We start from the raw sequence: 57,671 nt of genomic DNA, 5'->3' as shown, positions 1-57,671 counted from the left end.
CAGTTGTTTCAACGTGTTCCGGAAGTGCTTGAGTATTATCAGCGAAAATTTCAATACATCCATGTTGATGAGTACCAGGATACGAACAGAGCTCAATACATGCTTGTCAAAATGCTCGCCATGCGTTTCAGAAATCTTTGTGTCGTCGGCGACTCGGATCAATCGATCTATCGCTGGCGCGGTGCGGACATTGCCAATATCCTCTCATTCGAAAAGGACTATCCAAATGCAACCGTCATTCTGCTTGAACAAAATTATCGTTCAACAAAGCGGATCCTCCTCGCAGCGAATAAGGTTATTGAAAACAACATGAACCGCAAAGCGAAAAACCTTTGGACCGAAAACCCTGAAGGAAACAAACTTGTGTATTACCGTGCAGATAGCGAGCAGGGCGAAGCACAATTCGTGGCTGGAAAAATAAAAGAATTAACCCGTGATGACAAATACAAGCTTTCAGATATTGCGATCCTTTATCGTACCAATGCTCAGTCCCGTGTGATGGAAGAAGTGCTGCTTAAATCAAATATCGGATATGCAATTGTCGGCGGTACAAAATTCTATGACAGAAAAGAAATCAAGGACATGCTTGCTTACCTGCGTCTAATTTCTAATCCAGACGATGATATCAGCTTGCAGCGAATCATCAATGTACCGAAACGCGGGATTGGCTCGACTTCTTTCGATAAAATCGCCGACTTTGCCGCCATGCATGATCTCTCCATCTATCAGGCGCTTGATTCGATTGAATTGATTGGCTTAAGCCCGAAAATTACGAAGGCAGCAAGAGAGTTTCGCGATTTAATTCGTAACTATACGAATATGCAGGAATTCCTATCGGTTACGGAATTAGTCGAAGAAGTGCTTGAAAAGACAGGATATAAAGAAATGCTTAAGGCCGAAAAATCGCTCGAAGCACAAAGCCGGTTAGAAAACCTTGAGGAATTATTATCCGTTACGAAAAATTTTGAGGATACAAACGAAGATAAAAGTCTGGTCGCTTTTTTAACAGATTTAGCACTAGTTGCCGACATTGATTCATTGGATGAAGAAGGCGAAAAAGCTGATTCGATTACACTTATGACTTTACACTCAGCAAAAGGTTTGGAATTCCCTGTGGTCTTCTTAATTGGGCTAGAAGAAGGAGTATTTCCTCATAGCCGTTCCCTTATGGAAGAAGCAGAAATGGAAGAGGAACGTCGACTTGCTTACGTGGGAATTACACGAGCAGAGCAAACTCTATTCTTAACAAACGCTCAAATGAGAACGTTATTTGGCCGAACTAATATGAACCCAGCATCTAGATTTATCAGCGAGATTCCAGAGGACCTTTTAGAAGGAGTGGAGCCTGAAAAAAGGCAATCGTCTCCTTTTGGCGGTTCAAGGGCATTTGGGGGGGCAGGATCATCATTTGGGTCAAAAGGATCTTCATTCGAAGCCCGAGGAAGCTCATTTGGCACTCCATCAGCACCACGTAAGCCTGTCATGCGTCCCGTTTCGGCGGCCTCCAGTGGGGATGATATCGGCTGGAAGGTTGGCGATAAAGCCGAGCATGGTAAATGGGGGATTGGAACAGTTGTTAGTGTAAAAGGCCAAGGCGAAGGAACCGAGCTTGATATTGCGTTCCCAAGTCCGGTTGGCATTAAACGTCTGCTGGCCAAATTCGCACCAATTAAAAAAGCGTAAGATTGAAATGTTAATGAAAGGGCTGGGTATATGGACCTTCAAATCGCTGAACAGAGAGTGAATGAGCTTAGAAACCTATTAAATCAATATGGCTATGATTATTATGTATTAGACCAGCCATCCGTTCCGGATGTGGAATATGATCAGCTAATGCAGGAGTTATTGGAACTTGAGGAAAAATTCCCAGAGCTAAAAACACCAGATTCTCCTTCCGTTAGAGTTGGCGGCGCCGTGCTTGATGTATTTGAAAAAGTTGAGCACCGTACTCCAATGTTAAGCCTCGGGAATGCTTTTAACGAGCAGGACTTAAAGGATTTTGACCGCCGCATCCGCCAGGCTGTCGGGGATGATTTTTCATATGTATGTGAACTGAAAATTGACGGACTGGCCGTTTCATTAAGATATGAAGAGGGAATGTTTATTCAAGGAGCCACTCGCGGGGATGGAACGATTGGGGAAGATATTACCGCTAACCTAAAAACGATTAAATCCATTCCATTGCGCTTACGGGAAAATGTCTCATTAGAGGTTCGTGGTGAGGCGTACATGCCAAAGCGTTCCTTTGAATCCTTGAACCAAGTACGACATGACCGAGGTGAGGAGCTATTTGCCAACCCTCGTAATGCCGCCGCGGGATCACTAAGACAGCTAGATCCGAAGATTGCTGCTTCTAGAAAACTAGATGTCTTTTTATACGGAATTGGTAATACCGGAGAAAGCGGTGTAGTTTCGCACAGTGAAGGCCTTGATTATTTGGATCATCTTGGTTTTAAAACAAATAAAGAAAGAAGAAAATGCACAACGATTGATGATGTAATTGAATACGTCAATAGCTGGGTCGAAAAACGGCCGCACCTTCCATATGAGATTGATGGAATTGTTATAAAAGTAGATTCCTTACAACAGCAGGCAGCACTCGGAACAACAGCTAAAAGCCCACGCTGGGCAATTGCTTATAAGTTTCCGGCTGAAGAGGTTGTAACAACTTTAATAGATATTGAACTTAGCGTTGGAAGGACGGGTGTCGTAACACCAACTGCCATCTTAGAGCCGGTGAAAGTAGCTGGGACAACCGTGCAGCGTGCCTCGTTGCATAATGAAGATTTAATCCGTGAAAAGGATATAAAAATTGGTGATAGGGTGGTCGTTAAAAAAGCGGGCGATATTATTCCTGAAGTAGTCAATGTCCTTGCTGATCAACGGACAGGAAAAGAAGTAGATTTCCACATGCCAACCCATTGTCCTGAGTGTGAAAGTGAACTGGTCCGTCTAGAAGGTGAAGTAGCATTAAGATGCATTAATCCGAAATGTCCTGCTCAAATCCGCGAAGGTTTGATTCACTTTGTCTCAAGAGATGCGATGAATATTGATGGGCTTGGGGAAAAGGTCATTAGTCAGCTTTTTGCGGAAAAATTAATCAGTGATGTAGCCGATATTTATAAGCTTACCCGTGAACAGCTTTTAGCGCTTGAACGTATGGGCGAAAAGTCGGTTTCTAATTTACTGAAGGCAATTGAGGCATCGAAAAGCAATTCACTTGAAAAGCTGCTCTTTGGTTTAGGAATCCGGCATGTTGGGGCGAAAGCGGCAAAGACCTTAGCAATCAGTTTCGGCACTATAGATAAGCTGGCTGCTGCATCCAAGGATGACTTAATCGCGATTAACGAAATTGGTGATAAAATGGCCGAATCGATTGTGGCCTTTTTTGAACAAGAAGAAGCCGGTGAGCTTGTCCAAGAACTTATGACCGCTGGGGTCAACATGGAGTACAAAGGAGCAAAACCAGTTACCGCTGAAGAGTCTGATTCTATTTTTGCTGGGAAGACTGTAGTCCTTACAGGTAAGCTTGAGCAGTTATCGAGAAATGAAGCGAAGGAAAAAATTGAAGCACTCGGCGGCAACGTAGCCGGAAGCGTAAGTAAGAAAACCCATCTCGTTATCGCAGGTGAAGATGCCGGATCTAAATTAGCCAAGGCTCAAGAACTGGGAATCGAAGTATGGGATGAGGAGAAGCTTTTAGTAGAATTAAATAAATAAGAAGGTGTTATCAACGTGAGAAAGCTCTCATTACTCGCTCTCTCCCTTGTCTTTTTGCTGAGTGCATGTGCACCGAATTTTCAAAAGCAAAATGAAGAGGTTCAAACAGAGGAGAAAGTGAAAGGGAAGGCGATTATTCCTAAATACAATATTTCGGACAATTATTATCGAACCATCCTGCCATTTGAGCCCGGGGAAGCACGCGGAATGGTTGTTAATAATATTAATACTCGCTATGACCTGAATGAATTTGAAACGGGTCTAATGCGAATTGCCCAAAATAGTTTTAGTACTGATAAATATTATTTCCGTGAAGGTCAGGAAATTAAAGGAAAGACGATAAGGCTTTGGTTAAACCGCAAATTTACTGATCCACAATTAAAGGGGGAAGGGCTCAAGGCCTCAGATAATATTGGATTAAACCCGGTTGACACGGCACCGGCTGGCAGCGAGCCATCTTCTCCCGTTTATTTGGCTCATATTTTAGAGCATGATTATTTAACAAAAGATGATAAGGGAAATGTTTCACTAGGCGGCGTTACAATTGGACTGGCCCTTAATTCCATTTACTACTATCAAACTGTAAAAGATGGCCCTGTTTATGAGAAAAAAATTCCCTTCGCCGATATGGAAAGGGAAGGCAAGAAAATGGCCGAAGAAGTGGTCAAACGTATGCGTGCCATAAAGGGCTTATCAGACGTCCCAATTACGATTGGTTTATTTGAACAACAAAGCAAGTCGTCCGTGATTCCAGGAAGGTACTTTGCATACTCAACGGTAGATAAAGGCAGTCAAACGTTAAATGACTGGGAAAAGGATAATGAAAAATATTATTTGTTCCCTTCAACGGATGCTCAGGAGGATCACCGGGATGATGTAACGGCCTTCCTAAACTTTAAGCAGGACGTGGAAGAATATTTTCCTAATTTCAATGGAGTCATTGGCCGAGCGTTTTACGTTGGAGATCAATTGCAGGATTTAAATATTACCATTCCAATTCAATTTTATGGAAAAACAGAAGGAATTGGTTTTACCCAGTACCTAACAGGTTTAGTGATGGAACATTTTCCTAAATACATCTCTGTTTCTGTTAGTATTACGTCAGTCGACGGTCCTGAAGCCTTAATTGTCCGCAAGGCAAATGAAGACGAACCGTTTGTTTATATTTATCAATAAAAGACCGGCCGCTGTGCCGGCTTTTTTTGTAAATATAATCATTTGAAACAATGAAATTATTGCTGTAGAATGAACATTGGGTGTAAACGTTTCAATACATAGGAGGGTTTCAGAACAATGGTACAACCTTACAAACACGAACCATTTACAGATTTTACGGCAGAAGAAAATCGCCAGGCATATCTTAATGCGTTAAAAACAGTAGAGGGATATTTGGGACAAGATTACCCTCTTGTTATCGGCGGAGAAAAAATTACGACTGAAGATAAAATCGCCTCTTACAATCCTGCTAATAAAGAAGAATTGATTGGCCGAGTTTCAAAAGCGAACCAAGAGCTTGCTGAAAAAGCGATGCAAGCAGCAGTTGAAGCTTTTAAAACATGGAAGAAAACTAAGGCAGAAGTTCGTGCAGATGTGCTTTTTAAAGCAGCAACAATTATTCGCCGTCGCAAGAACGAATTCTCTGCTCTTTTAACTAAAGAAGCTGGAAAACCATGGAGAGAAGCGGATGCTGATACAGCAGAAGCAATCGACTTCCTAGAATATTATGGCCGTCAAATGCTGGCACTGAAAAATGGCGTACCAGTAAACAGCCGTCCAAATGAATTTAACCGCTATGACTATATTCCACTAGGAGTAGGAATCATTATTTCTCCTTGGAACTTCCCATTAGCGATCATGGCTGGAACAACCGTTGCGGCAATCGTTTCTGGTAATACAGTTCTATTAAAGCCGGCTTCAACAACTCCAATCGTTGCGGCTAAATTTGTTGAAGTAATGGAAGAAGCAGGTCTTCCTAAAGGTGTCCTAAACTTCGTTCCAGGAAGCGGAGCAGAAGTGGGCGACTATTTAGTTGACCATAAAGATACTCGTTTCATCAGCTTTACAGGTTCACGTGATGTAGGTCTTCGCATTTTCGAACGTTCTTCAAAGGTAAACCCTGGCCAAGTTTGGATGAAGCGTTTGATTGCCGAAATGGGCGGAAAAGATACAATCGTTGTTGATTCTGAAGCGGATCTTGAGCTTGCTGCACAATCCATCGTTGCTGGTGCGTTTGGCTTCTCAGGTCAAAAATGTTCTGCATGCTCACGTGCTGTCATCGTTGAAGATGTATACGATCAAGTTTTAAATCGCGTTGTAGAGTTAACGAATCAATTAACTGTTGGAGATCCTACTGAGCAAGGCGCATTTACGGGTCCAGTTATCGACAATAGTGCATTCAAAAAGATCATGGAATATGTTGAAATCGGTAAAGGTGAAGGCAAATTAATGGCCGGCGGTGAAGGCGATGACTCTAAAGGTTACTTCATTAAGCCAACTATTATTGCAGACCTTGCTCCAGATTCTCGCATTATGCAGGAAGAAATCTTTGGCCCAGTGGTTGGTTTCACAAAAGCTAAGAATTTCACAGAAGCCATTGAAATTGCTAACAACACAGAGTATGGCTTAACAGGTGCTGTTATCACGAAAAATCGTGCCCACTTAGAGCAAGCTCGTGAAGATTTCCATGTCGGAAATCTATACTTTAACCGTTCTTGTACTGGTGCAATCGTTGGCTACCAGCCATTCGGCGGCTTCAACATGTCAGGAACAGACTCAAAAGCAGGTGGACCTGACTACCTATTGCTTCACATGCAGGCTAAAACTACTTCTGAAATGTACTAAGAAGGATAAAACCTCTTCTCTAGATTTGAGAAGAGGTTTTTTTGATGTAAAAGTTATATAAATGACAAAACTCAATATGAAAATCAGGCAAATGTCTTTCATAAACTGAATGAAGGACAAAACCCATCAAGAAACCCAGAGAAATGTCCTTCACAAGGTTAAGAAACTCTTATTACAAAAGGAACCGTAAAGACTTTCCCCTTTTGCTGAAATTGCCCCCAAATTTTATAGATTCCCTTATCAGGAAAAATAGTCATAAACGTAACCTTCGGTCCATTCCCTTCCATGGTCATTGGATGAATATGCAGGTATTTTTCGGCATCACCGCTCATCGAAACAGCATGGCCCATTGCCCCTAAATATGGCTCCAGATCTTTAATCGGTTTATTGGTTTTAGCATCATGGATAGTAAATGTCAGATGTGAAGTTTCTCCAGCCTTCAAATTTACAAACGAGAGCGAGATTTTTTTATCCTCAATCACTTTAGTTAGCTTCTTATCAGGGATGAGAGGCACTCCCTTTGCTGGTTCACCCTCTATCTGAACCCACTTGCTTTCCACACTAGGATCACCACCGCCCTTAGGTGTGAATTCGGAGAGGAGTTTGAAATCTCCACCTGAGGGGAATACCGTAGTGATATCAAATTCTCCATTTCCTTTATATTCAGGATGAATATGAGAAAAATAAGATAAATCCTTGCTAACTATAAATAAATGCATTTTTTTCTCATGAACAGTTTCGAAGGATTTAATGGGGTTTCCCGCTTTATCCATTATCAAAATTGAAACGGGCAGTTCTTCGTTCGCTTTCGGATGATCCGAGATTTTCCATTCAGAATTTGTTGGCACCACATTTGTGGGAGTAGCACTCATTTGATGGTCCATCGTAGACTTAGGCACTTTTATTGAATTACATGCAGATATAAGCAAAGTAGATAATATTAATAGGGGAATAATAAAATGTCGCAAAAGTCATACTCCTTTCAGACTAAGGTCCATTTTATTAATATACAATTCCTATTAAATCCAATGCAAGAATTTTTTGTAAGTAATCTACTCAACAATAGTTAATATAATGATAATATAGAGAAGAAGTCACAATAATACTGAAACAATTTTACGAAATAATTCGTCATTAAAATAAAGAAGTGATTATGTTTGAATTGCTCAATTAATGGAGGAACTGGCCAGTTGATACCGTTCTATTTATTACATGTTACAGCAGTTGCCCATAGTGAAAATTTGCTTTGGACTTTTTTATTATGCAACATTTTTGTTGTCGCCTCTGGAATTGTTTTTATGTATCGATTATTTACACAAAGAAATGCTCGGATAGCGGGAATTACGTTTGGAATTGCCATAGCGATTAATTATATCCTTATCGCTATTTATGGGGATATATTTGATTTACTTGGTTAAGCGAAGGGGGAAGGTATATTGAAATATTATCGTTTGTGGGTAATTGCCTTTTTATTAAAATTCATTGGTTCCGCATGGGATGCCTCCTATCATTTTAAGTATTTATTTGAAGAATACTCCATACCTCATATCGTCAATACGATGGGATTTGCTCTTGGGGCCATCTTGCTCATCCAAGAATGGCGGCGCTCACATTATATGGATCGTTTTTCAAGAAACCTTATAACCATCGGCTATGCACTATTTTTAATTGGAATTCCCTTAGATTTTACTTATCATATTGCCTACGGCATTGATTTAACAACATGGAGCCCGACTCATTTTATTTACTACATTGCCACTGATATTATGATTTTTGGCGTTTGGCGAGGCTACTATATTTATAGTCGGGACGTGCAACCAACGTGGAAGTCCATGCATACGTGGTTTGCGATGTTTCTTCTTGAATGTTTCTTGTTTCCAAACATGCAGCAGGAAAATGGAGCGATTTCCTATGACCAGTATATTCATGGTAAATCAATTGCCTCAAATGAAATACTAGAATTAATCTCAGACCCGGCCTCACAAATATTTGGCGGCATACCGGAATGGGTTTATCCGATTTATTCCGTGCTAATGGTAGCCTCCTTAACCATTATTATCATTAGGATTTATCGTAATTTTTCTATTCCTGTCGCGGCAGCGGCCCTATATATCCTGCTAAGATTTGTTGGTAAATCCATCTTTGCTGCAGTAAACTACCCAACTTCTTATGTTCCGATTACGATCATCTTGATTCCTCTCTTCTTTTTCTTATTTAAAAAAACCAACTGGCTGGCAGGCCTTATGGGGAGTGCAGCCTACTTTCTTGTTTTATTTGCCATTCATCGGTTTGGCATTCTAATCACTCCTCCGTTGGTATTATGGGAACTTGTCCCTGTTGCATTAATTGGTGCCATAGCCCCCGTTTTGAATTCACTGGTAAAACCATTCACTCTTTTGAAAAAAAATAAACAGCCAGCCTAATGAGAGAGGGTGCCCAAATAATAAATGGGCACCCTCTTCTTTATGATTGTGAAATAGCATTACTAGCAGAGCCTTTCTTTAAAATTGCTGTACTTTTTATCCCAAACAAAAATCTCAAAACAGGAATGCGCTTAATCACTAGCTGATAACAAAGCATAATCACTACAAACGAAACCGTTATCAGAAAAATAAGCTTAGCGGGCATTGGCCACGACAAATCATAAATAAGATATCCAAGGAACACAATGACAGGCTGGTGCAGCACATAAAAAGGCATCGAGGCTTCACTGCCATATTTTAAGAAACGGTTTGGAAAAGCTAAATGTTTGTCTGCCAAAAAGAAAATACATAACAGCCAGCTCCAGCAATTTAACGCATGAACAGAATAAAAAATAATGTCGTTAATTGTACCTGGCTTCGGGAATGCCTTCATAAACCATATGATGAAAACAATGGATGTAATAATAGCGATACTAAAATGAATCCTAATCGTTCTTCGAAGAGCAGGTTTAAATGCTTCATTGGATAAAAAGTAATAGCCATAAATAAAGAGGACTAAATAAAAAATAATATCCCATCCGCCTAAATTGACTGTTTTAATCGGTCCTACTAAAAACAACAAAATAGGTAGGATGAAAAAATGAATCATACCAAACTTGTTATACCTGCTTATTTTTTTAAAAAGAGGCAAGGTAAGAAGTGAAAATACCATAAGAACAAGTAAGTACCATAAATGCAAACCAAAAAAAGCAAAGTTTCCATCTCCGCCAATACTTAAATACAAACCGTCAAAATAATGAGGGAGGAAGTCAAAAAAAGAGCCATTAAACTGATTGTGAGTAACACGTTCAATGAAAACTTGTGGAGGGGTCAAGAATACCACTCCAAACAAAAGCGGTACTCCAAGTCGTACTAGTCTCTCTCGAATATACACGGATCCGGTTCGCCTCTGCAGGGTATAGACTACACTTATTCCAGATACAGCAATAAAGATGGGCATAAGCCAGGAGCCAACAAACAGCGAAAAGGCTAAGATTCCGCCTGAGTCTAGTTGATTGTTTTTCACATGCCACGGAAAGGGATTGAAGAACATCGAGCAATGATAAAGAAATACGGCAAGCGTTGCTAAGACGCGAATCCAATCTAAATCATATTGTCTAGTAGTTGAAAAAATAGATTTTTCCATATAGCCCCCCATTTATTCTAAAATATTCCATTTTTAAACTTATTATCCAGCAAAATAAGGTTTATGACAATAATGTGAAACCATTCACAGATGTTGTTTAAAAGTGACGAACGTCACAAATTTTTCGCTGACAGGTAATTACAATATATCTATAGAGAAAAATATGAAAAACGTAATTAATGAACGACTAATATATAGGGAGTGACCCAACATGAAAAAATTAGTGATGATCGGAAACGGAATGGCTGGCGTTAGAACAATTGAAGAAATTCTTAAACTAGCACCAAAACAATTTGAAATAACTATTTTTGGACAAGAACCGCATCCAAACTATAACCGTATTAAATTATCATACATCCTGCAAGGGGATGCCAACTTTGATGAAATCATTATTAATCCTTTAGATTGGTATAAGGAAAATCATATTCAATTATTTACAGGTGAAGCTGTAGTCAAAATCGATGTGGAAAAAAAACGAGTGATTAGCAACCAAGGCCGTGAAGTAGAGTATGATGAATTGATTATTGCCACAGGATCGAATTCTTTCATTCTACCAATTCCTGGCGCGGACAAAATCGGCGTGACCGGATTCCGTGATATTAATGATTGTGAAATGATGATCAAATCAGCCAGTCAATACAAAAAAGCAGTAGTAATCGGCGGCGGGCTCCTTGGTCTTGAAGCAGCTAGAGGCTTACTGAACTTAGGAATGCAAGTAGATGTCGTTCACCTTATGCCGCATTTGATGGAACGCCAATTAGATCCAATTGCTTCCTCCTTATTAAAGGCGGAACTAGAGTCACAAGGCATGAACTTTTTGATGGAAAAACAAACAGTTGAGATCCTTGGAGACGAGCGTGTGACAGGCCTGCGCTTTAAAGACGGCTCTGAAGTGGAAGCAGACCTTGTGGTCATGGCCATTGGGATTAAGTCCAATACAGAAGTAGCTAAAAACAGCGGCATCTATGTAAACCGTGGAATCGTTGTGAATGATTTTATGGAAACAAGTACACCGCATGTGTACGCAGTTGGGGAATGCGCAGAACACAGAGAAATGGTTTATGGCCTGGTTGCGCCGTTATATGAACAAGGCAAAGTGCTCGCAAACCGTATTTCTGGAATGGTTGGAGAGCCCTATACAGGGTCCGTGACCGGAACGCAGCTCAAGGTTGCAGGGGTTGATCTTTTCTCTGCAGGAGAGATTTTTGAAGATGGTTCAACAAAATCGATCATGGTTTACAATGAATTCGAAGGCATCTATAAACGAGTTTTAACAAGAAATAATACGATTGTCGGAATTGTGATGTATGGGGAAACAAAAGACAGTACAAGGTTATTCCGAATGCTGACGAAAAAAGAAGATATCACTGGTGTTTCGATTTTTCAAACAGAATGCAGCGCTGAGGCAGGTGGGGATGTGGCCTCCATGCCAAATGATGAACTGGTTTGCGGCTGTAACGGAGTCACAAAGGGCGCCATTGTCGAGGCGATTAAAACACAAGGCTTGACTACACTTGATCAAGTAAGCCACTGCACGAATGCAGGACGTTCTTGCGGACGCTGCAAACCGATGGTCAGCCAAATTCTTGCCCATACACTTGGGGACCAATTTGATGCTGCAGCTGCCCAGAAAGCAAGTATTTGCGGATGTACAGCCTTAAGCCGCGAGGAATTGATTGAAGAAATCAAAGTTAAAGGCTTAACCAGTGTGAAAGAAGTCATGAATGTGCTGGAATGGAACAATGAAGAGGGCTGTACGAAATGCCGTCCGGCGATTAACTACTATCTTGGCATGCTTCACATGGATGAATATAAGGATGATCGTGATTCTCGTCTTGTAAATGAAAAAATGCATGCGAATATCCAAAAGGACGGGACGTACTCTGTTGTTCCAAGAATGTATGGCGGAGTGACAACGGCAGCGGATTTGAAAAAAATTGCTGAAGTTGCTGAAAAATATAATGTTCCTCTTGTAAAATTAACAGGAGGACAGCGGATTGGATTATTCGGTGTCAAAAAAGAAGACCTGCCAAATATGTGGGAAGAGCTTGACATGCCATCTGGATATGCTTATGGAAAAACGCTTCGCACGGTAAAAACCTGCGTCGGCGCCCAGTTCTGCCGCTATGGTACACAGGATTCAATGGCGCTTGGAATTGAGCTTGAAAAGAAATTTGAACGTCTCGATACACCGCATAAAGTAAAAATGGGGGTATCCGCTTGCCCAAGAAACTGTTCAGAAGCAGGAATCAAGGATATCGGCTTTGTCGGTATTGATGGTGGTTGGGAGATTTATGTGGCCGGTAACGGCGGTGTCGATCTTCGCCCAGGAGATTTGCTATGTACAGTCAAAACGCAAGATGAAGTAATGGAAATGACAGGTGCTTATTTGCAATACTATCGGGAAACAGCGAATTACTTGGAGCGTACATCTAAATGGGTGGAGCGCGTGGGACTTGAACACGTAAAAGAAGTTCTAGCAAACGCCGAAACGCGTAAAGCCTTGAATGAGCGAATGGATAAAACATTGAAAAAATATAATGAACCTTGGAATGAAGCGATTCAAAGCGAGGAAATTAAAGATAAATATTATTCTAAACACACTGTTAAGGTGGGGGAGTGATTGAACATGCTGCAAACAATAACTCGGATTCCAGTTGCACACTATTCAAATGTTAAAATGAGAGCAGGCTATTCAATTAAAATAGATAACACGGAAATTGCCCTATTTAAACTATCGAATGGCCAAGTGTTTGCCATCGAAAATCGCAGTCCCCACCCAAAAGGCGGTGTCCTTTCTGAAGGACTTGTCAGTGGTAATTACGTGTACTGTCCAGTCTATGATTGGAAAATCTCGTTGCTAGATGGAAATGTCCAGGCACCGGATGAAGGACAAGTCCGAACGTTTAAGGTAGAATTAGAAAATGATATTATTTTTGTAGTACTTGAATAGGTAAACATGGAGGGATGGCTGCACGATGAAAAAAGGAAAAGTATTTTTAGTTGGAGCAGGGCCGGGGGATATCGGGTTAATTACCGTAAAAGGATTAGAAGCAATCAAGCAAGCGGATGTCATTCTTTATGACCGGCTTGCCAACCCGAAGCTATTGGAATATGCCCCTGAAAACAGTGAGCTGGTCTATGGCGGCAAGCTGCCAGAGCGCCATTTTATGCGCCAAGAAAATATTAACGATTTTTTGGTTGAAAAAGCCTTAGCAGGCAAGGTGGTTGTCCGTTTAAAAGGCGGCGACCCTGGCGTTTTCGGCCGAGTTGGCGAAGAAGCGGCCGCCCTGGCTCAGCATCAAATTCCTTTTGAAATCGTCCCAGGTATTACATCCGGGATTGCAGCCCCCTTATATGCAGGGATTCCGGTCACACATCGGGCGCATGCAGAATCGTTTGCTGTCGTTACAGCCCATGATAAATCCCAGGACGGTAAACCGAATTTGGATTGGGAAAGTCTCGCCCGAGGCGTTGATACGATTGCGTTTTACATGGGTGTAGGGAATTTACCGTTCATTTGTGAGAATCTTATTCGCTATGGAAAACCAGCCACAACACCGGTTATTTTGATACAGTGGGGTACGTTTGGGCGGCAAAAAACGCTCCAGGGCACGCTTACTGATATTTCAGAGAAGGTTTTGGAAGCAAAGTTCAGCAACCCATCTATCATTCTTGTCGGCGGGGTCATTTCCATTCGCGAAAAAATTAGCTGGTTCGAGAAAAAGCCCTTGTATGGCAGGCAAATATTACTTGCCCGTACAGGCACTAGCCCAAGTGAATTGGCAAAAGATCTGATGGAACAGGGCGCCGATGTGATTGAATTTCCAAAATGGAAAAAGATGACTGTTCCAGTTGAACTTACAAAAGCGACGGCCTCTGAAAAAATTCTATTTGCATCACCAGAAAATGTGGAAGAATTTTTCTCAGCAGTGTTTGACCAACAAATGGACATTAGAACGATTAGAGCAAGCTTTTTTGGAGCCTCTAGCAAAACCATCAAGGCATTAAATAGGCTTGGATTTACAGCAAATCTAGCAGATGAGTCAAGGGATTATCTTGTTGTCGGCGACGCAAGCATTCTGAATAAAGGCTATAAAAATGTGTTGGTAACAAGCAAAAAAGAAATCGACCAGCAGTTTCTGCCTATTTTTAAAAGAATGATTGGAGAAGCAGCTTTGAACACATTGATCTTCCCTAGCAGCGCCGCGGTCGAGCCATTTGTGGAAGCATTGAACGATTGCGGCCTAGAAGTTGAAGCGTTTCTGAAGGATTTAGAGGTTATCAGCATGGGAAGACAAACAATGGCGGCTGTTGAAGCTGCAGGCTTGCAGTCGGATGGCATGCCGGAGCAGGCAACCAAGGAAGCCCTATTGAAATATTTAGAGGTTGGCCAATGAGCTCATTCTATCCGGTCATGTTACGGCTTGAAGGTAAAAAAGTAGTAGTGGTTGGCGGCGGTAAAGTTGCCGAGCGGAAGGTATCAGGGTTGCTCGAGAGCGGTGCCCACCTTACTGTCATTAGTCCTGAGGCAACAGCGGCAATTCAAAGACTTGCCGGCGAGGATAAAATTGTCTGGCAGCAAAAACTATTTTCGGTTGAGGATATCCAAGATGCCTTCATGATCTTTGCAGCGACAAATGATCGGCAATTAAATCAACTTGTGAAAGACTGTGCTGATGATCAACAGCTGGTAACGATAGCTGATGATCCTAATGAATCAAATTTTCACCTTCCTGCCCTTTTCAAGCGTGGTCGTTTATGTATTGCTGTTTCGACTGGCGGTGCCAGTCCAACGCTTGCAAGAAAAATCCGCGAGCAGCTTGAGCAGCAGTTTGATGAGTCGTATGTGGCTTATATGGATTTCTTATTTTCAAAACGACAATGGATTTTGGAAGAGGTAAAGGATGCCTCTTTAAAAAAAAGATTGCTAACTGCCATCGTCAGTCTAGATTCTTTAAATAGTGAAAGTCGAGAAAAGGATTTTCAAAGATTATATAAAGAGCTTGATTCTGAAGCAGGTACCTTAGATTGAGGTACCTGCTTTTTTTATACCTATGCTAGTACAAAAGAAGTAAACAGTACGACTAAAGGATTATTTTACCTATTTTTATAAAATTTTCAGAAAAGTAGTTCCATTTTTAAAAAACGTGTTATATAATACAAAACGAGGCAAGTTACTGTATTATAACAAAGAGGTGATCTAGTTCATGTCGACGCAAACGACTGGAATTGAAGTGGTTGGGGCTATGAAAGCCCAGTATGAAGAGATTTTAACGCCAGAAGCCTTGAGTTTTATTGAAGAGTTGGAGCGAAAGTTTGGGGGCCGGCGGATTGAACTGTTACAAAACAGGCAAAAACGCCAGGAGGAAATAAACCACGGTCAACTTCCCGATTTCCTTCCAGAAACAAAGCATATCCGCACAAGTGAATGGACGATTGCCCCGATTCCACAGGACATCCAAGATCGCCGGGTTGAAATTACCGGCCCAACTGACAGAAAAATGGTTATCAACGCTTTGAATTCTGGTGCCAAGGTATTTATGGCTGATTTTGAGGATGCCACTTCACCGACATGGGAAAACATCGTCGAGGGACAAATCAACTTAAGAGATGCAGTGAATCGGACGATTAGTTTTGAAAATCCAAATGGTAAGAAATATGTGCTTAACGAAGAAACAGCTGTACTTTTCGTACGGGCACGCGGACTTCACTTAGAAGAAAAGCATGTGCTATTGGATGGCAAACCGATTTCAGGAAGCATTTTCGATTTCGGAATGTACTTTTTCCACAATGTAAAAAATTTACTGGCAAGGGGAACAGGCCCTTATTTTTACCTGCCAAAGCTTGAAAGTCATCTAGAAGCACGGCTTTGGAATGATGTGTTTGTTTTTGCACAAGAAAAGCTTGGGATTCCAAAGGGAACCATTAAAGCAACAGTATTAATCGAGACGATCATGGCTGCATTTGAAATGAATGAGATTTTGTATGAGTTAAGGGATCACTCAGCCGGATTAAATTGCGGCCGCTGGGATTACATTTTCAGCTATTTGAAAAAGCTTCGCAACTGCGAGGATGTCATTCTTCCGGATCGTTCACAGGTAACGATGACAGCGCCGTTTATGCGCTCCTATTCATTACTTACGATTCAAACCTGCCACCGCCGTAAGGCACCAGCGATGGGCGGAATGGCGGCGCAAATTCCAATCCGAAATAACCCTGAGACGAATGAAGCAGCATTTGAAAAGGTTCGGGCTGACAAGGAGCGGGAGGCACGCGACGGCCATGATGGAACATGGGTTGCGCATCCGGGTCTAGTTCCGGTGGCATTAGAAGTCTTTAACCGCGAAATGCCGGTTTCTAACCAAATTCATACAACAAAGCAGCAGAAAATCACGGTTACGACTCAGGATATACTCGAAGTACCAGGTGGCAAGATTACCGAAGAAGGCGTTCGGGTCAATATCAATGTAGGAATTCAGTATGTCGCTTCTTGGTTATCAGGAAGAGGAGCAGCGCCTATCCACAACTTAATGGAAGATGCCGCAACCGCTGAAATTTCACGTGCACAGCTTTGGCAATGGATCCGCCACCCGAAAGGTGTTCTAAATGACGGCAGGAAGGTAACCGCCGAAATGTATGAGCAGTTTAAAACAGAGGAATTGGAAAAAATCCAGCGGGAAATTGGTGCACAAGCCTATGCTGAGGGCCGATTTGATGAAGCTGTTAATCTATTTGATGGCTTAATTTTAAATGATGAGTTTGTAGACTTTTTAACTTTACCTGGATATGAGAGTTTATAAAAAAATTATTAATAGATTAATAGGGAGGAATTTAACATGAAAAATTCAAGAGTAGCAGGTTTGCAAGAAAGCTGGGAGTTAGATAAACGCTGGAACGGGATCACAAGACCATATACGGCTGAGGATGTTATCAAGCTTCGCGGCTCCATTGACATCGAACATACTTTAGCAAAAAAAGGCGCTGAAAAGCTTTGGAAGCTATTAAACGAAGAGGATTACATTAACGCCCTTGGCGCCTTAACGGGTAATCAGGCCGTTCAGCAAGTAAAGGCCGGTCTGAAAGCCATTTACTTAAGCGGCTGGCAGGTTGCAGCAGACGCTAACCTTTCTGGCCATATGTATCCAGACCAAAGCTTGTACCCTGCGAACAGTGTACCAAGCGTCGTCAAACGAATTAACCAAGCCTTGCAGCGTGCCGACCAAATCACTCATTCTGAGGGCGACAACTCCATCGACTGGTTTGCTCCAATCGTAGCCGATGCCGAAGCGGGCTTTGGCGGGCAATTAAACTGCTTCGAATTGATGAAAGGGATGATTGAAGCAGGGGCATCAGGCGTTCACTTTGAAGATCAGTTATCTTCCGAGAAAAAATGCGGCCACTTAGGCGGAAAAGTATTGTTGCCAACCCAGACGGCGGTTCGCAACTTGATTGCTGCCCGTTTAGCAGCCGACGTTATGGGTGTTCCTACGGTGTTAGTTGCCCGAACTGATGCAAATGCTGCTGATTTAATCACAAGTGATATCGATATGAATGACGCTCCATTCATTACAGGCGAGCGCACACCGGAAGGGTTCTTCCGCACGAAAGCTGGGATCGATCAAGCGATTGCCCGCGGTTTAGCTTACGCGCCATATGCCGACCTTATCTGGTGCGAAACTTCTGAGCCAAACATTGAGGAGGCTCGCCGCTTTGCAGAAGCAATCCATGAACAGTTCCCTGGCAAACTATTAGCATACAACTGCTCCCCTTCATTCAACTGGAAAAAGAAACTTGACGAAGAAACGATTGCGAAATTCCAGCAAGAGCTTGGTAAAATGGGCTACAAGTTCCAATTCGTGACCCTTGCTGGCTTCCACGCATTGAACCACAGTATGTTCGAGCTAGCTCGCGGCTACAAAGAGCGCGGCATGGCAGCCTACTCCGAATTACAGCAAGCGGAGTTCGGCAGCGAGCAGCACGGGTACACAGCAACACGTCACCAACGTGAGGTTGGTACAGGTTACTTCGACCAAGTATCCATGGTCATCACTGGCGGAACGTCTTCTACAACCGCTTTGAAGGGTTCTACCGAAGAAGAACAGTTTACTGCAAAACAATAAACATTTGTATTCGAGTCCTTCTCTCCTAATAGGAGGGAGGGATTTTTGTTGTATAGTGTTTTTTTGGAGATTCACATTTAATTGGTTATTATCATACATAATAATAGCCTTTTATATGGAGTTGATTTTTTTGAAAAAGCAAACCGTGGAAGAGGTCTTGCAGCAAGGAATCCATGGCCCCTTAGAAACAAAGCCAGATGAGCGGCGAAAATACTTAGGAACATTGCGTGAGCGGATTATTGTGGCGCTGTTAAAAAGCCAAGTAGCAGAAACAAAGATTTATCCCCAAGTGGAGCGGTATATGAAGGAATACCCTGGATCCCATCTTTTTCTAAATGGGAGCATGAGCTATGAGAATCTATCCAAGTATGTAAAAATCGCTACCAAAAATAAAATCGAACATACCATTGTAACCAATAAAAGCCATGATACTGAGTTTGGCTTAATCTTGGCGATGAACTATGCCATTGATAAAGAGGAAATACTTATTACGAAAAACTCCCCCGCAACACAAAAGCCAGCAAAAAAGAAAAAGGGACTATTTGCAAGGATTTTTAAAAGGTAAGTCTAACAGAAAGGCGTAGTCCCAAACCGGATCTACGCCTATTATTCTGCAGCAAGGACAACATTTGCCTGCAATTCAATTTCAACATTCCCTTGTACAGCACGGCTAATCATACAAGAGGCTTCCGCTTTTTTGGCAAGCCGATGTGCTAATTCAACATCTTTTTCGGAGGCATCCGATCTTAAAACCACAAGCGGTTGGTGAATTATCTTTTTATAAGTAATTACCCCTTTGGTAACATCGACAATACCTTCAGATTCCATCGTTAAGTTTTCTTTCTCAAGCCCACTGCGTTCCATGATGGCGGCAAGAGTAATGATATAGCAGCTTGCGGCAGCCCCTAGGAGCATCTCATCAGGATTGGTGCCAACCCCTGGGCCCTTCATTTCAGGTGGTATTGAAACTTTCGTCTTCAAATTCCCGGTTTCAATTTCGCCGACATCATTCCGTAATCCCGGCCAGACAGCTTTTAAATGAAAGTGATGTTCCGCCATTATAAATTCCTCCTTTTTAAACTGGTACACGATTGAAAATATATGGTATTTTTATATGGCCTATGTAAATTATTTTGGAGCAGTGTACGAATGAACATATTAAAAAAATTTGCTTTAACCCTAGTTTTGTTTCTTTATTTAGCCATACTTACTAAACTTATTTTATTTAAATATATTCCTTTATCTGAGATTATTCATCATTTTAATTTTACCTATAATGAATACCACTGGCGCTCCAACAATTTTGTTCCTTTTAAAACCATCTACTTTTATCTGTACCTAGCCGATATTAATTTTATTATTAGAATAGAGAATTTGGTAGGAAACATTATTGGCTTTGCCCCTTTAGGGTTCATTTTACCATTATTATCGAAAAAGTTTCTAAAAATGAAACCGGTCATTCTTGCAGCTTTCAGCCTAAGTTTAACTTACGAAATCCTGCAGCTGTTATTTGAATTTGGCAGCTTTGATGTCGATGATTTAATTTTAAACACCTTTGGAGGTTTCTTGGGCTTCTTACCTATTAAAATTATTCATTTTTTCTCCAAATCCCAAAAAAAGCAATCTAAAAAAAGAAAGAAAGTAAGCTAATGACAAGGGGTGAATGTATGTCTGTAAAAGGATTAAACCATTTCCTTTTTTCTGTTTACAACCTAGATGAATCAATTAAATTTTATCAACAGGTTTTTGATGCGAAACTGCTCGTGAAAGGGAGACGCACAGCTTATTTTGACCTAAATGGAATCTGGCTTGCCCTTAATGAAGAAAAGGATATTCCCCGAAATGAAATCTACCAATCTTATACTCATATCGCTTTTTCAATCGAAGATGAGGATATCCTTCCAATGTACGAGAAACTGAAAGGATTGAACGTCAACATCCTTCCCGGCCGCGAAAGGGATGAAAGGGATAAACAGTCGATTTATTTCACCGATCCTGATGGACATAAGTTTGAATTTCATACAGGAACGTTGCAGGACAGAATGGACTATTATAAGCTGGAAAAGACACATATGGAGTTCTACGAATAAAAAGGGAGCCTTGCTCCTTTTTTTCATACTAGTAATCTAAAATACCCCAGAATTGTTAATACTGATGGAGTAATCATTGCAGTAAAGCGGAAAAGTTTGATATTATCAATATTAAAATAATACTGAAAAAAGGGAATGGGGGGTTAAGATATATGTCACGAATTTCCACTGAACAGGTTAAACATGTTGCCAATCTGGCTCGATTAGCGGTTACCGAAGATGAAGTTGAAAAATTCACTAAACAGTTGGATGCGATTATTACTTTTGCAGAACAGTTAAATGAATTGGATACGGAAAATGTAGAACCTACATACCACGTACTTGATTTGAAAAACGTATTGCGGGAGGACATTCCAAAAAAAGGATTGCCGCGTGAAGAGGTACTAAAAAATGCGCCGGAGCATCAGTACGGACAAATAAAAGTACCATCGATATTGGGAGAGTAAGGAGGTAAAAAAGTGAGTTTATTTGATTATAAAGTTTCAGACCTGCACGAACTTTTACATAAAAAAGAACTTAAAGTTTCAGACCTTGTTGATGAATCGTATAAACGAATTGCCCAGGTCGAGGACAAAGTCCAGGCTTTTTTAACGTTAGACGAAGAACGGGCGCGCCTTACAGCGAAATCGCTTGATGAAAAATTGCACACGGATGGATCAACTGGATTGCTTTTTGGCATGCCGATTGGATTGAAAGATAACATGGTAACAAAGGGCTTACGGACAACCTGTGCGAGTAAGATTCTTGAAAACTTCGATCCAATCTATGATGCAACTGTTGTGCAGAAGCTACAGCAGGCAGAAACAGTTACCATTGGTAAGCTAAACATGGACGAGTTTGCGATGGGCTCTTCCAACGAAAACTCACGTTTCCAAAAAACACGTAATCCATGGAATCTTGAGACGGTTCCAGGCGGCTCTTCGGGCGGTTCAGCAGCATCCGTCGCCGCAGGAGAAGTTCTGTTTTCATTAGGTTCCGATACAGGCGGTTCCATCCGCCAACCGGCTTCTTTTTGTGGAGTGGTTGGAATGAAGCCGACTTATGGGCGCGTTTCCCGTTTCGGCCTTGTCGCGTTTGCATCTTCACTTGATCAAATCGGACCAATTACCAAAACCGTTGAGGACAATGCATATCTTTTACAAGCCATTTCCGGTTTAGATCCAATGGATTCATCCTCGGCGCCCGTTGATGTACCAAACTTCGCCAGCGCCCTGACAGGTGATGTGAAGGGTTTAAAGATTGCCGTTCCGAAAGAGTATTTGGGTGAAGGTGTTAGCGAAACAGTACGTCAATCTGTGTTAGACGCATTAAAAGTTCTTGAAGGCCAAGGAGCAGTCTGGGAAGAGGTATCGCTTCCTCACTCGAAGTATGCTCTTGCAACCTACTATTTACTTTCATCCTCGGAAGCGTCAGCAAACCTTGCCCGCTTTGACGGTGTCCGCTACGGCTACCGTGCTCCGGATGCTGAAAGTTTAATCGATTTATATAAAAAGACCAGGGCAGAAGGCTTCGGTGAAGAAGTTAAACGACGGATTATGCTCGGAACATTTGCGCTTAGCTCGGGCTACTATGATGCTTATTATAAAAAGGCGCAGCAGGCTCGTACTTTGATTAAGAAAGATTTTGAAGATGTCTTTGAAAAGTATGATGTCATTGTAGGTCCTACAACGCCAACACCTGCCTTTAAAATTGGCGAAAAGATCGATGATCCATTGACGATGTACGTCAATGATATCTTAACGATTCCTTTAAACCTTGCGGGTTTACCAGGAATCTCAATTCCATGCGGCTTCGACGGCGGCTTGCCGCTAGGGTTGCAAATCATCGGCAAGCATTTTGATGAAGCAACCGTTTACCGTACTGCCCATGCGTTTGAGCAGTCAACAGATTTTCATAAACAGAAGCCAGGATTGTAGGGGGGAAGAGAGTGGAATTTGAAACAGTAATTGGACTTGAGGTCCATGTTGAGTTAAAAACGGAATCAAAAATCTTTTCGGCCAGCCCAAACCATTTTGGCGCCGAGCCAAATACCAATACAAGTGTCATCGATCTTGGATATCCGGGAGTATTGCCGGTTCTGAATAAAAAAGCAGTAGAATTCGGGATGAAGGCGGCAATGGCCTTGAACTGTGAGGTGGCGACACACACGAAGTTTGACCGCAAAAACTACTTTTATCCAGACAATCCCAAGGCCTATCAGATATCGCAATTTGACAAGCCAATCGGGGAGCATGGTTGGATTGAAATCGAAGTAAATGGCTATACGAAAAAGATTGGGATTACCCGGATTCACCTAGAAGAGGATGCTGGAAAGCTGAACCACGAAAAAGGATACTCCCTATGCGATTACAACCGTCAGGGAACACCGCTTGTCGAAATCGTATCGGAACCGGATATCCGGACTCCTGATGAAGCCTATGCTTATTTGGAAAAATTAAAATCAATCATTCAATATACAGGTGTTTCCGATTGTAAAATGGAAGAAGGCTCACTCCGCTGTGATGCCAACATTTCGATTCGTCCGGTGGGTCAAGAAGAATTCGGAACAAAAACCGAGTTGAAGAACTTGAACTCGTTTAACTTTGTCCGCAAAGGTCTTGAGTATGAAGAAAAGCGCCAAAGAGAAGTAGTTTCTACAGGTGGAAAAATCGATCAGGAAACACGCCGTTTTGATGAAGCAACAGGTGCTACACTTCTGATGAGGGTTAAAGAAGGTTCAGATGATTATCGCTACTTCCCAGAACCAGACCTGATGGACATATATATTGATGAGGAGTGGAAGGCGCGAATACGCGCAGAAATTCCTGAGCTGCCTGATCAGCGTCAAAAACGCTATGTGGAAGAGCTCAGCTTGCCAGTATACGATGCAAAGGTTTTGACGGTTACTAAAGAAATGGCTGATTTCTTTGAAGCAACGGTTAATGGTGGTGCTGATGCGAAGTTAGCATCGAACTGGATCATGGGGGATGTTTCTGCCTATTTGAATGCAGAGTCGAAGGAACTTGATCAAGTTGCATTAACCCCTGAAGGCTTAGCAAGCATGATCAAGCTGATTGAAAACGGAACGATTTCTTCTAAGATTGCGAAAACCGTTTTTAAAGAGTTAATCGAAAATGGTGGCGATGCGGAACAAATCGTGAAAGACAAAGGTCTGGTTCAAATCTCCGATGAGGGAACGCTTCTCAAAATTATTGCTGAAGTCCTTGATGCCAACCCGAAATCGATTGAAGATTTCAAGGATGGAAAAGCGAAAGCAGTCGGCTTCCTTGTTGGTCAACTGATGAAGGCAACCAAAGGCCAAGCTAACCCGCAAATGGTCAATCAATTGTTACAACAAGAATTACAAAAGCGATAAATTATTAGGCTGACAGACTAACTCTGTCAGCCTTTTTTTGAGAAAAAAGTCGAGCATATTTCGACATTCTTTTTTTAATTTCCCGGGAAAAAACAAAGCGAATAAAGGAAATTCCCCCTTGTTATTCAAACGTTTGATTAACAAAGAAATATAGGAAAAAATGTCGAAGTCTGTATGATTCGTGGAGAAAAGCAGTCATTCAACAGGGTTTGCTGATTATCAAAGGGAAATATACTATTTAGTCGACATGATTCCATCCCTTTTTAAGGGTGAAAGCCTTTATTAATAAGCCTTAAATCAGTTTTTAATCAAACGTTTGATTAGCTTGGTTCGATACTAATCAAACGTTTGATTAGAAAGGCAAATTGCCTTGATATAAAGAGCTTTTCTTCATAAAGGTACAAAGAAATTTGTGGAAAATAAAAGGGCTGCTTAAGTAGCTAATTTTTAGTCGTTTACTTTTCTTGAAAGATGTTAAGATTTATAGAAGGAACCTATTAAAAAAAGCGAGGTGCATAAATGGCCATTTACATTGCATTACTACGGGGGATTAATGTCGGCGGGCATAATAAGATTAAAATGGCAGACCTCAAAAGTCTATTAGAGGATATGGGGTTACATAAAGTGAAAACGTATATACAAAGCGGGAATGTATTGTTTGAATCAAGTGAGACTGTGGAAAGTCTTAGTCGACAATTGGAGGAAGAAATACAGAAAACTTTTGGATTTCCAGTCCCGGTTATTTTAAGAACTGCTAGTGAATATGAACGGATTATCCAGGATTGCCCTTACTCGACAGAAACCTTAAAAGAAGGAGAAAGCATCCAAATAGCCTTTTTAGGGGGCGAACCTTCACACGAAGGTATTAATCATTTGCAAAACTTTGAAAGTGGTAGGGATGAATGTAAAGTAATCGGAAAAGAAGTGTATCTATTTTTCTGCCAAAGCATCCGTGATTCCAAATTGGCGACGCAGCTTCCAAAACTTGGTGTTCCAGCTACGGTTAGGAACTGGAATACGGTGATGAAACTGGATACTTTAGCTAAAGCAATGACGGAATAAAAAAACGCTCGGAAAAATCCGAGCGTTTTTCAATGGATTATGAAACATCTTTTAGTAAGCGGACGCTTTCATCAAATTCTTTTTCAATTTCTGCATTCTTTTTATACGTAGCCAAGCTGACAATAACAGATACAGCGAAGTTAAGAACGAAACCTGGAACAATTTCATAAAGGGTGTCGCCAAGGCCAACATTTTTCCAAACGATAACGGTAACGGCACCGACGATCATTCCGAAAAGGGCTCCCCATTTATTCATCTTTTTCCAGAATAAGCTTAATAGAATAATTGGACCGAATGAAGCCCCAAACCCTGCCCAAGCATATGCAACAAGACTTAAAATTGTGCTGTTTTGCTTAAAAGCAAGTGCTCCTGCAACAACAGAAACAAGGAGTACTGCCATTCTTCCTAAGAATACAAGACGTTTATCAGTAGCTTTTTTGTTCATGACTACTTTGTATAAATCCTCGACTAATGCACTGGATGTAACAATCAACTGAGAAGAAATCGTACTCATGATTGCGGCAAGGATGGCAGCAAGGGCAAATCCAGCGAAAAGTGGATGGAAGAAAATCTGGCTTAACGAAATAAATACTGCTTCAGGATTTTCTAATTTATGTGCAGTATTATTATGGAAATACGCAAGACCAATTAGTCCGGTAAAGATGGTTCCAATTAAAGAAATAATCATCCACCCCATACCAATGCGGCGGGCACTTTTTGTTTCTTTAATTGTTTTAATGGCCATAAAACGTACGATAATATGAGGCTGTCCGAAGTAACCAAGGCCCCAAGCCATTGCCGATACAATACCGATAAAGGTTGTGCCTTTAAACCAATCAAGCTTTGTTGCGTCAATGGCACGAATCGTATCAAACGTTTCAGTTGGTCCGCCAGTAATGAAAATACCGATTGCTGGGACTAGGAATAAGGCGATCAACATCATTAATCCTTGGATGAAGTCGGTATAACTTACTGCTAGGAATCCGCCAAATAAGGTGTAGGCAATTGTAACTCCACCGACGATATAAAGACCTGTAAGATAGTCTGTACCAAAAGAACTCTGGAAAAATACCGCTCCAGAAACCAGTCCCGAAGAAACATAGAACGTAAAGAAAACAAGAATAACGATACCTGACACAATACGGAGCATGTTTGATTTATCTTTAAAGCGGTTTTCAAGATAACTAGGAATGGTAATAGAATCATTCGCCACTTGAGTGTAAGAACGTAATCTTGGTGCCACTAGTGCCCAGTTAAGATAAGCGCCAATCGTTAAACCAATAGCGATCCAAGCGCTCGCTAAACCGGTTACATAAACGCCGCCAGGCAATCCCATTAACAGCCAACCGCTCATATCGGCAGCGCCAGCACTCAATGCGGTTACAGCAGGTCCTAATGACCTTCCCCCAAGCATGTAATCTGTTAGATTGCTAGTTCTTCGATAAGAATACCAACCGATTAAAAGCATACCGGCTAAGTAGATTCCAATCGAAACCAGTTGTAGTGTTTGATCTGACATCCTTTTTCCCCCTTTGTTATATTGGAAATCATTTTATATAATATTTCCTATATATAAAATATTCTACCAATTTATTATAACAATTTCTAGTGTATAAATATTACTTTTTCAAAATAAGGAAACATGCTTTCAGAATAGTTTTGGGGTGGGCTTTTAAGCAATTCCGTTGTAAGGAGTGCGAGGAATGGCTATCATAAAAGTAAATGTATTGGAGGTGTTTACCAAATGGAATTAAGTGAATGGTTTCAAAAAGGAATGACACTGGATGAGTATACCAATTCTATGAGTCGAAATAAAGAAGAAATGCTTTCGATTTATGAGCAATTTACGTTAACTGCTGAAGATCAGAGGAAACTTGAGATGTTAAAGCCTCAGGGTCTCAAGGCAATTGTTTTAACAGAGGATTGGTGCGGTGACGCTTTGCTTAATAACCCTATTTTGATGCGGATAGCTGAGGCTGCGGGAATGGAAGTGAGGTTTGTCCTGCGTGACCAAAATCTCGAACTGATGGATCAATACCTTACAAATGGTACATCTAGAGCGATCCCGATTTTTATTTTTATCAATCAAGAAGGTTTGGAAGTTGGAGTCTGGGGTCCTAGGGCGCCTGAAATGCAGGCGTTAGTTGAAGAGGGACGGGCAACTCTTCCGGAAAAAGATGCCCCGGATTTTCAGGAGAAGCAAATGGAATTGTATAAGCGCTTAGGAAAAGCCTATCAAACGGACTCATCGATATGGCAGACAGTAGCAAATAGTATTTTGAGTACGCTTTTAAAATGAAAGAATCCCCGGTAGAAAAATCCTGCCGGGGATTCTTGTTACATTTTTACATTCTTTGGTGGAATACGGTCATTTGCTAGATTTTTATCATTAATTTTTGGTTCAATGCCAAGGATGAAGTTCCGGATGTTTGAGCGGTGGAGGAAAATTAAAAAACAAGAGAATAATAGAAAAATGAGTTCAAATTCTAGCTTGTTCGAAACAAAATCGTAGATTAACATACTGAGTCCAACAGAAATAGATCCTAAAAATACATACTTTGTTAAAAAAATGACTAAGAAAAAGGTAATATACGCGATCACCAACAATGGGATGTTTGCAATCAATAATGCCCCTGCGGTGGTGGCTATGGCTTTTCCGCCTCTAAATCCAGCGAAGATGGGAAAGCAATGGCCGATGACGGCAGCAAGTCCGAAGTAAAGGGGTTCAGCGTCAAGGTTAAAAAACATAGGAAGTGATGCCGCAAGAGCTCCTTTACCAAGGTCAATAAGCAAAACGAAAATAGCTGATTTTTTTCCAAGAACCCTCAACGTATTGGTCGCGCCGGGATTTTTGCTGCCATGGTCACGAATGTCGACTCCAAAAACTAGTTTGCCGACGATGAGGGCTGTGGGAATGCTTCCAATTAAATAGGAAGCAAGAAGCAACAACCAGAACATTGAATCTCCCCCATTAAAGAATGATCTGTTTCTAATAGCATTCTATCACATCAAAATGGTATTATTTTGTTGAATTATTGGCGCTTATTATAATTAATTGAAAAAAGGATGATTACTTTGAGTCAGAATCTAAAAATTATTCAACCAAGAATTCCGAATGGGTTAACGCCAATGAATTTTGAGGATAGAGACGATTCTTATGTTTCGATGGCAATCATAAGCGATTGTTCCATAATTGGGGAAGAAATAGAAAAGCTACGCTTTGAACAAGTAGTGTTTAAAAATGTAACGTTTGTCGATGTCTCTTTTCGCTATCTTGAGTTACTAGATGTTGTTTTTGAACGATGTGATTTATCCAATGCCAATTTTTGTGATGCCATCATTCATCGAGTTGAATTTCGAGATTCTAAACTCATGGGTCTTAATCTCTCAGAGGCCACGATCCGCAATGTGTTGTTTAGTCATTGTAATGCTAATCTAAGTTCATTTGGGTATTCTGATTTAAAACAAGTGAAATTCGACACTTGCTCCCTCCGTCACGCTGACTACTATGAATCGAAATTTAATCAAGTGGATTTTAGGGAATGCGATTTATATGAGGTGAATTTGACCGGAACCGCACTCAAAGGGATTGATTTAAGCAGTTGTACAGTAAATCAACTAATCCTTACACCAGAAAGTCTGGATGGCTGCATCGTTTCAACAGAACAGGCTATTGGCTTTGCGAAATTGTTAGGATTGAAAATTAAAGTATGATTTTTCTAAACTGTGTGGATACCATTGCACGGTTTTTCTTTTTATTAAACCAAAAAGTTGTAAATGGTATGATATAGACTATCAAAAAAATTTTTTAAAAAAGAGTGTAGGGGTACTCTAAATTCCATTCGTCTATTAATATGACAGACTGAAAGAAAGGGGGAGAGCACGATTAGCGACATAGCTTTAATAGAAAAAGTGCTACAGGGCCATGATCATGCCTTTCGCCTTTTGGTTGAGAAATACCGCAATGATGTGTTCCGGACCGTCTTTGCTGTACTTCGCGATCAAAAGGAAGCGGAAGATGCGGCGCAAGAAGTATTTATGAAAATATACACCGCTCTCCCCCAATACGAAAATCAAGGGTTTAAAACGTGGATGACGCGCATTGCTGTCAATCATGCAATAGATGTGAAAAGAAAACAAGCAAGACGTAGAGAGGAAGTTGTCGAGGTCCTCGAGCAAGATGCACTAGGTACATCAAGGGATAGTGTGGAAAAAGAGATTATTGAATTAGACCAACGAAGGCTCGTCAGAAAGCGGCTGAATGAATTACCTGAGAATTACCGCGATGTCATTTATGGATTTTACATAGCGGAAAAAAGCTATCAACAGATGGCCGAGGAACAAAATGTACAAGTGAAGACAATCGAGACAAAGCTATACCGGGCTCGCAATTGGATGAAAAAGAATTGGAAGGAGGACGATTTTTCATGAAGCATTACAGTTATGATGAGTGGATGCAATACGTAAAAAATGAAATCAATGAAAAAGACCGCGAAACATATGAAAGCCATTTGTATGCGTGTGACCAATGTCTTGACGACTATTTACTGGCTGTCTCAGCAAATGAATCATCACTTCCGATTCTTTCAAATGATGGCAGCTTTACCGATCTTGTAATGGCGGGTGTTTCGAAGCAAAAACCACCAATAAAAAATAAAAAACCTTTTTACCAGCAAGCTGCTTTCCATTATCTACTGGCTGCAGCGGCGACCATATTATTAACGTTAACAGGTGCTTTTCAATCATTAGCAACCTATGCAGATTCCTTAGAAAACCCGCAAAAAATTCAAGCAAAAAAGCCTTCGGTTACGGAAGGTGTTATTGATAAAACATTTGCATGGATGGATTCACTAGAAAACAAGGAGGTAAATAAGAAATGAAAAGTTCGACAAAGGCATTAACATTATCGCTTTTTCCGGGCCTCGGTCATATTTATTTAGGCAAAATGTTTCGCGGTGCCCTCTATTTAATAGCTGTTTTTGGCTGCGCGCTCCTCACTGTGATAGGTGCAGCAAATAACAGTGGGGAAATGGCTGTTGTATTCTTCATGATTGGCATATTCATTTACCTGGTTAGTTTTATTCATATGGGTGTGCATATTTCAAAACAAAAGAAAGCCATAAAGGCGGAAAATCCTGACGATCCGCAGTCACAGGCTGCCCAGGACTCAGAGCGCTTTTATGCGATTGTTTTGTCATTTGTTCCGGGTCTCGGTCACTTCCAGCTCGGTTTAATGAACAGAGGCTTAACCCTTTTAGCAACATTCTTAGGTCTTGGTGTCATGGTGATTTTCGTGACGGCGCTCTCTAGTCGCGAAGAATTTCTCGTCTTTTTGCTCGGTTTGCCGGTGATTTGGGTGTACGGATTTTTTGATGCCGTTCAGCAGGTCAATAAAAAGCAGCGCGGTGAGGAACTTGTGGATAGAACGATTTTTGAAGACTTTGAAGCGCGCCGGGAAGATGGCAAGAAGAGTAAATCGATCGCAACCTTTCTCTCGATTTTCCCAGGTGCCGGCCATTTATATCTAGGATTGCAGCGCCGTGGTATTCAACTGATGGCCGCATTCTTATTCTCGGTTTATATTTTAGACGTTTTGCGTCTTGGGATATTCTTATTTTTAATCCCAATTATCTGGTTTTACAGCTTTTTTGACGGATTGCAAAAGGCTTCAAGGTACGGGGAAGAAACGGTTGAGGATGTGCCAATCATCGCGTATTTCCTTAATCATCAAAAATGGGTTGGGATAGGTCTTATCCTGCTGGGGCTCTATTATTTAGTAATGAACATCCTGCTGCCTGCTCTTTCGCCAATGTTAACAAGATTAATCAATTTCGATCTACAGTATTGGATTCAAGGCTATTTCCAAACCGGACTTGTCTGTCTGTTGTTGATTGGCGGCGGAGTTAAGCTTTTATCGGGAAATAAGCAGAAGCGGGAGGTTAAGAATCATGAGTAAGTGGAAAAAGACGATAGCGGGCGCTGTCTTAATTGGAGCCGGATTCGGGTTGCTTTTTAGAAAAAGAAAAGGGGGAAGGGGCGCATGAGGACATGGCGTGTCGGGACGTTTTCAATGGGGGCCTCGCTTGTGTTTCTTGGCCTTTTCCTCTTTCTTTCAAAGTTCTTTGGGTTAAATCTTATTCAGGTTATGACTGGATGGTGGCCGATTCTATTAATTGTTCTTGGAATTGAAATATTAATATATTTGTTTTTATCGAGGCAGGAAAAGCCGGTATTAAGATATGACTTTTTAAGCATTTTCTTTGTTGGCTTGATTGGAACAGTGGGAATTGTGTTTTCGATTATGGGCTCGACAGGCCTTATGGGGAAGGTTGAGGAGGTTATGGCCAGCGAGGAACGGTCGTTTGAACTGCCTGCTTTTTCCTACAAAATGGATGATAGCATCAAACGGGTGGTTGTCAGGACGGTTGGATATGATATGACGGTGGAGGCATCGGATGAAAAAGAAGTTAGCATGTTCGGAACGTACCGGGTACAAACGGCTGGAAAGGCAAAGTTGCTCAAAAGTGCAGATGATATTGTAGCGGCTAACCAAAAAGGGGATACGCTTTATTTAAATCTAAAGAGTTTGCCAAATCAAATTGGTCCGTTTGATTCGCAAGGAATTGTGACTGCAACTATTCTTATACCAAATGATGTGAGGCTGGAAGTGCTAGGCAATGGCGATTCACTTACGATGAAGCCGCGTACGCTGGCGAATGATTGGAGCATTGAGAATGCTTCTTCAGTAGGAGTCGATTTGCAAGGAAACAGTAATTTGAAGGTAGAGGCAATTGGTGCTCAAGAATTAAGAGGGAAAGAGAGCTTATGGAAGATAGAGGAGAAAAAGGATTCCACTATTCCGGACGATTCCGTGCAGAAAAATGCTGTTTACCAAGCTGGCGATGGGAAGTACCATATAAATATTTCAGGTGCCTATAGTGTAAATCTAAATACTAATCAGTAGATTTGTCTAGCTACAGCGCCTAGGGGCTCTTTGGTCTAAGTCAATCCGTCGAGAAGGTTAAAAAACAACCTTCCTGCCGGCTCGCCTTATGCTTGTCGCCCCTGGTCAAGGCGCTTCCGCTTTTCTTTTTTGCAATTCATAAAAAAAACGTTATGATAGGAGATGGACGTTTGGCATTGCAAGATAATTGTAAGCCATGATGATAATTGGTAGAATATAGAAAAGCCAATCGTGATTTCAATAAATAGGATGATGAAATGATGAAAAGAGCAAGACTGATTTATAATCCTACTTCAGGACGCGAAATGATTAAGCGCCATCTTCCGGAAATTCTTGAAAAATTAGAGATTGCCGGATACGAGGCATCATGTCACGCGACAACCGGTGCGGGTGATGCAACGAAAGCGGCAAAAATGGCAGTTGAGCGCCAATATGATGTCGTGATTGCAGCAGGTGGAGACGGTACGATTCATGAAGTGGTGAACGGCCTCGCAGAGCAGGAATATCGTCCGAAACTAGGGATCATTCCAGCTGGGACAACGAATGATTTCGCACGGGCTTTGCAAATTCCTCGGGATGTTTCTAGTGCAGTGGATATTATTACAAAAGGGGAATTGATTCCCGTTGATATTGGACGCATCAATGAGAAGTATTTTATCAATATTGCAGGCGGCGGCAGAATGACGGAACTTACATATGAGGTGCCTAGCAAATTAAAAACGATGCTTGGCCAGCTTGCCTACTATTTAAAGGGAATGGAAATGCTTCCTTCGATTAAAGCATCCGATCTTAAGATTGAGTATGATGGAAAGCTGTTCGAAGGAGAAGCAATGATGTTTCTTGTCGGCCTGACAAATTCCATTGGAGGATTTGAACGCCTTGCACCTGATGCATCGATTAACGATGGACTTTTTTCTTTGTTAATCTTGAAAAAAGTGAATTTGGCTGAATTTATCCGAATTGCCACTTTAGCGATTCGTGGTGAACACGTAAATGATTCAAATGTGATTTACACTCAGGCTAATCGAATCAAGGTCTATTCATCGGAAAAAGTTCAGTTGAATTTAGACGGCGAATTTGGCGGCTTACTGCCTGCAGAGTTTGAGAACCTGTATCGGCATTTAGAGGTGTTCGTAACGCTAGATAACATTCGCCCGCTTGACCGGCCTACGGATTGGGTTTCTGGACAGCGATATAGTTAACAATTAGTTCGTTCCTTAAGGAGCGGACTTTTTTTTGATTTGTTATTGGGTCTACGTGACTGAAAGGAGTTGAAAAGTGGGAAGCGGGTAACGTAGAGATGGTCTACGTGACCGAAAGGAGTTGGAAAGTGGGAAGCGGGTAACGTAGAGATGGTCTACGTGACCGAAAGGAGTTGGAAAGTGGGAACCCAGTCACGTAGAGTTGGTCTACGTGACTGAAAAGTGTTGGAAAAAGGTAAAGGGTAACGTAGAGTTGGCCTACGTGACCGAAAAGAGTTGGAAAGTGGGAGGCGGGTAACGTAAAGTCGGTCTACGTGACCCAAAACAGTCAGGAGAAGGGAACTTGGTTACATAAGGGGCTACCATTAGGAAAATCTTAAACATAAAAGGAAATTCAATGTCTATCTCGAATAAATTCTATAATAAAGGAAAGTACAAGAAAGGGGCGATTAGTATGATAGCATTAATCAATATTGATTACACATATGACTTTGTGGCGGATGACGGTGCGTTAACATGCGGGAAACCAGGGCAGGCGATTGAAGAGAAAATCAGCCAACTTACAAAAGAGTTTATTCAGAACGGTGATTTCGTGGTTTTTGCCATTGATGTCCATGATCAAGGGGATGAATGCCATCCGGAGACAAAATTGTTTCCGCCGCATAATCTAAGAGGTACCGTTGGTCGTGACTTGTTTGGTTCCTTGCATGCAGTTTACGAAGAGAATAAGCAACGTGAAAATGTGGCGTTCATGGATAAAACAAGATACTCCGCATTTGCAGGAACAGACCTTGAAATAAAATTGCGGGAGCGCGGAATCACCGAAGTTCATCTAGTCGGAGTTTGTACTGATATTTGTGTCCTTCATACGGCCGTGGATGCTTATAATAAAGGCTTTAAAATTGTTGTTCATAAGGATGCCGTTGCATCTTTTAATCCGGCAGGACATGAATGGGCACTCGGCCATTTTGCACAATCCCTGGGAGCTATGGTTAAATAGTCTTATTAATGATAATATTGGTTATAAAGTTGAAAAGCTGTAATAGTATTTCGGGGGTCGAATTATGAAACACTTTTATCATGATGATAGTTTAACTCTGCATACTGATTTGTATCAGATTAATATGGCAGAGACGTATTGGAGAGATGGAATACATAATAAACGTGCGGTCTTCGAACTATTTTTCCGCAAGCTTCCGTTCGGAAACGGCTACGCAGTTTTTGCTGGTTTAGAGAAAGTCATTCAATTTATCCAAGGCTTCCGCTTTAGCGAAGATGACTTGGAATATTTAAAAAATGAAGTCGGATACCATGAAGATTTCTTGGAATACCTTAAAAATTTGCGTTTTACGGGAACCATTCGCTCCTTGAATGAGGGCGAACTTGTTTTTGGCAATGAGCCGATTATTCGCGTAGATGCTCCATTGGCTGAAGCACAGCTGATTGAAACAGCGTTGCTTAACATTGTGAATTACCAAACATTGATCGCTACGAAAGCATCAAGGATCAAGCAGGTTGTCGGTGATGAAGTGGCGATGGAATTCGGAACCAGACGGGCTCAGGAAATGGATGCAGCCGTTTGGGGTACGAGAGCGGCCTATCTCGCCGGTTTTGAAGCCACAAGTAATGTTAGAGCTGGGAAAATGTTTGGCATTCCTGTATCCGGAACGCACGCTCATTCGATGGTTCAAGCCTATAAAGACGAATATACCGCCTTTAAGAAGTATGCCGAAACACATAAGGATTGTGTCTTTTTAGTTGATACATATGATACATTGCGACTCGGCGTGCCAAATGCTATCAAAGTGGCAAAAGAGATGGGGGACAAGATTAATTTCCTTGGAATACGACTCGATAGCGGTGACTTAGCCTATCTTTCAAAAGAAGCCCGCAAATTGCTCGATGAAGCAGGCTTTAAGGATGCAAGAATCTATGCCTCCAGCGATTTGGATGAGCAAACAATTATGAACCTAAAAGGGCAAGGCGCCAAAATAGACAGCTGGGGAATTGGGACTAAGTTGATAACGGCTTATGACCAGGCGGCTTTAGGGGCGGTTTATAAAATTGTGGCCATTGAGAACGAAAACGGCAAGATGGAAGACACCATTAAAATCTCTTCCAATCCTGTAAAAGTAACGACACCGGGAATGAAGAAAATCTACCGGATTATCAATAATAAAAACAACCATGCGGAAGGGGATTACATCGCGATGGAGGATGAAAAGCTGCCGGAAAAACGGCTGCGAATGTTCCATCCAACTCATACCTACATGAACAAAGTGGTGACCAATTTTACCGCAAAAGAGCTTCATGAAGATATTTTTGTTAACGGCAAGCTTGTCTATGAACTTCCATGTCTGGAGGAGTCCCGGGATTACTTAAAGCAGAATCTCAATGCGCTTTGGGACGAGTACAAGCGTACATTGAACCCTGAAGATTATCCGGTCGACCTAAGCCAAAAATGTTGGGATAACAAAATGAAAAATATTGAAGAAGTTAAGGAAAAAGTTGCAGCAATGAAAGAGTAACCGTTAACGGCGCCTGTTAGGCGTCTTTTTCCTTTTGGCCTTTAACAGATCCCTCCTTTTATAAGCCGATAATAGTATTAATCACAGATTTTATAGACTTCACTTTTTTCACTTTTTCCTAGTAACTCTACTTTGTAAAAAAGTGTTTTTTCCTTAGGTAAAACATCAAACCAAAAAAGGTAACTCTGAATAACGTAGGATAGTATAAAAAAATATTTAAGGAGTTGAAACTATATATGTCTTTCCCTAATACCCCTCCAGAGGGTATAAATCCAATCGAGGGATTAGATTCTGAACAGGTAGCCCTTTTGCTTCTTGTAAGCATCGCATTTGAAGAGCTTGGACTAGCCCATTTAATTAATACTGAAGCAGAAAAGCTTCAAGGGGCTATTGGTACGCTTGTTGATGCTGATGGGTATAAGGGAGTTGCAAGCATGTACGGTTGTGAAATAGCGGCTAACCATTTCGTTGAACAAATAAAAATCGATGGAGCGAGACTTGATTATGGTAGTGCTTCATCGGAATCAATCGATAACCACCCACACATACACTGTTGGCATACAGACAATATGTTCTCTAAATTTCAATTCACTGCAGGGAACTATGATCACTTGAGTAAAGATCATTTAAATGTAAATACAATTAAGGATTATTGTTTATATATAGCCCTAAAATCAAAAGAATCTTTCCATGTAAATTAATTTTTTCCTCCGAGCATTTTTTGATAATATTAGGTTTGACCTAAGGGTTCCACTAAACTTATTTGGGCATAGACTACATGAGAAAGCAAATTGTTAAAAGGAGGTTTTCCTCAAATGAGTATGCCTACAATCCCACAAGAACCGCATCGCCCTAATAAGAATGAAGTAGTAATTGATTTGCTCGAATCGATTGCGCTAGAGGAAATTGCTTTGTCCCACATTATGAATGCGGAAGCAGAGAAAATCCAAGCATTTGTTGGAAAAAATTTGAATTTCCCTACCCAACCAAGAACTGGGGATATTATAAAATTTATTAATGGCGTCAACCGACTGCTCGAAACGATTGTGATGAAAGAATGGCTTTTACTTAAGAAATTAGAGAATGTGCTGGATTTCATTGAAGATGAGATGGATGAAGAAGATGAAAACAGCAGCGGCAGTTCAGGCAGCAGCGGCAGTTCAGGCAGCAGTGGCAGTTCAGGCAGCAATGGCAAGTCGAGAAATAAAGGTACTGAAAAAAAGGGTCCTAGAAGATAAGGTGAAAGGAGTGATCAGAATTGAACCGCCTAGAAAATGAAAAAATCATACGTTCGTTAAGGTCGGTTTCCTATTTACAATTGGCACTTACAAACTATTTACAATCTTTTCTTACCTTGTTAAAGGCGGAATTCATCATACTAGATCAAGAAACAATTGCAGATAATGTTCACAGAATAAAAAAGAACGTCAATCAATTACAAAGTTTAATAGATGAAAAAATCAAGATTTATTCAAAAGATTACTCCGAAGCTGAAATCAATAATATGTTAAAGAAGTATCAACCATTAAATGAGAAGATTAATTATGAATTTAATCAATTTTTTTTGACACTCCAACAACAAAGAAAAAATTGAATGGAATTTATTCCGCTCGTACAACTTCGTTAATATTATCAAGAAGCTCTCACAAGAAGGGGACAAACTCCTGGAACTAGCAGTATCGGTATAACGAGAAAAGGACTGTTTGCAAACAGTCCTTTTTTAATATTGGGGTAAGATTATCGTATACTTGAGGCCCCTAATAATGATTCAGGAGAATTCCCTAATGCTAAAAGGCTGATTTTTGCATAGCCGGTACTTTTAAATTTTGAAAGAAATTGTTTTAGGACGTGGGAATTAGGGTCATCTTTAACCCTTTGTAATTCTTTTTTATATAAGCGGAGAACAGAGCCATACACAAAAATCGGGGTATATTGGCCTGGGTCTTCATCCATAATTAAACTTCCCATGTAATGATATTTGAATTGGAAAGCCCGTGTAAGATTAACTGCTTCCAACAGTTTTTCAAAAAGGTTTGGATAGTCCTTTTTTAGCTGGTCAATGGCATTTTTTGCTGATTTTAATTCTTCAATACTAGATAAAGTTATCATAAATCTTCCTCCTCTTAATTGTCCCAAGGTTTTTCAAGTGAAATATACTCGGCTAATTCTTTACTTTTCTGTCTTCTAAATTTACGAATTTCTGCTCTTTCTTTTCCAGTTTTGTAAAGGAATTTTTCCTCTTCTGTTTCTGGTATGACACTTGGAACGATAACAGGATGTTTATTTTCATCTAAGGCAACAAAGGTCAAAAATGCTGTTGCAGCGATGCGGCGCTCACTGGTCATAATATTTTCTGCAATAACTTTACAAAAAATTTCCATGGATGTTTTACCTGTATATGTTACAAACGATTCGACACAGACAGAATCCGTTTGGTGAATTGGGCATAGGAAATCAATCGAGTCGGTAGATGCCGTCACACATTCTTTTACTCTCGAATGCCGACGGGCTGATAATGTTGCGGCGTCATCGAGCTTTTTCATTAAAACGCCGCCAAACAGGGTATTGTAATTATTTAAATCGCAAGATAATACTTGTGCGGTATTAACAATGCGGCTTTCTTTTACTTTTTTTGATTGCATTAGTTGCTTCCTTTCGTGGTTGGATTTTAGTTAATAAACACTATATCCACGTTATTAAAAGGTTTTTCGTGCCTGAAACAAGTGTAAGTCGCATTGTAAAATAAGTAAAATGGTTATATTTCATCAACAGTATAGCTTTTATCTATGTAAATGCTTTCAATTATGCAAAGTATAAATAGATAATTTATGGAATAAAAAAACGGATCTCTAAAAAGAACCGTTTAACGCTCATATTTTATTGATAACCCAATGAAAGTCGGCTTTTAGTAAACTCTAGCCACTCTTTGGCGGCATAGGAGAAGTATTGATTCCTTCCCCAAATAATCCCTAGTCTCCAGCTTATCGAAGGATTCACTACATTGACTGACTTTATATGTTTATTTAGGTTGCGGCAAACACTTTCCGGCAAAAGAGATACTCCAAATTTGCTAGCAACCATCTCTTCGATAAACGGGCGCTGCGAACTTTCTGAAATGATGTGGGGATTAAAGCCTGCACTATTACAAGAATGAATAATCCTGTCGTTTAAGACAAAGTCTTTATTAAACAATATGAACGATTCATTTTCCAAATCAGCTAAATTAACTTGCTCTCTTTCTGACAATGGGTGTGATGAGTGCAGGATTACTTTGAGGTTTTCTTCCATAAAGGAAAAATGGTCGAAAATTTCGTTCTTAGTTGGAAGAACCACCACACCAACATCAAGAAGATTCTTTTCTACATTTTCCTCTATTCTTTTTGAACCTTCCTCAACTAATTGGAAAGTGATACCAGGGTATCTTTCGTGAAAATCGCCCACGATTTTAAGGAAATGTTGGGCATTGAAAATAGGCGGCAGGCCGATGCGAATATGCCCTTTTTTCAACCCTGTAAGGTTGTCCAATTCCATTTCTAAATTCTTAAAGGCTTTATCAATTAATTTTGCTTGTTCCAAAATGATCCGTCCTGCATCGGTTAAGATTAATTGCTTTCGAGACCGATCAAAAAGAGCCACTCCTAATTCCATTTCAAGATTCTTAATCATTTTACTAATCGTGGGCTGTGTAATAAATAATTGATTGGCGGCACGCGAAAAACTACTATAATTCGCAACCTCAATAAAATACTGTAAATGTTTGATATCCAATTCTACTGCACCTGCTTGTGAATGATTTATGGTTAATAAACCTTTTTTTACTGTTGATGTTGTCAATCTAAAGCTCAACAAGTCCAATACTTTGAGGCATATTTATATCAATTAAAACTCATACTTGAAAAATTGTGTACTATTTGGCCTAATCATTAGATTGGGCTTTTTAAATTTGGATTAATCAACTTTTTCAATAAAAAACTTGAACTATTATTTAGATTCTTGAATATATTTAAAAAAAGTAAAAGTTAGGAGGGCCGCACTTGAGTTTCCAAGCCAATCATTTATCAGAACCAAGACGGAGAATCATCCATGCTATAAAAAGTAACCAGGCTTCATCGATGAGCGAAATAGCGTCATTGCTGGACATATCTGGTGAGGGGGTTCGTCAGCACCTTCTGCAATTAGAAAAGGATGGATGGATTAGTCGTTTTGCTGAAAAAGAGAAGAATGGAATTGGACGCCCTCATTTTCGCTATCGTTTAACCACTGCAGGCGAGCATCTGTTTGAAAAAAATTACGATTACTTAACGATTGAAGTCCTTGATACAATGGTCAATCACCTTGGAGAAAGGGCACTAAAACAAGTACTTTCTGTGATGATTGAAGAAAGAATCCGTCAATGGGAACCAAAATTGGCCGGATTAGGCACAGAGGAAAGATTAAGGGTTCTCAAAGATTTATATTTAAATGATGATTCTTATATGGAAGTTGTGAAGAAAGGGAATGAATTTTATCTAATCGAGCGCAATTGTCCTTTTTATAATGTGGCTTTAAAGCGGCCGATACTGTGCAGTGTTACTGTATCTGTTCTAACTCATTTACTAGGATCCAAGGTAAATAGAGTCCAGCGTCTTCAGAATGGGGATGGCTGTTGTGCTTTTCTAATTCGAATAGAAGAGCCTATTGATGAAAATATACCTCGAATCATCATAGAGGATGAAAAGTCCAAATGATAAAAAAGGAATGATGTGGAAATGACTCAAGATCAAGTACTTAAATTGAGTGAGAAATTCCCAAAATTGTTTACCCCTTTTGTAGAAGAGACGAATGAAACCCTTAAGGACGTTCATAGAATTACTAATGGAATAAGACAATTAATCAAACTATGTGGTGATGATCCTGATCGGGATGGATTGCAAGAAACCCCGTTTAGAGTGCCTAAAGCTTTCCTGGAATATACGGAAGGATACCAAGAGGATCCTAGGCTACATCTTGAAAAGACGTTTGATATTCATCATAAGGGCTTGATTATAATAAAGGATATCGAGTTTTATTCTATGTGTGAACATCATTTTGCCCCTTTTTATGGTGTTGCCCATGTCGGGTATATTCCTAATGAAAAAATAACGGGGCTATCTAAAATTGCCCGCATGGTGGATGGGTATGCCAAACGATTCCAGGTGCAAGAGAGACTGACCACACAGATTGCTGCTGCAATGGATGAGATTTTAGAGCCGGAAGGGACAATGGTAGTCATTGAAGTGAAACACATGTGTATGTGCAGCAGGGGAGCGAAAAAATCGGATGCAAGTACAACTACTACCAGCATTCGAGGAGTTTTTGAAAATCAATCAGATTTGCGTGCGGAATTTTTATCATTATTAAAAAGTTAGGAGATTGGTAGACATGGAAAATCAAATTAAAATCTCGGACAATGGTCCACTTGCTGTAACAGGCGATTTCCAGTTATTCGATACAGAAGGCAATGAATATCCGAAAAAGGCCAAAGTGTATCTCTGCCGCTGTGGTCATTCCAATAAAAAGCCATTCTGTGATGGATCTCATAAGAAGGCGGGGTTTGAAAGCAGTCCTCGGGCATCTGAGGGAAAATAAATTGAAATTTAGCTTCTAAGCCAGGCAGAGCTGCCTGGCTTTTATTCAGTTACGGGAGTCTAAGTTTTTCCTTGTTGGCGAAATTAACAGGAAGAACGGCGGAATAGTAGTGACGTTTCGCGGAATTTCTGTTGGTTTTTCGCGGAAAAAAATAAAAAGTTAGCGGAATTAACGCCGAATTCTGCGGAATGCCAGGACTCATTTCGTATTCTTCTTCATTCTGTGATACAATTCATCTAGTTAAAACGGAGAAAAGGAAGAAATGAATGAGCAAAACATTGCCGGTTAATAAAAATGATTATATAGATGTAGTTTTTGAAGATTTAACCCATGATGGGGCTGGAGTGGCCAAGGTAGAGGGCTATCCGATTTTTGTACCAAACGGGCTGCCAGGTGAAAAAGCAAAGGTGAAAGTAATCAAGGCCAATAAAGGCTACGGCTTTGGCCGCTTGATGGAGCTTTATGAAAAAAGCCCATTCAGGGTTGATATTCCCAGCAGTGAAAAGCATAAATACGGCGGTTGCCAACTTGAACATATTAGCTATGAGGGGCAACTTCAATACAAGGAAAATCAGGTGCGTCAGGTACTTAAGCGGATTGGAAAACTCGATAATGTAGTAGTGCATCCCATTCAAGGGATGGACAATCCAGGGTATTACCGGAACAAAGCCCAGGTGCCGGTCGGAGAAAAAGATGGCAAATTGATTGCCGGATTTTTTAAGCCGAGGAGTCATGAAATTGTCGATACAAATGAAAGTGTGATTCAACTGCCGGAAGTGAATGAAGCGGTGCAGACGGTGAAGGAAATCTGTAATGAGCTCGGTTTTCCGGCCTATCAGGAAGAGTCGCATAAAGGTGTTCTACGTCACATAATGGCTCGGTACGGAAAGCAAACTGGAGAACTCATGGTGGTAATCATCACCCGGACAGAGGATATTCCTCATAAAAATAAACTAATCGAAGCAATCCTCGCCCGCCTGCCAAAAGTAAAGTCGATTGTTCATAATGTCAATTCCAAGCGAACCAACGTTATTTTAGGAGAAAAAACGACTGTCTTATGGGGGAACGAAGTCATTTACGACTATATTGGTGATGTGAAATTTGCGATTTCTGCTCTGTCTTTTTACCAGGTAAATCCTGTTCAGACAAAGGTGCTCTATGATAAGGCGCTAGAATATGCAAACTTAAGCGGAGAAGAAAATGTCATTGATGCTTATTGTGGAATCGGAACGATTTCATTATTTTTAGCACAAAAAGCTAAGAAGGTTTTCGGCGTGGAGGTTGTTCCAGAAGCTATTGAGGACGCCAAACGGAATGCGAAATTAAATGGGATTACAAATGCCGAATTTGCGGCAGGGGAAGCGGAGGTTGTGATTCCCAAGTGGTATAAGGAAGGCAATATGGCCGATGTACTCGTTGTCGATCCACCACGCAAAGGTTGTGATGAGGCATTACTTCAGACCATTATTGACATGAAGCCGAAAAAGGTGGTCTATGTATCCTGTAACCCGGCAACATTAGCGCGGGATTTACGGATTCTTGAAGATGGAGGCTATCAAACCGTAGAAGTGCAGCCAGTGGATATGTTTCCGATGACCACGCATGTGGAGTGTATCTCGCAACTCATTTTAAAGAAAGGCAACTAACCCTCCGGGCGTTGCCTTCTTACGTTTCTTGCAGCGGATTAACAAAGCTGTATTGAATATGGACAGTTCCATCGTTCTTACAGGTGATCTTCTCAACTAGGGAATGAAGAACCTGCGGCGTCAATTCCTTTAGGTTGAGGACATCTTTTAGCTTTTTGCCGATATTAATGGCGTAATCCTCGTTGTCGCATTCCTGTAGTTTCTCATTAAGTTCGGCCTTTTTGATTTGAAGATCCTTAATTTTGTTTTCCGTTAATTCTCGATATTCAACCAAATCTTCTTTTGTCAGGACATTTTCAGTATAAAGATCTACGTACTCCAGCTTTTTATTCCGTAATGTTTCTATTACGGATTGTACCTTTTCTAGCTCTTTTAGAACATTGCGTTTTTTGATATTTAACTTGTTCATTAGAGCATTCAAAAAGGACTCTTCTTTTAAGGAGTTAAAAAGCGTTTGTAAATCCTCCATGATTACATGAATAAGCTCTGATTGCTATGAAAGATAAATCAGATTCGCTCAGAGTTGTTAAAAAAATAATGCAAACTTATATTCAGAAATATGCATAAATATTAGATGTTATTTTGGGACCTTTATTAAAGTAACTGGCAGATTAGTTTAAGTACAATCTTTCACAAAGTTATAGAAAAAGTCGATCATTCTTAGGAAAAGAAAATCGGCTTTTTTTTAAAAACTAATTCATTTTAAATTATAAACAAATATAATACGAACAAATTCAGGAACACATAGGTCCACAAATTGTGAAGCAATTCTCACCTGTACTTAAATTTACATATGCATTAATTGTTCCTATTAGAAATTGTTGATTTAAAGTAAAAGAGAAAGTGAATGTAGTTTGAACAGGGTTAATTATAGAGGTGAGTATACCCAGTGCTTCTGGTAAAAAGTCACAAATACCGCCAAAATTGCCAGGGGAACAAAATATGGGCGGCAGATTCGAAGTGCAAGAAACAAAGCTAGTGAGTGCTCATTTAAATAATGGAATAAATTGCACAAAAGATTGTGGAGATGGTGATACAATTTCATAATTCTAAGTCAGACCGCCATTTGTTAAGCCAGTAAATCTAATCGTTGCTCCATTAGAAAATTCTACAAATTCTGGACAACTTGACGGTACTTGTAATGTTTCTATTAAATCAATAACATTTTCAAATTTGAATTCTAAGCGTATTTCTTTCTTGATGACGTCACGAAGGTTTCTTTGAACACTTGCATTGACATCTAGTGAATCTCCTGATGAGACCTCTGCAGGAGAAAGAGTAACAGTTGAATCACCTAGTGTTCCAAGAACAAACTGCACCTTCTCTGCCTCTGCGTACATAATATGAGCAAAAGCCAACTCCTCAAGAGTTATGGAACTGTGAAGTAAAGGAATAGTTTGTTCAACAGAAACCGAAATCAACGGTGTGATATTTGGTATATTCGGTAAGACAAATAATCACCACTATTTCTAGTAAAAAATAGGTACATAACTAGTCCGCTTATACAAAAATCCACATAGACTGTTGATGTAGCAAGACATATTCACATTGAGGTCATTTAACGATGAAAAGAAACTCTCCACCATCAAACCTGATGCCGAATATAATACCGCGCCTGTACGACCATTGCAAGCCCAATACTGCACACCACAACTATGTCCGCCTCTAGCGTTTCCTGTACAGGATGACTCACCACAACAATGATGTAAAAACAAATATATTTAATAAGGTAGTCACACATGTCCATCCTCCTCAAACGACAACAGTTTACAAACTTCATATTAATCATCAACATTATTTTCCACACACAGAATCATGTGTAAATGAGTGTTGTGAGACACATACGATGTCGGAGTACCGGTTACCCCATGTTGTCCTCAAGGACCATTCGGATTTTAATTTACTAAACCTCCCATTCCTTTGAATATGATTACTCAATAGACGAATCATTTTCGTATCCAATCAATAATGCCCTAAAATATCCGAAAAAAACAGGAATCATTTCACTCATTAGGAGTCTATTTTCCGAGGTTGAAATTAACAAAGTTTCTTCTTATGGACTCGTTGCTGTTGAGGAAAATGTGATTGAATAGTTTTTATAAAAGCAGATGAAATACCAGAAAATAAAAATAGAAGGCAATGAAATTGTTGATAAGGGGGTAAACAAATGGATCATACCAATGAATCGTACTCATCCATCATGAAGTATTGGGGTTCCATGATGGAGTCCACACAGGAATTTCAACAGGAATTGCACCAAGAGATTCAGAGTCTAATACAAAAAATTGGTAATGAAAATTTACCTATAACAAATTTTTTAACTGAAAAAACTGATCTTGTTAATAGGTTTCAGGAATTAGAATTTGAGAGAAACCTATTATTTTATAAAGAACTACAAAATAAAAATGCCCAACTAAATGGACTATACGAACAACTAAGAAAAGAAAATGCTCAAATAGCAGCAATATATGAAGAGTTAAAAGAAGAAAAAAGGCGATTAGCAAGTTCATATGAAGAACTAAAAGAAGAAAAGGCTCAATTAGCTGACTCATATGAAGAATTAAAAGAAGAAAAAACTCAATTAGCTGATTCATATGATGATGTAAAAGAAAAATATACTCAACTAGCTGACTCATATGATGATGTAAAAGAAAAAAATGCTCAATTAGCAAGTTCATATGAAGAACTAAAAGAAGAAAAGGCTCAATTAGCTGACTCATATGAAGAATTAAAAGAAGAAAAAACTCAATTAGCTGATTCATATGAAGAATTAAAAGAAGAAAAAGCTCAATTAGCTGATTCATTTGAAGAATTAAAAGAAGAAAAAGCTCAATTAAATCATTCGTACAAAGAATTACAAGAGGCAAAAGATGAGTTAACCATATCCAGTGTTAAACTTTTACAAACAAGTGTACAAATGGATATACAAATGAAAGCACTTAAATCAACAATCAATCGTTTTGAAGAAGTATTTATGACCCCGCTAAGTCCATTATTGAATGGATTACTTGAAACTGAATCGATAAGAGAAGATTTACCAAAAGTAGGGATAGAGCCGCTCGATGGAATGTCTCCAAGAAATTACTTGGCTCTTTCCAAATTAACTGGTCAATTGTATTTAGCACGTTGGGTTCAGGAGTCCCTTTTAGAATCCAAGAAAAAACATCTGGTCTATTTATCAGATAGTGAGCTTGGTCTGATTGCAGAAATAAATCAATATTATCGTGCTGAAGGATGCCAATGGGATATTTTAGTAGTACCTGAACCTGGCAGATTTAATAGTTCCCTAGTTCAAGATTTTTATACACCATTACGTAATTATAAAAAGTTCTCAGGTGTGTATACACCGGCTTTCTTTCAAAAAGATAATGATCCGCCAACCTTTAAAGCACGAGTAAAAGGTCAATTATACTAAATTTCATTAGGAAGGCAAACGGGGCTTAAGCACTTCCCTTTGCCTTTATTCCTTTTCTTATTTTAATCAAAGGGTACAGAAGGTGAATAATGAAAAAGATAAAAAACATCAATTGTTTGTGTACCATTGGAAGCTGGAATAATGGAAACCTAATTTAAATTAACAAATGAGGTTATCCTGGGTAAAATTAGCTTATTCATTTGTACTTTCTTCAAGTGTGGAGGGTGTATTAGGAATCCCTTCAAACAATGGGGGTTAAATAGGGGGGAGACTAAATCCCGACTTCTCACCCTACGAACGTACTGCCAGGTAAACCGCAAACCATTACATGGAATATGATTTCAGTTAAAAATAGACTTGTGAAATTTTTCACTTAAACTAACTGGCAGGATAGTTTAATAAGAAATTGGAATATTTTAAGTTTTTTATACAAAATACCATCAGTAGAAAGGGTTTAAATTATAATATGGATATTAAATAAAGGAGGAAAAGGATGCAAATTTATAAGCAGTGGATTCAAGAAGATAGTGATTATATACGAAAAAAGGTAATTGAATACAACCTTTCGTTACTACCTGATGAAGTAAAACAGCCATCAATGAAAGTTAGCTCCGTGCTTAGAAATGATGAGGGACAAATTGTTGGGGGGATTACTGGAACGATTGTCTGGTACCATCTACATATTGAGTATCTATGGGTTGATAATTCGTTAAGAGGAAAAGGATATGGAAAAGAGTTATTAAATCATATTGAAAAAACGGCAATAGAAAATAATTGTAGGTTAATATTATTAGATACCTTTAGCTTCCAGGCACCAGACTTTTATCAGAAATGTGGATATAAGATTGTTGGAAAAGTTGAAGATCACCCAAAAGGATATAACCAGTATTATTTAGAAAAAAAATTGACCTAACAGTTATTAACAAAAAAAAAATTACGATGCTTCAATAACGAAGGAAAGCCTTTTTTTTATTCAAGTAACGGGGTGCAAGAGTTTAAGATTGGGTTGCTACGGCAGCCCTTTTTTCTAGTTCCGCTAACGGTAGCTGTTTAGTGGAAGAAGGAATCTGAAAGGGTACAATGGAATAATCTGATATATAGGTGTAGATGCGAAGTAAATCAGACTTATAGGAGGCTTAAAATGCAAAGTGCTAATAAATCCTTTATTTGCCTCATATTAGGGATATTATCGATTGTTTGTGCTCCAGCTGTGCCAGTTCTAGCAAATTTACTTTACCAAAACCCTGTATTATATTTTGGTGTGCTAAGTATTGGTTTAGTTCTTGCAATTATAGGTCTTTATTTCTCACGAGTAGGTATAAAAGGAAAAGATATTCATAATCAAAATGCTCAAACGTTAGGTTATGTAAAAGCAGGAAAAATTTGTTGCATTGTAGGAATATGTTTTAATTTCTTTTTAGTTATCCCAATATTATGGTTTTCAATTTTTGGGATTTTTGGACCGTAAATTATAGATAGGAGGTATATAATGGAAAATGTTAATATTTGTCCAATTTGTGGGTGTAATGAGATTGCAAAAGGAAGGCAGACAGGGCAAGCAGCTATGTATCCTATGGCGAGTCTTTTCAAAGCCTCTATAATCGTTTCAGAAATTTGTACAGAATGTGGTCATATTCTTTCTTCAAAAGTAGAAAAACCAGAAATATTTAAAAGTAAAAAGTAAAACACAACATAAAGACTTGTTATTTTTTTAAAATTGGCTTATTAAACTAAAGGGTGCAAGAGTTAAAGAAGGTGACCGCCGCGGCGGTCCTTTTTCTTGTTGTACAAACGAAGCAGTTTAGTGCAAGAAGGGATATAAATGAGAGAGATGGAATATATCTTGTTAATAATTTGTTTTGAAAGGGGGTAGTAAATATTGGCGGATTATTTTTTTAATTTATTTATGTATTTATTTTTTATAATTGTAATCCCAGTTTCTATTTGTTTTTTTCATGAAAAAGAGAAAAAAAGAGGTAAATCGAAATATATAAAGACTCCGCAAAATAGAAAATCGTATCAAATATTCTTAAAGGAAAAATTCGGAATATTAGTTGGTATATTTGTTTTTTTGTTTTCTAGTATTTCTTTTATTTATCTTGTCCAAGATTTACCTGACGCATTGTCTGAACATACAAAAATATATCAAGGAAAATGTGAAATTGATATAGAGACTGGAAGAGGAGGTGGAAGTTTAGAGGCTAATTTTCGTAATCATAATATAACGTTCGGTAACAACCCATATTATAAAGCTCATAAAGGAAACTATTATTGTAAAGTTAAATATCTTCCTCATTCAGAATCAGGAATTTCATTAATACTGTACAAATCAAGGGGCGGAAAAGAAGTAGAAACGAACTAGCATATAAAATTTATTTATATTTCACTAATGTAAATCCATTTTATTGTAATTTACAGAAGTGGATTCCGTTTATTCAACAAACGGGTGCGATGCTTCAATAACGAAGGATCGTTTTTTCTTATTGAAGTAACGTAAGCAGGATAGTTGAACAAGATCAATGAATATATATCAAATACAACAATATCTGTGGGGGGAATATATGAAGAGAATTAGAAATAAATTTTCAATTATTTTTTTATCAATAGTATTTTTCTGCCTTTACATTAATGTTCTTAGAAATATTTGTAACCACTATATTCCGTTAAGTAAGCTTCGTGATGTCATATTTGCTGTTATATTAGTATGTGTCGTTTGCCCTCTATCTGTTTATTCATCTGACAAACTTATTAAAATTTTTAAGAATACTAAACGGGGACTATAGGCATAAAAAAGCTAAAGGGGAAGCAATTGTTTACCGATATAAGTCGGTTCTTTTTTGTTGGTGTTGAAACACTAACACAAGATTGTGAAGTGATGTACTTAAAGTAACGGGTGCTTTAGTGTAAAATGATCAACCATAAATAGGCAGAATATATACAATAATTTATTCATTAATTAAACCCACCAACATCTCATGTGTTGCCACATACACTCAACACATGTGGAGTGCGTGGTACAGCTCATTTTCAAGGAAGGCAACTAACCCTTAGGGAGTTGCCTTTTTAACATACTATAATGATTTACTAATATGTTCACATAATTGTAGAAAAGCTTTTGAAAAGTCTAAATTTACATGAAATCTAATGTGATATTATTTTATCTGTAGGAGGTAGCAAAATGGAAACATGACAATAAAGATAGTTACTTTTTCAAATTTTGGCGTTTTTTTCTCCACCATTTTTTCCATCAAAACATCGTTTTTGGACGACTTCCTTGTTAAATCCTTACATTTTTCTACAATAATACTTATCTCTTCCATGTTATTTCAAAAAATTGTTTAATAAAACAAAATAGGCCTGAAAGGATAGGTAAACCATGTAAACAAATTATCATTATAAGTTTCCTAAGACTAAATATTTCTGGTACGTAAAATTATTTTAAGGAGGATTTTTAATGGGCCATGATATATCAGGATACAATAAAGCAGGAAATGAAATTGCTTATGCTCGTTTTAGCATGGGGAATTATAATGCTATCATATTGTATAATTTACTTGATGCAGAAAATTACTATGCAGGAGTTAGTGGATCGGGCGACAGCTCTACCTTCTCGATACAACAATTTGAAAAGGCTTTGAGGGCCTACAAGCAATTTTATAAAAATGGTGATTCACTGTCAGATAGTGATTCCTTGACTTGGGATCAAAAACAGATCCATACTTTTATACAAAATTGTTTAGCAACTGCAAAAATAGAAGGGAATGTAAAAGTGTATTTTGGCTAATGTTTTAAGACTGTTTGCTGAATTTTTTAATCCCGCTGCCGTATAATACAATCTATAGTAGCAATTACCTTCATATGTAACAACTTGCATTCCATCTCCAGATAATCCTATGAAATTCTTTTATCCCCCAAAAAACACCTGCTAAATTTTACCATTTATTTTCTTATCGATAAAACCTATCCATGTCCCTATTTAATATTAGTATTCTTCCACTGTCGGTGGTAGTCTAATTACCGTGATAAGAGAGATTGGTTTTAAAGTAGTATTGAATGTCCTAGCTGTCCATGTGAGCAAGTTACTTTAAATTTGAGTAGGAATAATCAACAAGTATAGGAAGCAACCATTCGGCTGATTAAAGATAATTAGCTTTAGTTAATGCAATGCTATAATGGAATGAGTAAAACCACAAGGCGGTGAAAGGTTTGAGTGTAAATCGCGAAGAATTAAAGCGAATGATTGATCAAATTCCTGAACAAGATGCTCTTGAGGTGTATGATTTTATTGAATACTTAAACATGAAACGGGAAAAAGAAAAACTAAATGGGATGATAGTTGAATATCTTGCAAAAGATGAGGAACTTATACGTCAGGTTCAAAAAAGCCTTGAGGACCGTAGAAATGGACTTTTTTACAGCAAAGAACAGGGACTTGAGTTTCTTAGAAAAAGTTTCGAAGAGTCTTAAGCAAGGACAAAGAATATAGTGTTTTTTGGTCGCAAACGGCATTAAACGAATTGAGTAATATTCTTGCATACCCTTCAGATGTAAAGGAAAGAATTTTTTTGGACTCGTTTAATCGATTATCATATACGCCTATGCTTACTGCAAAGAAAATACTTAATGGTATGTTGGAAGGATATTGGGTTAAGCTGGGACTTTATCAGGTTATGCTAGTATTTGAAGTTAATGAAGAGGAACCTATCGTTTGGATTGACGGTATAAAACATAGGCGGGAAAATGTTTATTGGAAAAATAAATAATATTGGTATAATACACGGCATCTACATACCTAAAAATGTAGATGTTTTTTTGTGGATATACGTAAAAGATTGTGAGGCTTGGATGGTAATTAAGAAGAAGTCGACCAATTTATTCACCTGCGTCCCATATGTTGCCACATACACTCCGCACACGTTGAAGTAAAATCGAAAATAGTTTTAAAAGAAGAAGCAGGCTCCCTATAAGGGAATACCTGCTTCTATCCATTTGGGGGAGCCGGGAATTATAGTGAATTCTCAATGTTTAAAAAGCAGCGAAGTCCTAGTTGTGCTTCCTGATATTGTAAATACCTTGCCCATCTTATATCATTAAATATAAATAGAATGTTAAAAGGGGGGGGGAAACACATAAATGATCTCAGCAAAAATAGATTCCAATTCAATCACTACAATAAAAGAAAAGGGTCTGGAATCTATCGTTGATTGGTTCGATCAGCATATACAATCGTTTTATACACTTGGTTGGTCCTATCTTAAGAATCAGCAGCAAATGGAAGAGCTTTTTTATCGGTCCATTATTAAAGTCCATAAAGAATTGCCACGATTTAAAAAAGAAACATCATTCGAAATGTGGGTTACCTCCATATTCATACATACCTGCCGAGAGCTTTCAGCAGATAGAAGTTTACAAGCTTCAGAGGAAAGTGAACCAAGTCAGGATTTATTTAATGCACTTAATCAATTGAAAGAGTACGAGAAAGAAGCGGTGGTCCTTATATATGGAAAGGGAATCTCTCAGGAGGAAGCCGCACATCTTCTCCAAGTTTCAGCGGAGAAGATGAAAGAGGATTTATTTACTGGAATCCGGTCACTTAGAAAAGTAATGGGGTACGGGTCATCCTTTAATGGTTGTAAAGAGTATTATAAGAATTACATCGATTATTTAGAAAGAACCTTGGATCGGTCGAAAAAGATTGATTTCGAGATACATATTTATCATTGTCAAGACTGTCAGGAGGATTTGGCTGCCTTTCAGGATGTCATGTTAAAAATGAAACATCTAACTGAAAGGATGGCGGATCTCCATGTGCCAACTAATTTCATGGAGAACGTCAGAGTTAGGCTCGCTGAAAAGGAAAAGCACAGACAACTGAAGAACAAGAAACGTAAAAGATTGGGAGTTATTTTTGCAAGTATTCTAGCACTATTAATGAGTATAGAAGCTTTTACAGGGTCTTTTACCAACCTCTACTATACATGGACAGAAGAAAATCAGGAATTACGTGCCTTTTTGCAACAGGATCTGGGTGAAAGGCTGAACCTGGAATCGGAAAGCGATGGGGTGAAAATTAAGATTAAGAGTGCGATTGCCGATGATGTTCAGACGCTTGTTTTTTATGAAATAGAAGATACAGAAAAAGACAACCAATATGTGATGAATTATGAAGATGGGGTTTCTGTGGAGAACGAATATGAAATCATGAGCCGTGAAGCTAATCCAAGGTACTATCCTCCTGACCATAAATCGGATGTAAATAACAAAGAAAAGAACATTTATCAAGGGAAGATTAGTCTGCGGCCACTCACAACGGAAAATGGAACAATCAAACTTAAGATCACAAAGCTTCAGAAATTGATTCGTGATTCCTCTGATCAGAATGGTTTTACGGCAAACGGGAAAACGGGGGAGTGGAGCTTCAAGATCCCTGTAACAAAACAGCCTTCCGTCGAATATGCATTGAATGAAAATACAGTAGTCGAGGGGATCCCGGTTCGATTTGAAAAACTAATCATTGCTCCAACTGAGACGATTCTGCAATTTGGCATTAATAATGAAGTTTCAGAGAAACGGATAGAAGTTCTTAATTTTGACAATCTAGAAGTGAACAATAAAAAGTTGAAAGCCGATATGTATTCTGGATTCACATCAAGACTTAAATTGGACTACTTTTCAATCACACTTTGACCCTCTTTTTGGAGAAAAACCAAAAGAGGTCAACGTTCAATTGGAGTCTGTTAATTTAACGGTTGAGGACCAAAAAAACATCGAACTGGATGCATCACAGAAATATCCCCAAACCTTTGAATATGCAGGCAGTACAATCTCCATCGACAAGGTGGAAGTTGGACAGCCTACTAATGTAGTCATAAGCAATCATGAAATTGTGAACCGAGCATTTGAGACACTTGAATTCAATATTGTGGGTAAGGATGAAAATGAAATTAGCTCGATGGAGATGAATTCTGAAGGAATGATGGTTGATAAAAACGGGATTGAATACGATATGAATGAAAACCCTGTCTCCTATGAAGAAATCGAGCAGCCCCGTTATTTCACTACAGTTCAAAGCTTCACTTTACAAGGTAACAACGCTGGAGAGAAAGTGATTCCAAAGAGGTTGGAGATTTTTGGATATACTACTACAAAATATTTGGATAATGTTGTGAAGATTTCGGTGGATTAATAGCATTTTGATAGAAGTAAGAAATGGCGCTTTTCTTAAAGTAAGAAGGCGTCTTTTTTTATTGGGAAAAATTAATTTATGAATAGAATAGTTACTTTATGACAAAAATGAAATTTGACAGGACACCAATTAGTGTCATATAATAAGGACACTAATTGGTGTCCAATTTATAAGGTGGAGTGATTTTGAACGAGAACAATCAAGATCGTGATGTTTATGTAGCCATCGCTGACCCAACAAGACGTAAATTGCTACATTTGTTGGCAGAGGCAGAAGAACTGCCTCTTCACGAATTAACCGCTCAATTTCAAATGGGTCGTACGGCTGTTTCTAAACATTTGGCTATCCTTAAAGAAGCTGGTCTAGTTGCCGACCGTAAAGTGGGTAGAGAAACAAGGTATCGACTAAATGCAGCCCCCTTAAGGGAAATTAAAGATTGGGTATCCTTTTACGAGAAATTTTGGAATGAAAGAGTGCTACTTTTAAAAAATTTATTAGCGGAGGAATAAATAATGGCAGATGTATCATTAGATTTTCAGTTTTCAAATTCAATTAATAAGGTGTGGAACGCATTAACCGATTCGGATACTCTTGCAAAATGGATAATGGAAAATGATTTTAAACCAATCGTAGGACATAAATGTCAATTCCGAAATCCGCAGTGGAATCTAATTGTAGATTGTGAAGTATTAGTAGTGGACGAGCCTAATAAGTTATCTTACACATGGGTAGGTGGTCCGATAAACACTACAGTCACTTGGACATTGAAGGAAGAGGATGGAACAACCACCTTACATCTTGAACAAGCAGGATTCGAAAAAGAAGACCAAGCGTTCAATGGTGCGAAATATGGTTGGGCGAAAATGGGCGAAGATCTTAAAAAACTGTTAGGTGAAATGTAAGAACAAACCTAAGCTAACGTATAGAAAAAGCAAACGGCTCAGTATAGGACTGAGCCGTTTTGATTCGAAAAAGCTCAGGTAAATTCATTTGAAATTGTGATAACATGGCAATACTAGTTTTATAGAATGGGGAGGATATCCAATGAAAATAAATCAATTGATTGCCAATAATATTAACCGTTTAGACTGCCAATTGCCTGAAGATAAATCGTTAGGTATTGCTGGCCTGTCTGGGTCTGGTAAAACCACTTTTTGTCAAACTATTGGTGAAGAATCCAAGAAGCGTCTCGTTTCCTTATTGCCTAAGGCTGAATATCAGTATTTATTTCCTAACATAATGGAAACTAATTTTAGTGCTATCAAGATGGAAGAAATGCCACTTGTACTTTTTCTGGGAAGATCGTCCATTTCTTCCAATCCACGTTCGACAATAGGAACCCATACCGGCGTGTTTACAGAGATTCGTGTTACTCTTGCTGAAAAATTTAATCTTTCTCCAGAAGTTTTTTCATTTAATAATCCGTTGGGGTGGTGTCCAGATTGTAAAGGACGCGGTATTACCAAAAATGTTGAGTGTAAAAAATGTGAGGGCAGGCGCTATAATCCAGAAGTTGAGCAAAAAAGAATAGAATTATTGGGTCAACCACATAGTATATCCGATATCAACAACTTGAGCGTTGAATTGATTTTTTCCCTTGCAGAGGAATTACATATTAGTGAAGCCAAACAACATTTACTTAAAAATATTATCAATATGAATATTGGTTACTTAACATTAAATCGCATTATGGGTACATTGTCAGGTGGGGAATTAACAAGGCTTTACTTGGCAGAATTCATGGCAACAAGTGAAAATACGGTTATTATCATTGATGAAATTTCTGTTGGTCTTGACCACCAAACTCTATTGAAAATTTTAGAACAGATTAAACAATTAGGGTATAAAAATCAAATTTGGCTCATCGATCATTCTGACACAGTGCTTGATACTTCGGATGATCAATTGTTTTTTGGACCTGGCAGTGGTAAATATGGTGGAAAAATTGTCGAAGAATCACCGCGTCCAAAACCGATTCCCTGGGAACGAAATCAGGCAATACCAACAGAATACTATCAATTTAAGGACCTTCACTGTCGTAATATTCAAATGGCTGAAATTCGGCTTCCCAAAAATAGACTTGTTACCTTTACGGGTGAGTCTGGATGTGGTAAATCGACCCTTGTCAATGAGTGTATCTCTAAGGATTTTCTGAAGCGCTATCCAAAAGATAAACTGGTCATGGTAGGGCAGGATCGAAACCAATCGATCACCAGTCGGTCAACTGTTGCGACGTTTCTTGATATTAAAAAGAAACTCACAAAATATAGTGAAGATATTGATGATATTTTTCAGCGCTCGATTGAAGATATTATTGATGAACTGCCAAATGAAGATATCGCTCATAAACGCTTGAGTTTATTGATCAAACTTGGACTCGGTTATTTGACGTTAGAAAGAAAAACACAAACCTTATCGACTGGTGAATTTCAATGTGTTCATCTAGTTTCGGAGCTGTTTGCGAACTCAAGAAACCCGCATACGCTGTTTATTTTTGACGAGCCTTCAAAAGGTTTATCACAAAATATATTAAACCAATTCATTGATAGTGTCAGGGTCATTCTTCAAGATGAATCTGTCTCCATTATAATGATTGAACATAATTCTTATATGCTAGAAAACTCTGATTTTATCGTCGATTTTGGTAAAAGACAGAGTGCACCTGTCACGCACCTTGATGTTGTCAGTCATGATGAGTATTACCGTCTTCAAAATGGGGAAGATATCGCTAGTCCATCGCCTATTTCTTCTACGCTCAAGCAGCAAAATGGCATTACCTATCTAAAGGAAAATCATATTGACTACTTTAAAAATGCTGAAAACATCTATAAGGGCGGCATCTTAAAAAGCTTATCATCAATGGCTCGTTTGATATATGGTGAATACGAATCTGATACCATCGCACCCGTCATTGCCATTGATCTGGAAAGGCATTTGTATAGCCAATATAGTTTTCTCTATGAAATAGGCGGCGTGATCAACCATATTGTGGCGGCGCATCCGACCAATAAAGATACGAGAAGCTTTGATTTCTATTCATCGGACAATCATTGTCCTTCATGCTCAGGCCGCCTTAAGATTGAAATATTTGATAAAGATCTGGTCATTCAGGACAAGACTGTGCCATTCTGGGATGGCCTATTGCATCCAGATGTGATGGAGGTCTTAAAATACTATCAATATCCAAAATTAGAATTTATCTTTGAGGAAATTAAGAATGAGCTAGGGTATGATCTGACGAAAAGCTACAATGAGATGTCAGAAGAAGAAAAGCATACGTTTTGGTACGGGTATTTTGAAAGAACATTCTATGATAAAGCAGGTAAGACACAGAGGACCTGGGTAGGCTTTAATACCATCCTTGGGATGTATATGGTCATTTCGAAATCGGTGATTAAAGAGCAAATGAGAGCATCTAAGGAAAAGATTACCTGTCCGATTTGTCATGGAACTGTACTTAATCATCATAAACAGCTTAAATTTGGTGACACAGATATTCGCGAGATTATCAATCAGCCACTTGATCAAGTGTTACAAATAGTTGGTGAGTTACCTGTACTCGTAAAGCTAAAATCTATTGTTGGCGGCGATATGACTTTGACAGAAGATGTCTCCCTGCTGTCTAGAAAAAAACAAGTCGCTCTGAAAATGTTTGAATTGGAACTCGCAAGCTTTGTTGGGTATGAAATGGTATTACAAAATGTCTTACCATTTTGGGACAGCATTAAAGACAAGATCGAATCCATCAGCATCAATAATCAGATTACCATCTGTGATTTTCCTAATATCAATGAGACGAGAGAAACCATCATTGATAAGTATTTTACTAATGGAAAATACAAAAAACTAACGTATGTTTATGAAGCATTTGGTTATAAAAAAATAGTCACTCAAATTAATAAAATTATAAAAAGTCATCCATGTCCATTCTGTAAAGGAAAAAAAGTCATTACAGAAGAGAATCTCCATGATGGCGTGTTTAAATTAACGATACCATGTGTGAGTTGTCAGGCGAGTGGCATCAATGATGAAGGGCGTAAGGAAATCGTCGATGGCATACCAGTCGAAACATGGCTAACTGGCAAAGTTAGAGATGTTGTGGATGAAAGCTTACTTACAGAGGCTGTTGTCGATATTCCCATTTTCAATCGTATTCGAGAGTTAAATAAACGAGATATGATGGCGGTTTATCAATGCCTCGGGCAAAATAATTAAATTAAATTAAAATAGGCAGGCCCCTCAAAATAAGGGGCCTGCATTTTGTATATATGATTTGAAATTAAATGAAACGGTGTTTTCACATAATTGTAGAAAACTTTTAGT

General features: G+C 39.2%; 62 protein-coding genes (1 of these 62 only partly in view). 51 read left to right on the top strand and 11 right to left on the bottom strand.

The window, feature by feature from the left end; all coding sequences use genetic code 11:
* The 4 genes from pcrA to pruA all read left to right on the top strand — a co-directional run.
* A protein-coding gene (gene pcrA, locus ABES02_RS09495; RefSeq protein WP_430133448.1) for a DNA helicase PcrA crosses the window boundary here: on the top strand, positions 1 to 1,683 show its 3' portion. It extends 603 nt beyond the left edge of the window; the window shows 1,683 of its 2,286 coding nt (coding positions 604–2,286); its start codon lies off the left edge, out of view; its stop codon occupies positions 1,681 to 1,683.
* Positions 1,684 to 1,713: 30 nt separating this feature from the next.
* Positions 1,714 to 3,720, top strand: a complete 2,007-nt coding sequence (gene ligA / locus ABES02_RS09490; protein ID WP_430133445.1) for an NAD-dependent DNA ligase LigA — start codon at positions 1,714 to 1,716, stop codon at positions 3,718 to 3,720.
* Between the two features lie 15 nt (positions 3,721 to 3,735).
* The gene (locus ABES02_RS09485; protein ID WP_430133442.1) at positions 3,736 to 4,896 is read left to right on the top strand and encodes a CamS family sex pheromone protein; all 1,161 of its coding nucleotides are present in this window, start codon (positions 3,736 to 3,738) and stop codon (positions 4,894 to 4,896) included.
* A 117-nt stretch (positions 4,897 to 5,013) separates the two neighbouring features.
* Positions 5,014 to 6,561, top strand: a complete 1,548-nt coding sequence (gene pruA, locus ABES02_RS09480) for an L-glutamate gamma-semialdehyde dehydrogenase (protein WP_430133439.1) — start codon at positions 5,014 to 5,016, stop codon at positions 6,559 to 6,561.
* 158 nt (positions 6,562 to 6,719) lie between these two features.
* On the opposite strand, the gene ABES02_RS09475 is transcribed toward pruA, so the two are convergent.
* The gene (locus tag ABES02_RS09475) at positions 6,720 to 7,529 is read right to left on the bottom strand and encodes a hypothetical protein (protein WP_430133436.1); all 810 of its coding nucleotides are present in this window, start codon (positions 7,527 to 7,529) and stop codon (positions 6,720 to 6,722) included.
* 189 nt (positions 7,530 to 7,718) lie between these two features.
* Here ABES02_RS09475 and ABES02_RS09470 point away from each other — a divergent pair, with 189 nt between their 5' ends.
* A complete protein-coding gene (locus ABES02_RS09470) occupies positions 7,719 to 7,979 on the top strand; it encodes a hypothetical protein (RefSeq protein WP_430133433.1) in 261 nt (86 codons plus the stop codon).
* Between the two features lie 18 nt (positions 7,980 to 7,997).
* Positions 7,998 to 8,984, top strand: coding sequence for a hypothetical protein (locus tag ABES02_RS09465; RefSeq protein ID WP_430133430.1), 987 nt, complete (start codon positions 7,998 to 8,000; stop codon positions 8,982 to 8,984).
* A gap of 40 nt (positions 8,985 to 9,024) precedes the next feature.
* On the opposite strand, the gene ABES02_RS09460 is transcribed toward ABES02_RS09465, so the two are convergent.
* Positions 9,025 to 10,170, bottom strand: coding sequence for an acyltransferase family protein (locus tag ABES02_RS09460; protein WP_430133428.1), 1,146 nt, complete (start codon positions 10,168 to 10,170; stop codon positions 9,025 to 9,027).
* Between the two features lie 211 nt (positions 10,171 to 10,381).
* On the opposite strand from ABES02_RS09460, the gene nirB reads away from it, so the two are divergent.
* The 7 genes from nirB (at position 10,382) to ABES02_RS09425 (ending at position 18,858) form a co-directional block, all read left to right on the top strand.
* The gene (gene nirB, locus ABES02_RS09455; protein ID WP_430133426.1) at positions 10,382 to 12,793 is read left to right on the top strand and encodes a nitrite reductase large subunit NirB; all 2,412 of its coding nucleotides are present in this window, start codon (positions 10,382 to 10,384) and stop codon (positions 12,791 to 12,793) included.
* 6 nt (positions 12,794 to 12,799) lie between these two features.
* Entirely contained in the window at positions 12,800 to 13,123 is a 324-nt protein-coding gene (nirD, locus tag ABES02_RS09450; protein ID WP_430133423.1) for a nitrite reductase small subunit NirD, read from the top strand.
* Positions 13,124 to 13,148: 25 nt separating this feature from the next.
* Positions 13,149 to 14,570, top strand: coding sequence for a uroporphyrinogen-III C-methyltransferase (gene cobA / locus ABES02_RS09445; RefSeq protein ID WP_430133420.1), 1,422 nt, complete (start codon positions 13,149 to 13,151; stop codon positions 14,568 to 14,570).
* Positions 14,567 to 15,205 carry an NAD(P)-binding protein gene (locus ABES02_RS09440; RefSeq protein WP_430133417.1) on the top strand — a complete coding sequence of 213 codons (639 nt, stop codon included), beginning with the start codon at positions 14,567 to 14,569 and terminating at the stop codon, positions 15,203 to 15,205. Before cobA ends, ABES02_RS09440 begins: the two co-directional genes overlap by 4 nt.
* Positions 15,206 to 15,380: 175 nt before the next feature.
* Positions 15,381 to 16,973 (top strand): malate synthase A, encoded by a 1,593-nt coding sequence (gene aceB / locus ABES02_RS09435; RefSeq protein ID WP_430133414.1) that lies wholly within the window; start codon positions 15,381 to 15,383, stop codon positions 16,971 to 16,973.
* A 36-nt stretch (positions 16,974 to 17,009) separates the two neighbouring features.
* The gene (gene aceA / locus ABES02_RS09430) at positions 17,010 to 18,293 is read left to right on the top strand and encodes an isocitrate lyase (RefSeq protein ID WP_430133411.1); all 1,284 of its coding nucleotides are present in this window, start codon (positions 17,010 to 17,012) and stop codon (positions 18,291 to 18,293) included.
* A gap of 130 nt (positions 18,294 to 18,423) precedes the next feature.
* Positions 18,424 to 18,858 (top strand): YueI family protein, encoded by a 435-nt coding sequence (locus tag ABES02_RS09425; RefSeq protein ID WP_430133409.1) that lies wholly within the window; start codon positions 18,424 to 18,426, stop codon positions 18,856 to 18,858.
* A gap of 41 nt (positions 18,859 to 18,899) precedes the next feature.
* On the opposite strand, the gene ABES02_RS09420 is transcribed toward ABES02_RS09425, so the two are convergent.
* The gene (locus tag ABES02_RS09420) at positions 18,900 to 19,352 is read right to left on the bottom strand and encodes an OsmC family protein (RefSeq protein ID WP_430133406.1); all 453 of its coding nucleotides are present in this window, start codon (positions 19,350 to 19,352) and stop codon (positions 18,900 to 18,902) included.
* Positions 19,353 to 19,442: 90 nt separating this feature from the next.
* Between ABES02_RS09420 and ABES02_RS09415 the strand changes: the two genes are divergently transcribed.
* The 6 genes from ABES02_RS09415 to ABES02_RS09390 all read left to right on the top strand — a co-directional run bounded on the left by ABES02_RS09415 (position 19,443) and on the right by ABES02_RS09390 (position 24,800).
* A complete protein-coding gene (locus ABES02_RS09415; RefSeq protein ID WP_430133403.1) occupies positions 19,443 to 19,943 on the top strand; it encodes a VanZ family protein in 501 nt (166 codons plus the stop codon).
* A gap of 17 nt (positions 19,944 to 19,960) precedes the next feature.
* Positions 19,961 to 20,383, top strand: a complete 423-nt coding sequence (fosM, locus tag ABES02_RS09410) for a FosM family fosfomycin resistance protein (RefSeq protein ID WP_430133400.1) — start codon at positions 19,961 to 19,963, stop codon at positions 20,381 to 20,383.
* Between the two features lie 152 nt (positions 20,384 to 20,535).
* Positions 20,536 to 20,829: an Asp-tRNA(Asn)/Glu-tRNA(Gln) amidotransferase subunit GatC gene (gene gatC, locus ABES02_RS09405; protein ID WP_430133397.1), complete on the top strand. Its 294-nt coding sequence runs from the start codon at positions 20,536 to 20,538 to the stop codon at positions 20,827 to 20,829.
* Between the two features lie 12 nt (positions 20,830 to 20,841).
* On the top strand, positions 20,842 to 22,299 hold the full coding sequence (gene gatA, locus ABES02_RS09400; RefSeq protein WP_430133394.1) for an Asp-tRNA(Asn)/Glu-tRNA(Gln) amidotransferase subunit GatA: 1,458 nt from the start codon (positions 20,842 to 20,844) through the stop codon (positions 22,297 to 22,299).
* Positions 22,300 to 22,310: 11 nt separating this feature from the next.
* A complete protein-coding gene (gene gatB / locus ABES02_RS09395; protein ID WP_430133391.1) occupies positions 22,311 to 23,738 on the top strand; it encodes an Asp-tRNA(Asn)/Glu-tRNA(Gln) amidotransferase subunit GatB in 1,428 nt (475 codons plus the stop codon).
* A gap of 519 nt (positions 23,739 to 24,257) precedes the next feature.
* On the top strand, positions 24,258 to 24,800 hold the full coding sequence (locus ABES02_RS09390) for a DUF1697 domain-containing protein (protein WP_430133388.1): 543 nt from the start codon (positions 24,258 to 24,260) through the stop codon (positions 24,798 to 24,800).
* Between the two features lie 37 nt (positions 24,801 to 24,837).
* Here ABES02_RS09390 and putP read toward each other — a convergent pair whose 3' ends face one another.
* A complete protein-coding gene (putP, locus tag ABES02_RS09385) occupies positions 24,838 to 26,319 on the bottom strand; it encodes a sodium/proline symporter PutP (RefSeq protein WP_430133385.1) in 1,482 nt (493 codons plus the stop codon).
* Positions 26,320 to 26,544: 225 nt separating this feature from the next.
* Between putP and ABES02_RS09380 the strand changes: the two genes are divergently transcribed.
* Positions 26,545 to 27,099 carry a thioredoxin family protein gene (locus ABES02_RS09380; RefSeq protein WP_430133382.1) on the top strand — a complete coding sequence of 185 codons (555 nt, stop codon included), beginning with the start codon at positions 26,545 to 26,547 and terminating at the stop codon, positions 27,097 to 27,099.
* 38 nt (positions 27,100 to 27,137) lie between these two features.
* Here ABES02_RS09380 and plsY read toward each other — a convergent pair whose 3' ends face one another.
* Positions 27,138 to 27,758 (bottom strand): glycerol-3-phosphate 1-O-acyltransferase PlsY, encoded by a 621-nt coding sequence (plsY, locus tag ABES02_RS09375; protein ID WP_430133379.1) that lies wholly within the window; start codon positions 27,756 to 27,758, stop codon positions 27,138 to 27,140.
* A gap of 117 nt (positions 27,759 to 27,875) precedes the next feature.
* Between plsY and ABES02_RS09370 the strand changes: the two genes are divergently transcribed.
* The 12 genes from ABES02_RS09370 to ABES02_RS09315 all read left to right on the top strand — a co-directional run bounded on the left by ABES02_RS09370 (position 27,876) and on the right by ABES02_RS09315 (position 37,088).
* Positions 27,876 to 28,514 carry a pentapeptide repeat-containing protein gene (locus tag ABES02_RS09370; protein ID WP_430133377.1) on the top strand — a complete coding sequence of 213 codons (639 nt, stop codon included), beginning with the start codon at positions 27,876 to 27,878 and terminating at the stop codon, positions 28,512 to 28,514.
* Positions 28,515 to 28,712: 198 nt separating this feature from the next.
* Positions 28,713 to 29,231: a sigma-70 family RNA polymerase sigma factor gene (locus ABES02_RS09365; RefSeq protein ID WP_430133374.1), complete on the top strand. Its 519-nt coding sequence runs from the start codon at positions 28,713 to 28,715 to the stop codon at positions 29,229 to 29,231.
* The gene (locus ABES02_RS09360; RefSeq protein WP_430133371.1) at positions 29,228 to 29,680 is read left to right on the top strand and encodes a hypothetical protein; all 453 of its coding nucleotides are present in this window, start codon (positions 29,228 to 29,230) and stop codon (positions 29,678 to 29,680) included. The genes ABES02_RS09365 and ABES02_RS09360 overlap by 4 nt, the downstream gene beginning before the upstream one ends.
* Positions 29,677 to 30,756, top strand: a complete 1,080-nt coding sequence (locus ABES02_RS09355; protein WP_430133368.1) for a hypothetical protein — start codon at positions 29,677 to 29,679, stop codon at positions 30,754 to 30,756. Before ABES02_RS09360 ends, ABES02_RS09355 begins: the two co-directional genes overlap by 4 nt.
* The gene (locus ABES02_RS09350) at positions 30,749 to 30,844 is read left to right on the top strand and encodes an LPXTG cell wall anchor domain-containing protein (RefSeq protein ID WP_430133366.1); all 96 of its coding nucleotides are present in this window, start codon (positions 30,749 to 30,751) and stop codon (positions 30,842 to 30,844) included. The genes ABES02_RS09355 and ABES02_RS09350 overlap by 8 nt, the downstream gene beginning before the upstream one ends.
* Positions 30,841 to 31,764, top strand: coding sequence for a hypothetical protein (locus tag ABES02_RS09345; protein ID WP_430133363.1), 924 nt, complete (start codon positions 30,841 to 30,843; stop codon positions 31,762 to 31,764). Before ABES02_RS09350 ends, ABES02_RS09345 begins: the two co-directional genes overlap by 4 nt.
* A gap of 260 nt (positions 31,765 to 32,024) precedes the next feature.
* A complete protein-coding gene (locus tag ABES02_RS09340; RefSeq protein ID WP_430133360.1) occupies positions 32,025 to 32,966 on the top strand; it encodes a diacylglycerol kinase in 942 nt (313 codons plus the stop codon).
* A 454-nt stretch (positions 32,967 to 33,420) separates the two neighbouring features.
* Positions 33,421 to 33,966: a cysteine hydrolase family protein gene (locus tag ABES02_RS09335; protein WP_430133357.1), complete on the top strand. Its 546-nt coding sequence runs from the start codon at positions 33,421 to 33,423 to the stop codon at positions 33,964 to 33,966.
* 64 nt (positions 33,967 to 34,030) lie between these two features.
* Positions 34,031 to 35,494 carry a nicotinate phosphoribosyltransferase gene (locus tag ABES02_RS09330; protein ID WP_430133354.1) on the top strand — a complete coding sequence of 488 codons (1,464 nt, stop codon included), beginning with the start codon at positions 34,031 to 34,033 and terminating at the stop codon, positions 35,492 to 35,494.
* A 236-nt stretch (positions 35,495 to 35,730) separates the two neighbouring features.
* Complete coding sequence (locus tag ABES02_RS09325; RefSeq protein WP_430133351.1) at positions 35,731 to 36,195, top strand: DUF7164 domain-containing protein; 465 nt, start codon at positions 35,731 to 35,733, stop codon at positions 36,193 to 36,195.
* Positions 36,196 to 36,309: 114 nt separating this feature from the next.
* On the top strand, positions 36,310 to 36,732 hold the full coding sequence (locus ABES02_RS09320) for a hypothetical protein (RefSeq protein WP_430133349.1): 423 nt from the start codon (positions 36,310 to 36,312) through the stop codon (positions 36,730 to 36,732).
* Positions 36,733 to 36,752: 20 nt separating this feature from the next.
* Positions 36,753 to 37,088, top strand: a complete 336-nt coding sequence (locus ABES02_RS09315; protein WP_430133346.1) for a hypothetical protein — start codon at positions 36,753 to 36,755, stop codon at positions 37,086 to 37,088.
* A 143-nt stretch (positions 37,089 to 37,231) separates the two neighbouring features.
* Here ABES02_RS09315 and ABES02_RS09310 read toward each other — a convergent pair whose 3' ends face one another.
* The 3 genes from ABES02_RS09310 to cidR form a co-directional block, all read right to left on the bottom strand.
* The gene (locus tag ABES02_RS09310; protein ID WP_430133343.1) at positions 37,232 to 37,603 is read right to left on the bottom strand and encodes a hypothetical protein; all 372 of its coding nucleotides are present in this window, start codon (positions 37,601 to 37,603) and stop codon (positions 37,232 to 37,234) included.
* Positions 37,604 to 37,617: 14 nt separating this feature from the next.
* Complete coding sequence (locus ABES02_RS09305; RefSeq protein WP_430133339.1) at positions 37,618 to 38,136, bottom strand: acyl-CoA thioesterase; 519 nt, start codon at positions 38,134 to 38,136, stop codon at positions 37,618 to 37,620.
* 235 nt (positions 38,137 to 38,371) lie between these two features.
* Positions 38,372 to 39,262, bottom strand: a complete 891-nt coding sequence (gene cidR / locus ABES02_RS09300; RefSeq protein WP_430133514.1) for a cidABC operon transcriptional activator CidR — start codon at positions 39,260 to 39,262, stop codon at positions 38,372 to 38,374.
* 266 nt (positions 39,263 to 39,528) lie between these two features.
* Between cidR and ABES02_RS09295 the strand changes: the two genes are divergently transcribed.
* The 4 genes from ABES02_RS09295 (at position 39,529) to rlmD (ending at position 42,747) form a co-directional block, all read left to right on the top strand.
* The gene (locus tag ABES02_RS09295; protein ID WP_430133336.1) at positions 39,529 to 40,221 is read left to right on the top strand and encodes a helix-turn-helix transcriptional regulator; all 693 of its coding nucleotides are present in this window, start codon (positions 39,529 to 39,531) and stop codon (positions 40,219 to 40,221) included.
* A gap of 21 nt (positions 40,222 to 40,242) precedes the next feature.
* On the top strand, positions 40,243 to 40,881 hold the full coding sequence (gene folE / locus ABES02_RS09290) for a GTP cyclohydrolase I FolE (protein ID WP_430133333.1): 639 nt from the start codon (positions 40,243 to 40,245) through the stop codon (positions 40,879 to 40,881).
* 13 nt (positions 40,882 to 40,894) lie between these two features.
* Complete coding sequence (locus ABES02_RS09285; RefSeq protein WP_430133330.1) at positions 40,895 to 41,101, top strand: CDGSH iron-sulfur domain-containing protein; 207 nt, start codon at positions 40,895 to 40,897, stop codon at positions 41,099 to 41,101.
* A gap of 266 nt (positions 41,102 to 41,367) precedes the next feature.
* Positions 41,368 to 42,747: a 23S rRNA (uracil(1939)-C(5))-methyltransferase RlmD gene (gene rlmD, locus ABES02_RS09280; RefSeq protein WP_430133327.1), complete on the top strand. Its 1,380-nt coding sequence runs from the start codon at positions 41,368 to 41,370 to the stop codon at positions 42,745 to 42,747.
* Between the two features lie 19 nt (positions 42,748 to 42,766).
* Here the strand turns inward: rlmD and ABES02_RS09275 are convergent, their stop codons facing one another.
* The gene (locus ABES02_RS09275) at positions 42,767 to 43,168 is read right to left on the bottom strand and encodes a hypothetical protein (RefSeq protein ID WP_430133325.1); all 402 of its coding nucleotides are present in this window, start codon (positions 43,166 to 43,168) and stop codon (positions 42,767 to 42,769) included.
* Between the two features lie 455 nt (positions 43,169 to 43,623).
* Here ABES02_RS09275 and ABES02_RS09270 point away from each other — a divergent pair, with 455 nt between their 5' ends.
* Complete coding sequence (locus tag ABES02_RS09270; protein ID WP_430133322.1) at positions 43,624 to 43,794, top strand: hypothetical protein; 171 nt, start codon at positions 43,624 to 43,626, stop codon at positions 43,792 to 43,794.
* A gap of 2 nt (positions 43,795 to 43,796) precedes the next feature.
* Here the strand turns inward: ABES02_RS09270 and ABES02_RS09265 are convergent, their stop codons facing one another.
* Together ABES02_RS09265 and ABES02_RS09260 are read right to left on the bottom strand one after the other, a co-directional pair.
* A complete protein-coding gene (locus ABES02_RS09265) occupies positions 43,797 to 44,066 on the bottom strand; it encodes a hypothetical protein (protein ID WP_430133320.1) in 270 nt (89 codons plus the stop codon).
* A gap of 266 nt (positions 44,067 to 44,332) precedes the next feature.
* Positions 44,333 to 44,488, bottom strand: a complete 156-nt coding sequence (locus ABES02_RS09260; protein WP_430133520.1) for a hypothetical protein — start codon at positions 44,486 to 44,488, stop codon at positions 44,333 to 44,335.
* Between ABES02_RS09260 and ABES02_RS09255 the strand changes: the two genes are divergently transcribed.
* The 14 genes from ABES02_RS09255 (at position 44,432) to ABES02_RS09190 (ending at position 57,563) form a co-directional block, all read left to right on the top strand.
* Positions 44,432 to 44,671, top strand: coding sequence for a CotD family spore coat protein (locus ABES02_RS09255; RefSeq protein WP_430133317.1), 240 nt, complete (start codon positions 44,432 to 44,434; stop codon positions 44,669 to 44,671). The genes ABES02_RS09260 and ABES02_RS09255 overlap by 57 nt on opposite strands.
* Before the next feature lie 243 nt (positions 44,672 to 44,914).
* Positions 44,915 to 46,162 (top strand): hypothetical protein, encoded by a 1,248-nt coding sequence (locus ABES02_RS09250; RefSeq protein WP_430133315.1) that lies wholly within the window; start codon positions 44,915 to 44,917, stop codon positions 46,160 to 46,162.
* A gap of 493 nt (positions 46,163 to 46,655) precedes the next feature.
* Entirely contained in the window at positions 46,656 to 47,075 is a 420-nt protein-coding gene (locus tag ABES02_RS09245) for a GNAT family N-acetyltransferase (RefSeq protein ID WP_430133312.1), read from the top strand.
* 228 nt (positions 47,076 to 47,303) lie between these two features.
* Positions 47,304 to 47,630, top strand: a complete 327-nt coding sequence (locus tag ABES02_RS09240; protein WP_430133310.1) for a hypothetical protein — start codon at positions 47,304 to 47,306, stop codon at positions 47,628 to 47,630.
* Between the two features lie 21 nt (positions 47,631 to 47,651).
* Positions 47,652 to 47,846 (top strand): transcription initiation factor TFIIIB, encoded by a 195-nt coding sequence (locus ABES02_RS09235; RefSeq protein ID WP_430133308.1) that lies wholly within the window; start codon positions 47,652 to 47,654, stop codon positions 47,844 to 47,846.
* A gap of 195 nt (positions 47,847 to 48,041) precedes the next feature.
* Entirely contained in the window at positions 48,042 to 48,524 is a 483-nt protein-coding gene (locus ABES02_RS09230; RefSeq protein WP_430133305.1) for a hypothetical protein, read from the top strand.
* A gap of 1,092 nt (positions 48,525 to 49,616) precedes the next feature.
* On the top strand, positions 49,617 to 49,946 hold the full coding sequence (locus ABES02_RS09225) for a hypothetical protein (protein ID WP_430133302.1): 330 nt from the start codon (positions 49,617 to 49,619) through the stop codon (positions 49,944 to 49,946).
* Between the two features lie 422 nt (positions 49,947 to 50,368).
* On the top strand, positions 50,369 to 50,629 hold the full coding sequence (locus ABES02_RS09220) for a hypothetical protein (protein WP_430133300.1): 261 nt from the start codon (positions 50,369 to 50,371) through the stop codon (positions 50,627 to 50,629).
* Between the two features lie 98 nt (positions 50,630 to 50,727).
* Positions 50,728 to 50,925 (top strand): type II toxin-antitoxin system RelE family toxin, encoded by a 198-nt coding sequence (locus ABES02_RS09215; protein WP_430133298.1) that lies wholly within the window; start codon positions 50,728 to 50,730, stop codon positions 50,923 to 50,925.
* A gap of 370 nt (positions 50,926 to 51,295) precedes the next feature.
* Complete coding sequence (locus ABES02_RS09210; RefSeq protein WP_430133295.1) at positions 51,296 to 52,849, top strand: sigma-70 family RNA polymerase sigma factor; 1,554 nt, start codon at positions 51,296 to 51,298, stop codon at positions 52,847 to 52,849.
* A 40-nt stretch (positions 52,850 to 52,889) separates the two neighbouring features.
* Positions 52,890 to 53,348: a hypothetical protein gene (locus ABES02_RS09205; protein ID WP_430133293.1), complete on the top strand. Its 459-nt coding sequence runs from the start codon at positions 52,890 to 52,892 to the stop codon at positions 53,346 to 53,348.
* A 185-nt stretch (positions 53,349 to 53,533) separates the two neighbouring features.
* Positions 53,534 to 53,857 carry an ArsR/SmtB family transcription factor gene (locus tag ABES02_RS09200; protein ID WP_430133290.1) on the top strand — a complete coding sequence of 108 codons (324 nt, stop codon included), beginning with the start codon at positions 53,534 to 53,536 and terminating at the stop codon, positions 53,855 to 53,857.
* A 3-nt stretch (positions 53,858 to 53,860) separates the two neighbouring features.
* Complete coding sequence (locus tag ABES02_RS09195; protein ID WP_430133287.1) at positions 53,861 to 54,250, top strand: SRPBCC family protein; 390 nt, start codon at positions 53,861 to 53,863, stop codon at positions 54,248 to 54,250.
* A 142-nt stretch (positions 54,251 to 54,392) separates the two neighbouring features.
* Complete coding sequence (locus tag ABES02_RS09190; RefSeq protein WP_430133285.1) at positions 54,393 to 57,563, top strand: ATP-binding cassette domain-containing protein; 3,171 nt, start codon at positions 54,393 to 54,395, stop codon at positions 57,561 to 57,563.
* Positions 57,564 to 57,671: the final 108 nt, after the last annotated feature.

The sequence above is a fragment of the Neobacillus pocheonensis genome (assembly GCF_050477905.1).
Taxonomy (GTDB): domain Bacteria; phylum Bacillota; class Bacilli; order Bacillales; family Cytobacillaceae; genus Neobacillus; species Neobacillus pocheonensis_A.
Note: the sequence above shows the minus strand (reverse complement) of the source record. Positions and strands in the feature narration are given on the sequence as shown.

Bases quoted from the DNA above. Each gene is read 5' to 3' on its own strand.
- ligA (WP_430133445.1), top strand. From the start codon at position 1,714: ATGGACCTTCAAATCGCTGAACAGAGAGTGAATGAGCTTAGAAACCTA.
- pruA (WP_430133439.1), top strand. From the start codon at position 5,014: ATGGTACAACCTTACAAACACGAACCATTTACAGATTTTACGGCAGAA.
- ABES02_RS09460 (WP_430133428.1), bottom strand. From the start codon at position 10,170: ATGGAAAAATCTATTTTTTCAACTACTAGACAATATGATTTAGATTGG.
- nirB (WP_430133426.1), top strand. From the start codon at position 10,382: ATGAAAAAATTAGTGATGATCGGAAACGGAATGGCTGGCGTTAGAACA.
- nirD (WP_430133423.1), top strand. From the start codon at position 12,800: ATGCTGCAAACAATAACTCGGATTCCAGTTGCACACTATTCAAATGTT.
- cobA (WP_430133420.1), top strand. From the start codon at position 13,149: ATGAAAAAAGGAAAAGTATTTTTAGTTGGAGCAGGGCCGGGGGATATC.
- ABES02_RS09440 (WP_430133417.1), top strand. From the start codon at position 14,567: ATGAGCTCATTCTATCCGGTCATGTTACGGCTTGAAGGTAAAAAAGTA.
- aceB (WP_430133414.1), top strand. From the start codon at position 15,381: ATGTCGACGCAAACGACTGGAATTGAAGTGGTTGGGGCTATGAAAGCC.
- aceA (WP_430133411.1), top strand. From the start codon at position 17,010: ATGAAAAATTCAAGAGTAGCAGGTTTGCAAGAAAGCTGGGAGTTAGAT.
- ABES02_RS09420 (WP_430133406.1), bottom strand. From the start codon at position 19,352: ATGGCGGAACATCACTTTCATTTAAAAGCTGTCTGGCCGGGATTACGG.
- ABES02_RS09415 (WP_430133403.1), top strand. From the start codon at position 19,443: ATGAACATATTAAAAAAATTTGCTTTAACCCTAGTTTTGTTTCTTTAT.
- fosM (WP_430133400.1), top strand. From the start codon at position 19,961: ATGTCTGTAAAAGGATTAAACCATTTCCTTTTTTCTGTTTACAACCTA.
- gatC (WP_430133397.1), top strand. From the start codon at position 20,536: ATGTCACGAATTTCCACTGAACAGGTTAAACATGTTGCCAATCTGGCT.
- ABES02_RS09390 (WP_430133388.1), top strand. From the start codon at position 24,258: ATGGCCATTTACATTGCATTACTACGGGGGATTAATGTCGGCGGGCAT.
- putP (WP_430133385.1), bottom strand. From the start codon at position 26,319: ATGTCAGATCAAACACTACAACTGGTTTCGATTGGAATCTACTTAGCC.
- ABES02_RS09380 (WP_430133382.1), top strand. From the start codon at position 26,545: ATGGAATTAAGTGAATGGTTTCAAAAAGGAATGACACTGGATGAGTAT.
- plsY (WP_430133379.1), bottom strand. From the start codon at position 27,758: ATGTTCTGGTTGTTGCTTCTTGCTTCCTATTTAATTGGAAGCATTCCC.
- ABES02_RS09360 (WP_430133371.1), top strand. From the start codon at position 29,228: ATGAAGCATTACAGTTATGATGAGTGGATGCAATACGTAAAAAATGAA.
- ABES02_RS09355 (WP_430133368.1), top strand. From the start codon at position 29,677: ATGAAAAGTTCGACAAAGGCATTAACATTATCGCTTTTTCCGGGCCTC.
- ABES02_RS09350 (WP_430133366.1), top strand. From the start codon at position 30,749: ATGAGTAAGTGGAAAAAGACGATAGCGGGCGCTGTCTTAATTGGAGCC.
- ABES02_RS09345 (WP_430133363.1), top strand. From the start codon at position 30,841: ATGAGGACATGGCGTGTCGGGACGTTTTCAATGGGGGCCTCGCTTGTG.
- ABES02_RS09340 (WP_430133360.1), top strand. From the start codon at position 32,025: ATGAAAAGAGCAAGACTGATTTATAATCCTACTTCAGGACGCGAAATG.
- ABES02_RS09335 (WP_430133357.1), top strand. From the start codon at position 33,421: ATGATAGCATTAATCAATATTGATTACACATATGACTTTGTGGCGGAT.
- ABES02_RS09330 (WP_430133354.1), top strand. From the start codon at position 34,031: ATGAAACACTTTTATCATGATGATAGTTTAACTCTGCATACTGATTTG.
- ABES02_RS09325 (WP_430133351.1), top strand. From the start codon at position 35,731: ATGTCTTTCCCTAATACCCCTCCAGAGGGTATAAATCCAATCGAGGGA.
- ABES02_RS09320 (WP_430133349.1), top strand. From the start codon at position 36,310: ATGAGTATGCCTACAATCCCACAAGAACCGCATCGCCCTAATAAGAAT.
- ABES02_RS09310 (WP_430133343.1), bottom strand. From the start codon at position 37,603: ATGATAACTTTATCTAGTATTGAAGAATTAAAATCAGCAAAAAATGCC.
- ABES02_RS09305 (WP_430133339.1), bottom strand. From the start codon at position 38,136: ATGCAATCAAAAAAAGTAAAAGAAAGCCGCATTGTTAATACCGCACAA.
- folE (WP_430133333.1), top strand. From the start codon at position 40,243: ATGACTCAAGATCAAGTACTTAAATTGAGTGAGAAATTCCCAAAATTG.
- ABES02_RS09285 (WP_430133330.1), top strand. From the start codon at position 40,895: ATGGAAAATCAAATTAAAATCTCGGACAATGGTCCACTTGCTGTAACA.
- rlmD (WP_430133327.1), top strand. From the start codon at position 41,368: ATGAGCAAAACATTGCCGGTTAATAAAAATGATTATATAGATGTAGTT.
- ABES02_RS09255 (WP_430133317.1), top strand. From the start codon at position 44,432: ATGACTCACCACAACAATGATGTAAAAACAAATATATTTAATAAGGTA.
- ABES02_RS09260 (WP_430133520.1), bottom strand. From the start codon at position 44,488: ATGTGTGACTACCTTATTAAATATATTTGTTTTTACATCATTGTTGTG.
- ABES02_RS09250 (WP_430133315.1), top strand. From the start codon at position 44,915: ATGGATCATACCAATGAATCGTACTCATCCATCATGAAGTATTGGGGT.
- ABES02_RS09245 (WP_430133312.1), top strand. From the start codon at position 46,656: ATGCAAATTTATAAGCAGTGGATTCAAGAAGATAGTGATTATATACGA.
- ABES02_RS09240 (WP_430133310.1), top strand. From the start codon at position 47,304: ATGCAAAGTGCTAATAAATCCTTTATTTGCCTCATATTAGGGATATTA.
- ABES02_RS09235 (WP_430133308.1), top strand. From the start codon at position 47,652: ATGGAAAATGTTAATATTTGTCCAATTTGTGGGTGTAATGAGATTGCA.
- ABES02_RS09225 (WP_430133302.1), top strand. From the start codon at position 49,617: ATGGGCCATGATATATCAGGATACAATAAAGCAGGAAATGAAATTGCT.
- ABES02_RS09210 (WP_430133295.1), top strand. From the start codon at position 51,296: ATGATCTCAGCAAAAATAGATTCCAATTCAATCACTACAATAAAAGAA.
- ABES02_RS09195 (WP_430133287.1), top strand. From the start codon at position 53,861: ATGGCAGATGTATCATTAGATTTTCAGTTTTCAAATTCAATTAATAAG.
- ABES02_RS09190 (WP_430133285.1), top strand. From the start codon at position 54,393: ATGAAAATAAATCAATTGATTGCCAATAATATTAACCGTTTAGACTGC.